At 44.4% G+C, this 57,671-nt stretch carries 55 protein-coding genes and 3 tRNA genes (1 of these 58 running past the window's edge); 28 read left to right on the top strand and 30 right to left on the bottom strand.

All coding sequences use genetic code 11. The features are described 5' to 3' along the window. From hisH to alr, 6 genes are all read left to right on the top strand, one after another. Positions 1 to 281 carry the end of an imidazole glycerol phosphate synthase subunit HisH gene (hisH, locus tag TW84_RS04115; protein ID WP_045974408.1) on the top strand. The gene continues 334 nt to the left of window position 1, outside the view, so the window shows 281 of its 615 coding nt (coding positions 335-615); the start codon falls outside the window, past its left edge; its stop codon occupies positions 279 to 281. Positions 282 to 293: 12 nt separating this feature from the next. Further along, entirely contained in the window at positions 294 to 1,031 is a 738-nt protein-coding gene (gene hisA, locus TW84_RS04110; RefSeq protein WP_045974407.1) for a 1-(5-phosphoribosyl)-5-[(5-phosphoribosylamino)methylideneamino]imidazole-4-carboxamide isomerase, read from the top strand. Then, positions 1,013 to 1,786 carry an imidazole glycerol phosphate synthase subunit HisF gene (gene hisF, locus TW84_RS04105; protein WP_009705760.1) on the top strand — a complete coding sequence of 258 codons (774 nt, stop codon included), beginning with the start codon at positions 1,013 to 1,015 and terminating at the stop codon, positions 1,784 to 1,786. The genes hisA and hisF overlap by 19 nt, the downstream gene beginning before the upstream one ends. After that, positions 1,783 to 2,418, top strand: a complete 636-nt coding sequence (hisIE, locus tag TW84_RS04100) for a bifunctional phosphoribosyl-AMP cyclohydrolase/phosphoribosyl-ATP diphosphatase HisIE (protein WP_045974406.1) — start codon at positions 1,783 to 1,785, stop codon at positions 2,416 to 2,418. The genes hisF and hisIE overlap by 4 nt, the downstream gene beginning before the upstream one ends. 284 nt (positions 2,419 to 2,702) lie before the next feature. Beyond that, on the top strand, positions 2,703 to 4,334 hold the full coding sequence (locus tag TW84_RS04095) for a methyl-accepting chemotaxis protein (RefSeq protein WP_045974405.1): 1,632 nt from the start codon (positions 2,703 to 2,705) through the stop codon (positions 4,332 to 4,334). A 72-nt stretch (positions 4,335 to 4,406) separates the two neighbouring features. Then, positions 4,407 to 5,636, top strand: coding sequence for an alanine racemase (gene alr / locus TW84_RS04090; RefSeq protein WP_045974404.1), 1,230 nt, complete (start codon positions 4,407 to 4,409; stop codon positions 5,634 to 5,636). A gap of 43 nt (positions 5,637 to 5,679) precedes the next feature. Here alr and TW84_RS04085 read toward each other — a convergent pair whose 3' ends face one another. Then, positions 5,680 to 6,894 carry a putative manganese transporter gene (locus tag TW84_RS04085; RefSeq protein WP_045974403.1) on the bottom strand — a complete coding sequence of 405 codons (1,215 nt, stop codon included), beginning with the start codon at positions 6,892 to 6,894 and terminating at the stop codon, positions 5,680 to 5,682. Between the two features lie 184 nt (positions 6,895 to 7,078). On the opposite strand from TW84_RS04085, the gene TW84_RS04080 reads away from it, so the two are divergent. Both TW84_RS04080 and TW84_RS04075 read left to right on the top strand, forming a co-directional pair. Then, the gene (locus tag TW84_RS04080; RefSeq protein ID WP_045974402.1) at positions 7,079 to 7,984 is read left to right on the top strand and encodes a manganese-dependent inorganic pyrophosphatase; all 906 of its coding nucleotides are present in this window, start codon (positions 7,079 to 7,081) and stop codon (positions 7,982 to 7,984) included. Between the two features lie 69 nt (positions 7,985 to 8,053). Beyond that, entirely contained in the window at positions 8,054 to 8,443 is a 390-nt protein-coding gene (locus TW84_RS04075; RefSeq protein WP_045974401.1) for a DUF2750 domain-containing protein, read from the top strand. Between the two features lie 10 nt (positions 8,444 to 8,453). Here the strand turns inward: TW84_RS04075 and TW84_RS04070 are convergent, their stop codons facing one another. From TW84_RS04070 to pspF, 7 genes are all read right to left on the bottom strand, one after another. After that, a complete protein-coding gene (locus tag TW84_RS04070; protein WP_045974400.1) occupies positions 8,454 to 9,239 on the bottom strand; it encodes a DUF2927 domain-containing protein in 786 nt (261 codons plus the stop codon). Positions 9,240 to 9,267: 28 nt separating this feature from the next. Then, the gene (locus TW84_RS04065; RefSeq protein ID WP_045974399.1) at positions 9,268 to 10,053 is read right to left on the bottom strand and encodes a peptide ABC transporter ATP-binding protein; all 786 of its coding nucleotides are present in this window, start codon (positions 10,051 to 10,053) and stop codon (positions 9,268 to 9,270) included. Continuing rightward, positions 10,050 to 11,048, bottom strand: coding sequence for a peptide ABC transporter ATP-binding protein (locus TW84_RS04060; RefSeq protein ID WP_045974398.1), 999 nt, complete (start codon positions 11,046 to 11,048; stop codon positions 10,050 to 10,052). The genes TW84_RS04065 and TW84_RS04060 overlap by 4 nt, the downstream gene beginning before the upstream one ends. After that, entirely contained in the window at positions 11,048 to 11,935 is an 888-nt protein-coding gene (locus TW84_RS04055; protein WP_045974397.1) for an ABC transporter permease subunit, read from the bottom strand. The genes TW84_RS04060 and TW84_RS04055 overlap by 1 nt, the downstream gene beginning before the upstream one ends. After that, on the bottom strand, positions 11,922 to 12,884 hold the full coding sequence (locus TW84_RS04050; RefSeq protein ID WP_045974396.1) for an ABC transporter permease: 963 nt from the start codon (positions 12,882 to 12,884) through the stop codon (positions 11,922 to 11,924). Before TW84_RS04050 ends, TW84_RS04055 begins: the two co-directional genes overlap by 14 nt. Then, a complete protein-coding gene (locus TW84_RS04045; RefSeq protein WP_045974395.1) occupies positions 12,884 to 14,503 on the bottom strand; it encodes an ABC transporter substrate-binding protein in 1,620 nt (539 codons plus the stop codon). Before TW84_RS04045 ends, TW84_RS04050 begins: the two co-directional genes overlap by 1 nt. A gap of 110 nt (positions 14,504 to 14,613) precedes the next feature. Next, complete coding sequence (pspF, locus tag TW84_RS04040) at positions 14,614 to 15,612, bottom strand: phage shock protein operon transcriptional activator (protein WP_045974394.1); 999 nt, start codon at positions 15,610 to 15,612, stop codon at positions 14,614 to 14,616. Positions 15,613 to 15,827: 215 nt separating this feature from the next. Here pspF and pspA point away from each other — a divergent pair, with 215 nt between their 5' ends. The 7 genes from pspA (at position 15,828) to TW84_RS04005 (ending at position 23,251) form a co-directional block, all read left to right on the top strand. Then, positions 15,828 to 16,496, top strand: coding sequence for a phage shock protein PspA (gene pspA / locus TW84_RS04035; protein WP_045974393.1), 669 nt, complete (start codon positions 15,828 to 15,830; stop codon positions 16,494 to 16,496). 171 nt (positions 16,497 to 16,667) lie between these two features. Further along, entirely contained in the window at positions 16,668 to 16,901 is a 234-nt protein-coding gene (gene pspB, locus TW84_RS04030) for an envelope stress response membrane protein PspB (RefSeq protein WP_045974392.1), read from the top strand. Beyond that, on the top strand, positions 16,894 to 17,283 hold the full coding sequence (gene pspC, locus TW84_RS04025; RefSeq protein WP_045974391.1) for an envelope stress response membrane protein PspC: 390 nt from the start codon (positions 16,894 to 16,896) through the stop codon (positions 17,281 to 17,283). The genes pspB and pspC overlap by 8 nt, the downstream gene beginning before the upstream one ends. Before the next feature lie 133 nt (positions 17,284 to 17,416). After that, a complete protein-coding gene (locus TW84_RS04020; RefSeq protein ID WP_045974390.1) occupies positions 17,417 to 18,448 on the top strand; it encodes an efflux RND transporter periplasmic adaptor subunit in 1,032 nt (343 codons plus the stop codon). Between the two features lies 1 nt (position 18,449). After that, on the top strand, positions 18,450 to 19,535 hold the full coding sequence (locus TW84_RS04015; protein ID WP_045974389.1) for an efflux RND transporter periplasmic adaptor subunit: 1,086 nt from the start codon (positions 18,450 to 18,452) through the stop codon (positions 19,533 to 19,535). After that, on the top strand, positions 19,528 to 22,629 hold the full coding sequence (locus tag TW84_RS04010) for an efflux RND transporter permease subunit (protein WP_045974388.1): 3,102 nt from the start codon (positions 19,528 to 19,530) through the stop codon (positions 22,627 to 22,629). The genes TW84_RS04015 and TW84_RS04010 overlap by 8 nt, the downstream gene beginning before the upstream one ends. A gap of 61 nt (positions 22,630 to 22,690) precedes the next feature. Next, positions 22,691 to 23,251 (top strand): DNA-3-methyladenine glycosylase I, encoded by a 561-nt coding sequence (locus TW84_RS04005; RefSeq protein ID WP_045974387.1) that lies wholly within the window; start codon positions 22,691 to 22,693, stop codon positions 23,249 to 23,251. A gap of 21 nt (positions 23,252 to 23,272) precedes the next feature. Here the strand turns inward: TW84_RS04005 and TW84_RS04000 are convergent, their stop codons facing one another. The 4 genes from TW84_RS04000 to cls form a co-directional block, all read right to left on the bottom strand. After that, complete coding sequence (locus TW84_RS04000) at positions 23,273 to 24,130, bottom strand: lipase secretion chaperone (protein ID WP_045974386.1); 858 nt, start codon at positions 24,128 to 24,130, stop codon at positions 23,273 to 23,275. Positions 24,131 to 24,140: 10 nt separating this feature from the next. Next, positions 24,141 to 25,064, bottom strand: a complete 924-nt coding sequence (locus tag TW84_RS03995) for an esterase/lipase family protein (RefSeq protein ID WP_157634002.1) — start codon at positions 25,062 to 25,064, stop codon at positions 24,141 to 24,143. Positions 25,065 to 25,301: 237 nt separating this feature from the next. Next, positions 25,302 to 26,507 (bottom strand): cystathionine beta-lyase, encoded by a 1,206-nt coding sequence (locus TW84_RS03990; protein ID WP_045974384.1) that lies wholly within the window; start codon positions 26,505 to 26,507, stop codon positions 25,302 to 25,304. A gap of 87 nt (positions 26,508 to 26,594) precedes the next feature. Next, on the bottom strand, positions 26,595 to 28,049 hold the full coding sequence (gene cls, locus TW84_RS03985) for a cardiolipin synthase (RefSeq protein WP_045974383.1): 1,455 nt from the start codon (positions 28,047 to 28,049) through the stop codon (positions 26,595 to 26,597). A 404-nt stretch (positions 28,050 to 28,453) separates the two neighbouring features. Here cls and TW84_RS03980 point away from each other — a divergent pair, with 404 nt between their 5' ends. The 3 genes from TW84_RS03980 to TW84_RS03970 all read left to right on the top strand — a co-directional run bounded on the left by TW84_RS03980 (position 28,454) and on the right by TW84_RS03970 (position 31,646). Then, entirely contained in the window at positions 28,454 to 29,884 is a 1,431-nt protein-coding gene (locus tag TW84_RS03980) for a sodium-dependent transporter (protein ID WP_045974382.1), read from the top strand. 122 nt (positions 29,885 to 30,006) lie between these two features. Continuing rightward, positions 30,007 to 30,702 (top strand): TIGR01621 family pseudouridine synthase, encoded by a 696-nt coding sequence (locus TW84_RS03975; RefSeq protein ID WP_045974381.1) that lies wholly within the window; start codon positions 30,007 to 30,009, stop codon positions 30,700 to 30,702. An 11-nt stretch (positions 30,703 to 30,713) separates the two neighbouring features. Then, positions 30,714 to 31,646: a class I SAM-dependent methyltransferase gene (locus TW84_RS03970; RefSeq protein WP_045974419.1), complete on the top strand. Its 933-nt coding sequence runs from the start codon at positions 30,714 to 30,716 to the stop codon at positions 31,644 to 31,646. Positions 31,647 to 31,917: 271 nt separating this feature from the next. Here TW84_RS03970 and TW84_RS03965 read toward each other — a convergent pair whose 3' ends face one another. The 5 genes from TW84_RS03965 to TW84_RS03945 form a co-directional block, all read right to left on the bottom strand. Further along, entirely contained in the window at positions 31,918 to 32,523 is a 606-nt protein-coding gene (locus TW84_RS03965; protein WP_045974380.1) for a CDP-alcohol phosphatidyltransferase family protein, read from the bottom strand. Continuing rightward, positions 32,516 to 33,166, bottom strand: coding sequence for an ATP-binding cassette domain-containing protein (locus tag TW84_RS03960; RefSeq protein WP_045974379.1), 651 nt, complete (start codon positions 33,164 to 33,166; stop codon positions 32,516 to 32,518). Before TW84_RS03960 ends, TW84_RS03965 begins: the two co-directional genes overlap by 8 nt. Further along, a complete protein-coding gene (locus TW84_RS03955) occupies positions 33,132 to 34,841 on the bottom strand; it encodes an ABC transporter permease (RefSeq protein WP_045974378.1) in 1,710 nt (569 codons plus the stop codon). The genes TW84_RS03960 and TW84_RS03955 overlap by 35 nt, the downstream gene beginning before the upstream one ends. A gap of 27 nt (positions 34,842 to 34,868) precedes the next feature. Further along, entirely contained in the window at positions 34,869 to 36,011 is a 1,143-nt protein-coding gene (locus tag TW84_RS03950) for an ABC transporter substrate-binding protein (RefSeq protein WP_045974377.1), read from the bottom strand. A gap of 204 nt (positions 36,012 to 36,215) precedes the next feature. Next, the gene (locus tag TW84_RS03945; RefSeq protein WP_045974376.1) at positions 36,216 to 36,662 is read right to left on the bottom strand and encodes an META domain-containing protein; all 447 of its coding nucleotides are present in this window, start codon (positions 36,660 to 36,662) and stop codon (positions 36,216 to 36,218) included. A gap of 213 nt (positions 36,663 to 36,875) precedes the next feature. On the opposite strand from TW84_RS03945, the gene TW84_RS03940 reads away from it, so the two are divergent. After that, the gene (locus TW84_RS03940) at positions 36,876 to 37,124 is read left to right on the top strand and encodes a DUF1289 domain-containing protein (RefSeq protein ID WP_045974375.1); all 249 of its coding nucleotides are present in this window, start codon (positions 36,876 to 36,878) and stop codon (positions 37,122 to 37,124) included. 72 nt (positions 37,125 to 37,196) lie between these two features. On the opposite strand, the gene TW84_RS03935 is transcribed toward TW84_RS03940, so the two are convergent. From TW84_RS03935 to TW84_RS03905, 7 genes are all read right to left on the bottom strand, one after another. Then, positions 37,197 to 37,418, bottom strand: a complete 222-nt coding sequence (locus tag TW84_RS03935; RefSeq protein WP_045974374.1) for a hypothetical protein — start codon at positions 37,416 to 37,418, stop codon at positions 37,197 to 37,199. A 336-nt stretch (positions 37,419 to 37,754) separates the two neighbouring features. Beyond that, positions 37,755 to 38,153 (bottom strand): GspS/AspS pilotin family protein, encoded by a 399-nt coding sequence (locus tag TW84_RS03930; protein WP_045974373.1) that lies wholly within the window; start codon positions 38,151 to 38,153, stop codon positions 37,755 to 37,757. A gap of 1 nt (position 38,154) precedes the next feature. Continuing rightward, entirely contained in the window at positions 38,155 to 38,451 is a 297-nt protein-coding gene (locus TW84_RS03925; protein WP_045974372.1) for a YciI family protein, read from the bottom strand. A gap of 113 nt (positions 38,452 to 38,564) precedes the next feature. Further along, positions 38,565 to 38,963, bottom strand: a complete 399-nt coding sequence (gene yciA / locus TW84_RS03920) for an acyl-CoA thioester hydrolase YciA (RefSeq protein ID WP_045974371.1) — start codon at positions 38,961 to 38,963, stop codon at positions 38,565 to 38,567. A gap of 92 nt (positions 38,964 to 39,055) precedes the next feature. Further along, positions 39,056 to 39,607, bottom strand: a complete 552-nt coding sequence (locus TW84_RS03915) for a septation protein A (protein WP_045974370.1) — start codon at positions 39,605 to 39,607, stop codon at positions 39,056 to 39,058. Between the two features lie 127 nt (positions 39,608 to 39,734). Further along, positions 39,735 to 39,977 carry a hypothetical protein gene (locus tag TW84_RS03910; RefSeq protein ID WP_045974369.1) on the bottom strand — a complete coding sequence of 81 codons (243 nt, stop codon included), beginning with the start codon at positions 39,975 to 39,977 and terminating at the stop codon, positions 39,735 to 39,737. Between the two features lie 290 nt (positions 39,978 to 40,267). Beyond that, complete coding sequence (locus TW84_RS03905) at positions 40,268 to 42,742, bottom strand: hybrid sensor histidine kinase/response regulator (protein WP_338061750.1); 2,475 nt, start codon at positions 42,740 to 42,742, stop codon at positions 40,268 to 40,270. A gap of 715 nt (positions 42,743 to 43,457) precedes the next feature. On the opposite strand from TW84_RS03905, the gene ihfA reads away from it, so the two are divergent. Continuing rightward, positions 43,458 to 43,754 carry an integration host factor subunit alpha gene (gene ihfA / locus TW84_RS03900; RefSeq protein ID WP_045974367.1) on the top strand — a complete coding sequence of 99 codons (297 nt, stop codon included), beginning with the start codon at positions 43,458 to 43,460 and terminating at the stop codon, positions 43,752 to 43,754. A 118-nt stretch (positions 43,755 to 43,872) separates the two neighbouring features. Here the strand turns inward: ihfA and TW84_RS03895 are convergent, their stop codons facing one another. Both TW84_RS03895 and yeiP read right to left on the bottom strand, forming a co-directional pair. Continuing rightward, on the bottom strand, positions 43,873 to 44,193 hold the full coding sequence (locus tag TW84_RS03895; protein WP_045974366.1) for an HI1450 family dsDNA-mimic protein: 321 nt from the start codon (positions 44,191 to 44,193) through the stop codon (positions 43,873 to 43,875). Positions 44,194 to 44,195: 2 nt separating this feature from the next. After that, positions 44,196 to 44,762 carry an elongation factor P-like protein YeiP gene (gene yeiP / locus TW84_RS03890; protein ID WP_006962727.1) on the bottom strand — a complete coding sequence of 189 codons (567 nt, stop codon included), beginning with the start codon at positions 44,760 to 44,762 and terminating at the stop codon, positions 44,196 to 44,198. 136 nt (positions 44,763 to 44,898) lie between these two features. On the opposite strand from yeiP, the gene TW84_RS03885 reads away from it, so the two are divergent. Then, on the top strand, positions 44,899 to 45,666 hold the full coding sequence (locus TW84_RS03885) for a nucleotidyltransferase domain-containing protein (protein ID WP_045974365.1): 768 nt from the start codon (positions 44,899 to 44,901) through the stop codon (positions 45,664 to 45,666). A gap of 75 nt (positions 45,667 to 45,741) precedes the next feature. On the opposite strand, the gene TW84_RS03880 is transcribed toward TW84_RS03885, so the two are convergent. Continuing rightward, positions 45,742 to 47,592 carry a leukocidin family pore-forming toxin gene (locus tag TW84_RS03880; RefSeq protein WP_045974364.1) on the bottom strand — a complete coding sequence of 617 codons (1,851 nt, stop codon included), beginning with the start codon at positions 47,590 to 47,592 and terminating at the stop codon, positions 45,742 to 45,744. Positions 47,593 to 48,018: 426 nt separating this feature from the next. Between TW84_RS03880 and TW84_RS03875 the strand changes: the two genes are divergently transcribed. After that, a complete protein-coding gene (locus TW84_RS03875) occupies positions 48,019 to 48,747 on the top strand; it encodes a substrate-binding periplasmic protein (protein WP_045974363.1) in 729 nt (242 codons plus the stop codon). Between the two features lie 11 nt (positions 48,748 to 48,758). Here TW84_RS03875 and TW84_RS03870 read toward each other — a convergent pair whose 3' ends face one another. The 3 genes from TW84_RS03870 to TW84_RS03860 all read right to left on the bottom strand — a co-directional run bounded on the left by TW84_RS03870 (position 48,759) and on the right by TW84_RS03860 (position 53,655). Then, entirely contained in the window at positions 48,759 to 51,122 is a 2,364-nt protein-coding gene (locus TW84_RS03870) for a DNA polymerase II (RefSeq protein ID WP_045974362.1), read from the bottom strand. A 74-nt stretch (positions 51,123 to 51,196) separates the two neighbouring features. Next, complete coding sequence (locus TW84_RS03865) at positions 51,197 to 53,035, bottom strand: Lnb N-terminal periplasmic domain-containing protein (RefSeq protein WP_240478137.1); 1,839 nt, start codon at positions 53,033 to 53,035, stop codon at positions 51,197 to 51,199. Positions 53,036 to 53,169: 134 nt separating this feature from the next. Next, the gene (locus TW84_RS03860) at positions 53,170 to 53,655 is read right to left on the bottom strand and encodes a DUF3015 domain-containing protein (protein WP_045974360.1); all 486 of its coding nucleotides are present in this window, start codon (positions 53,653 to 53,655) and stop codon (positions 53,170 to 53,172) included. Positions 53,656 to 54,006: 351 nt separating this feature from the next. On the opposite strand from TW84_RS03860, the gene uvrY reads away from it, so the two are divergent. From uvrY to TW84_RS03830, 6 genes are all read left to right on the top strand, one after another. Next, positions 54,007 to 54,651 (top strand): UvrY/SirA/GacA family response regulator transcription factor, encoded by a 645-nt coding sequence (gene uvrY, locus TW84_RS03855; protein ID WP_006962720.1) that lies wholly within the window; start codon positions 54,007 to 54,009, stop codon positions 54,649 to 54,651. After that, positions 54,651 to 56,483 carry an excinuclease ABC subunit UvrC gene (uvrC, locus tag TW84_RS03850; protein WP_045974359.1) on the top strand — a complete coding sequence of 611 codons (1,833 nt, stop codon included), beginning with the start codon at positions 54,651 to 54,653 and terminating at the stop codon, positions 56,481 to 56,483. Before uvrY ends, uvrC begins: the two co-directional genes overlap by 1 nt. A 78-nt stretch (positions 56,484 to 56,561) precedes the next feature. Then, entirely contained in the window at positions 56,562 to 57,119 is a 558-nt protein-coding gene (pgsA, locus tag TW84_RS03845; RefSeq protein WP_045974358.1) for a CDP-diacylglycerol--glycerol-3-phosphate 3-phosphatidyltransferase, read from the top strand. Positions 57,120 to 57,355: 236 nt separating this feature from the next. Then, positions 57,356 to 57,429: transfer RNA gene (locus TW84_RS03840), tRNA-Cys, on the top strand. 3 nt (positions 57,430 to 57,432) lie between these two features. Further along, positions 57,433 to 57,508: transfer RNA gene (locus TW84_RS03835), tRNA-Gly, on the top strand. A gap of 71 nt (positions 57,509 to 57,579) precedes the next feature. Then, positions 57,580 to 57,666 (top strand) — tRNA-Leu (locus TW84_RS03830). Positions 57,667 to 57,671 lie beyond the last annotated feature (5 nt).

The raw sequence follows: 57,671 nt of genomic DNA, 5'->3' as shown, positions 1-57,671 counted from the left end.
AGCTACTTGAAACTGGCGATTTACCACTGCCTCACATGGGGTGGAACACGGTATCAGCTAAAACAGGCAATCCACTGTTCAAAGGGATTGAAGAAGGCGAGTACTTCTATTTCGTACATAGCTTTGCTATGCCTGTTGGTGAGTACACGATTGCAGAATGTGAATACGAAAATCCATTCACGGCTGCTGTGCAAAGCGGTAACTACTACGGTGTGCAATTCCACCCTGAGCGTTCTTCAAAAGCGGGCGCGAAGCTTATTCAAAACTTCTTAGAATTATAAAAGGGATTTAGTGTGATTATTCCAGCTCTTGATTTAATTGAAGGACAGGTGGTTCGCCTTTATCAAGGTGATTACGGTCAAGTAACCGAGTACAAAGTCGACCCAGCAGAGCAATTCAACTTGTATCACCAAGCGGGTGCTAACTGGTTGCACTTGGTGGACTTAACAGGTGCGAAGGACACGACAGCGCGCCAACTTGATTTGATTGCCAAACTACTTGCGAGCACTCCAGCGAATATCCAAATCGGTGGTGGTGTACGTACAGAGCGAGACGTTGTCGATTTACTAGAAGCGGGTGCCCAGCGTGTTGTTGTTGGCTCGACAGCGGTAAAGCAACCTGAACTGGTAAAAGGTTGGATGGAAAAATACGGCGCGGAAAAAATTGTTCTCGCGCTAGATATCAACATCGATCAAGACGGCACGCGTAAGGTCGCGATTTCTGGTTGGCAAGAAGACTCAGGCGTGACTATCGAAGCTCTGATTAATGATTACCTCACTGTTGGCTTACAGCACGTGCTTTGTACCGATATTTCTCGTGACGGTACGCTAGAAGGCTCTAACGTAGAGCTTTATGTAGACCTATGTAAACAATACCCACAAGTGCAGTTCCAATCATCAGGTGGCATTGGTTCATTAGCGGATATCGAAGCGCTGAAAGGTTCAGGTGTCGCTGGAGTAATTGTTGGTCGCGCACTACTTGATGGCAAGTTCACAGCAGAGGAGGCATTTGCATGTTGGCTAAGCGAATAATTCCATGTCTTGATGTACGTGATGGACAAGTGGTGAAGGGCGTTCAGTTCCGCAACCACGAAATCATTGGCGACATCGTTCCTTTGGCTCAGCGTTATGCAGAAGAAGGTGCAGACGAGCTAGTGTTTTACGACATTACCGCTTCAAGCGATGGCCGTGTGGTTGATAAAAGCTGGGTGGCTCGCGTTGCAGAAGTGATCGATATTCCTTTCTGTGTCGCTGGTGGCATTAAGTCAGCCGAAGATGCAGCGCGTATTCTTGAGTTCGGTGCAGACAAGGTGTCTATCAACTCACCAGCATTGGCAAACCCACAGTTGATTACAGACCTTGCGGATAAATTTGGCGTTCAATGTATCGTGGTTGGCATCGACTCATACTACGACCAAGAGACTGGCAAGTATCAGGTGTACCAGTTTACTGGCGATGAAGAACGCACCAAAGCGACCCAATGGGAAACGCGCGATTGGGTACAAGAAGTTCAGAAGCGTGGCGCAGGTGAAATCGTATTGAACATGATGAACCAAGACGGCGTACGTAACGGCTACGACATCGAACAACTGAACATGGTGCGTGAAGTGTGTAACGTGCCGCTGATTGCATCTGGCGGGGCAGGGGCGATGGAGCACTTTGCAGAAGCTTACCAAAAAGCAAACGTCGATGGGGCGCTTGCCGCATCGGTGTTTCACAAACAAGTCATCAATATTGGTGAACTAAAGCAGTATTTGAAACAACAAGGTATTGAGGTGCGACTATGAGTGTAAACACCGCCGAAGTAAGTTCTTTAGCTGAGCGCATCAACTGGGACAAGGTGGATGGCCTAGTACCTGCCATTGTGCAAGATTTCCAGTCGAGCCAAGTGCTGATGATGGGTTACATGAATCAAGACGCACTAGCGAAAACGGGTGAAACAGGTCAAGTGACGTTTTTCTCTCGTACTAAGCAGCGTTTGTGGACTAAAGGTGAAACCTCAGGCAACGTATTGCAATTGGTGAACATGCAGCTAGATTGCGATAACGACACGCTACTAGTGAAAGTGAATCCCATTGGTCCTACGTGTCACTTGGGCAACACCACTTGCTGGGATGTCGACCCACAAGAGGAGTCGCAAATGGTGTGGCTTCATCAACTTGAGCAGCTATTGGCTGCCCGCAAGAGTGCCGACCCTGATTCTTCTTATACTGCCAACCTTTATTCCCGTGGCACCAAGCGTATTTCGCAGAAAGTGGGCGAAGAAGGCGTTGAAGTCGCACTTGCGGCGACGTCGGGTGATAAGGCGGAGCTAGTATGTGAATCAGCCGACTTGGTTTATCACTTAATGGTCTTGTTGCAAGACCAAGGGTTATCAATAAATGACGTGATCAATAAGCTCAAGGAGCGTCATCGCTAACTATTTTTCTACTGCAGCAGACATTTTACCTATTACAAATCAAAGAAGCCGTGACAAGTCGTCACGGCTTTTTTGTGCTCCCTGCCGTAAAGACATGCCACGATATGTTGCTCATTTGTATTTCTGCTGCCTATTGACAACTCATCCGATGTATTGATTTTTATATTAATTGATTCTCGCTTGTGATACATTTTGCCGGATTTTGCAATGGAAAATGTGATTTTTGTACGGTTAATGGATGTTATTTTGGTTGCCAAAACAGCATTATTTTAGGTGTATCACCCATGTTTATTAAGAATTTATCAATCCCGAAAAAGATATCGTTCACTTTTTCTATCATTGCTTTGATTAACATCGTCTTTGGTATCTACTTATCGGTCGAGCTCAAAAACATCAAGTCAGAGTTGCTTAACTACACTGATGATACTCTTCCAGCGATGGAGCGAGTAGATGCCATTCGTGATGATATATCTCGTTGGCGCAGGTCTCAGTTTGTTGCCTATACCTTTGAGAATAGTGGCAAAGTGGCTGAGAAAATTGCCAGTAATATTCAAGAAAGGGAACAGATTGCGCGCAAGCTTGATGCTTACAGTAAAACGCTTTGGCCTGGTGAAGAAGAACAGACTTTTAACAAGCTAATGCGTGAGTGGCGTGATTACCTGAAGATCATGGATCGCTACAACCAAGCTATGTTAGCGAATGATAAAGCGGCCGCTCATCCAATCTTGGCCAATTCTCTGCCAGAGTTTATAAGTTTAGATAATGAACTTTCCAAGCTTGTTAAGATCTTAAAGCAAGCGATGGATAGCAATAAAACTCACATACTTAAGTCAGTTAATGACCTCAATGTGTCCAGTATTATCAGTAACCTGACGATCCTTTGTATTATGATCGCAGTGACTATTGTATTGACTCGTTTGATTTGTGGTCCATTGAACTTAGTCGTGAAACAAGCGAACGCAATCGCGAAAGGTGATCTTTCTCATTCTATTGACCGCAAAGCCATTGGTCATGATGAGCTGGGAACACTTGCCGATGCAACCAGTAAAATGCAGGACGATCTGCGTGATGTTATTCACAGTGTGATTGCAGCGGTAACGCAACTTGGCAGCGCGGCAGAAGAAATGACACAAGTCTCGGAGACATCTGCATCGGGTATGACTTCTCAGCAGTTACAAGTGACTCAAGTTGCGACTGCAATGACAGAAATGAAAGCGGCAGTTGCGGATGTCGCACGCAATACTGACGATTCTGCTGAGCGCGCTAATTCCGCTAATCTTCGTTCTAGACAGGGTGTTGAAAACATCAAAACCATGGTGGCTGAGATTGAAAACGTTTCAGACATTATGCAAGAAGCTGGCAAGAAAGTGACTGAGCTTGAAGAGCAATCGAATCAAATCACTATGATCGTTGATGTAATTCGTGATATTGCGGAACAAACCAATCTTCTTGCACTTAACGCGGCCATTGAGGCGGCGAGAGCGGGTGAACATGGACGAGGTTTTGCAGTTGTGGCCTCAGAGGTGAGAACACTTGCAGGAAGAACTCAAGAGTCAACCAGTGAAATCGCCGAGATCATTCAGCAATTACAATCACTAACCAAAGAAGCCAAGTCGACCACCAATGATTCGATTTTGTCGATATCTAAATGCGTCGAACAAGGCACTCATTCTGAAGTGATCATGACTGAAATAGAGTCCACCATCTCAGATATTTCTGATATGAGCACTCAAATTGCGACAGCCTGTAATCAACAAGATTCCGTTGCTGAAGAGCTAAATCGAAATATTGAAAGTATTCACATGTCATCAGAAGAGGTTGCCCAAGGTGCTGAGCAAACTTCTCAAGCATGTCGTGAGCTTACACAGCTTTCACATTCCCTTCAAAAAGTCATGACTCGTTTCAATCTGAATTAATGCCAATTCACTAAAGCCCTGAATTATCAGGGCTCATTCAATCATTGTCTCAATTTGTGCATTTGAGGACCTATGCTAATAAAAAAATCTTTGTTGTCTATGGCTGTGGCGACGGCTGTGTTGACCCCGTCAGTCAATACGCTAGCAGCGCCCAGTTCGTTAACTCACCCTGTCTCAAATGAAAGCCAGTTGGCCAAAACCAATGCATGGTTGGAGGTAAACGTCGCGCAGTTCAATAAAAATATTGATCAATTCAAATCACACCTAAGTGAGAAAACTCGGTTTTGTGCTGTAATGAAAGCCGATGCATACGGTAACGGCATTGAAGGCCTTATGCCAGCTATATTGGCACAAAACATTCCCTGTGTTGCCATTGCCAGTAACATTGAAGCAGAAACCGTACGAAATAGCGGATTTACGGGTCAACTGATGCGAGTTCGTGCAGCCAGCCTGTCTGAAGTAGAGAGCGGTTTGCATTTAGATATTGAAGAAATGATTGGTAGTGAAGAGCAAGCAAAAGCGCTCTCTGAGTTGGCGTTGAAGCAAGGCCGTGATATCAAAGTTCATCTTGCCCTCAATGATGGTGGTATGGGCCGTAATGGCTTAGACATGAGCAATAAAAGTGGTGAAACAGCGGCTGTACGCATTACTAAACAAAAGGGGGTATCAATCGTAGGTATCATGACTCACTTCCCGAGTTATGATGCAGATGATATTCGCGCAAAGCTGGTTACTTTTGAGCAACACGTATCTTGGCTGATAAAAAACAGTGATGTGAAGCGTAAAGATGTTCTGCTCCATGTGGCTAATTCATATACGGCACTGAATGTACCTGAAGCTCAGCTAGATATGGTTCGCCCTGGGGGCGTGTTGTATGGCGATCTGCCAACAAACCCTGAATATCCGTCAATTGTATCATTTAAGACACGTGTGGCTTCGCTGCATGCGTTGCCGAAAGGCAGTACAGTTGGTTACGAGAGCACATTTGTGACAAAAAAAGACAGTGTGTTGGCGAATATTCCGGTAGGTTACTCAGATGGCTATCCACGAAAAATGGGCAACAAGTCGGAGGTACTGATCAATGGTCAGCGGGCTAAAGTCATCGGAGTAACCTCGATGAATACCATGATGGTTGATGTGTCCGATATTAAAGGGGTTCTCCCCGGAGATGAAGTCACACTGTTTGGCTCACAAGACAAGCAGTCTATCTCAATTAGTGAGATGGAAAATCATGCGGAGCTTATATTCCCTGAGCTTTATACGATTTGGGGGAATAGCAACCCAAGATTTTATATTAACTAAAATGTTAATCGGAAAGGCAAAGTCAGCTTTGCCTTTCTACTGATTAAACTTCAAAAAGATAATAGTAGCTGTATCCTACAAGTAGTGCTGGTACGGCAGTATAAATGCTGGCGACGAGAGCGGCTTTCGGTGCCAGAGCAATGGCAGGGAATAGGGCATCACCATCATTTGAAATCGCGTTGGCTAATTGAGCAGACAGTGGTACTGCTCCAGATATATATAAACTGGTCACCAGAATTTGCGGTCCACATCCAGGCAGCATCCCAACCGCTAAGCCCACCATTGGCATCCATACTCCCCAACCAGAAAACGTGATGGCTAAATCGATGTGGCCAAAGAAAGCGATCAATTCGAACGCCATAAAGGCTAAAATAACCCACGCTGTAACGAAGTTGGTATCCTGAGCTGCTTTTTGTAAAGGATGTGAAGAAACGGTTTTCTTATCTTCTGATACGGTTGACTGGTAGTCCTTAATTTCTTTTGTCAGCGACCAAAGCAGCATACTCAAAATGATCAGCCCAGCCCCAAGCCACTCAATGCTCATAGCAGGTAAAGAAAGCAGTTGATTGATATCGACTTGAAATGAACCCAATACCGCTACCACAGTCGCAGGAATGATGAGCCACTTCCAGAAGGCCCCTTGCAGGTTGATAGCTTTCTTCTCGAAATGGGACTGTTCATTGTCACTGCAACGACAGTTGAACTTTTCCGCGATCGCCGATTTTACTGTCGGACGCAAGAAATCATCTTTATGGACAGCGTTAACAACCCAACCAGAAACGCTGCCTACGACAATACCCATTCCGACGACACCTAGTCCGATGTCCGGTTTACTGGCAAGCAGAAGGAAAGCGGCGTCGCCCATAGTCGAAGCCAATACAGCCACTATCGCGCCAAACCCAACTCGCCCGCTGACAAACTGAGTGGTGACGATAATGGCGCCGCCACATCCGGGCAGAGCACCTAGCAAAGCAGCAAAAAAAACCTGATAGCTACGTGAGCTCTGGTATAGGTTAATCAGCTTACTCTCCTTGTTCATCCACAGGGAAACGTAGTGATAGATGACCAGAGTAAAAGCTACGTATGCAGACACTGCCCAGAACGCATCAGACAGAGTGGAAACAGTCACTTCACGTGTGGTTTCGTTCAATACCAGTGCCAGTAGAGTTACAGGCAGAAGAAGGCGCTTATAGGCAGGCCGAAACTGGGAAAAAGACAGCCAATCTGGCAATGAGTGAGAAAGTCTTATCGAGTCCATTGAACTTTAAATGCAAATACGAATAATTCTCAATATATTGTAATCATGATTATTTGCAACTAAAAGTTGTGATTTGCACTTTTCTTTTTGCTAACTCATGACAAATTTCAAAATTCAGGTAAAGTATCGGCCTTTGTGAGTAATTGCCCAATACGGGCTTATTTAAGTCGTAGTAGGAAATAAGATGATTCTAGTTGTAGGTCACAAGAACCCTGATAGTGATAGTATCTGTAGTGCATTGGTAGCCACTGAACTGCTAAAAGCCCGTGGCGTTGAAGCAATGCCGATTCGCCAAGGCGAAATCAACCGTGAAACACAGCACATTCTTGAAGTTGCAGGTGCTGAAGTTCCTGAACTTCGTACCTCTGTTGCCGGTGAGAAAATTTGGTTGGTTGACTACTCAGATCTAGCACAAGCACCGGATGACGTGGCTGAAGCAGAAATCTTAGGTATTGTTGACCATCACCGCCTAGGTGATGTTATGACTGTCAACCCAATGGAAGCGTGGATTTGGCCTGTTGGTTGTACGAATACAGTACTTTTCAACATGTTTAAAATCGAAGGTCATGAGATCTCACCACAAATCGCTAAGCTAATGATGTCGGCTATCCTGTCTGACACTGTCGGCTTTGCTTCTCCAACTTGTACACAGAAAGATAAAGATGCTGTTGAAGAGCTAGCGAGAATTGCCGATGTATGTGATGTTGACGCTTTCATTAAAGATCTTCTTATCGCAAAAACAAACATCGAAGGTCTTTCTGCGGCTGAGCTTGTAGAAAAAGATCTGAAAGGTTACCCATTTAACGGTCGTGATGTAGTTGTCGGTCAGGTTGAACTTGCGACTTTAGAGCAAGTCGACGGCATGATTGACGCGTTGGAGTCTGATCTAGAACGCCGCTGTGCTGAAGAAAGCCTAGCCTTTGCTGCAGTCATGCTCACTGACATCACTACAGCTCAAACTCGTCTACTATACAAAGGTGAGTGGGCTGAGAAACTGACTCAGCATGAAAAAGATGGCATGCTGATGATGGAAAACACGCTAAGCCGTAAGAAGCAAGGTTGGCCTTGGCTTCAGACTGAACTGGCTTAAATCGTCAGTGCAATAACAAAATTCGACGCCCACGGACTTCCGTGGGCGTTTTATTTGAGGAGTAAGAAAATGTCAGAACCACTTTCACCGCAGCAGATTGAATCAGTGCTTAAAATGCGTGAAGATGAGCGCCTGAAGTACACAGTCAAAGAAATCGCGAAGCATAGAAAAGTATGGATTCTTACTGATGAACACGGCTGTGTCATGCTCAACACTGAAGATGAAGATTGTGTGCCTGTTTGGCCTCACGAAGAGTTTGCCAATCAATGGGCAACAGGCGATTGGGAACACTGTAAAGCAGAGTCGATTTCAACTGCAAAATGGTTTAGCCGCTGGACTTACGGTCTTGAAGACGATGAACTATCCATCGTAGTATTTCCAAACCAAAATGAAGAAGGTTTGGTGCTCTACCCGGATGAGTTCGAGTTTGAACTAAAAAAGCAGGAAAATAAGCGTTAATTTACCCAGATTAATATCCAGCAAGCTGGAACAACTCACCAGACTTCGAGATGGCAACGGCTTCGCTGAGTAACCCTTGACGTTGATACTGGTCTAAAATCTTCTTAGCGAGCTTTTTCACTTGAGCTCGCTCCATTCCTGGTTCTAACGTTGGGTCGTACAGCATTTTCAATAGAATGATGTCCAAAGGAGAAAGAAGATCCTCGGGCGTTTCATCATTGAAAATTGAGGGGTAGGCTGAGTCGGCATCATTGGGCAAGCCCATCACCTGGGTGATTTCTTCTACGATACAAGCCAATAGCTTTCCATGTTCTCTTGCTTGGTCGACGGGGATAATGACGGCTGCAGAATCAATCTCACTCGTGGTTTGGTTTATTCGATATCCTGCCTTGCAAAGTGCGCCATGAATGTTTTTCAGCGCACTTGGACCGATTTCTCTTTCGATGTCTTTTCGCCAATCTGACTCACGGGTATAGATCCAGACAATATTGGCCTGTTCTCTACTGGCGACTCGTTCTATTGGGTGGCGAGTTATCGATGAGAGGTCTCTCAGTTGAGCATTGGTGAGTTCATCATGAAGATCTTGGTCAGCTACCTTGTGTTCAACCCAAACTTTGATCGGTTGCTTCCACTTGACCAGAGGTTTATTGCCTGCTGAATATTCGTTCTTTAGGGCGACGTCCAAAAATGCCTGGTTGATAAAGCTGGGATCTAACCACGTTTTGGTCGTAGTGTACGCAAGTGCAGGGCTGAGTAGCAGTAAACCAAATATGAATCCAATCGCTATCCGTAGCATGTGGGACTCCTGTCAATCTTAAAACCGATTACTTAAAGCAGGTCGCTTTGTTGAAGTGGCTTTCCACCATACGTTGAGTGATGATGTGGTCTGGGCAGCTCAAAATCTGCTGAGTTTCTCCAGCCTCGACCACCTCACCATTATGCATAACCATCACTTTATCCGTGATGTGTTTAACGACCCCGAGATGCTGCGATACGTAGATAAACGATACGCCCATCTCTTCCTGTAGTTCTAAGAATAGATTAATAATCTGGGAACGCATGGCCATATCAAGACCATTGAGTGCTTCATCTGCAACAATAATCGAAGGTTGAAGAATCAAAGCTCGTGCCAGACATATACGCTGTTTTTGGCCTGCGGCTAGCATTTGAGGGTAAAAATACGCATGTTCTGGAAGTAGTCCAACCCGAAGCAAGACATCTTTGACCCGTTTCATACGTGCATCAGGCGTCATATTGGTGTTACGTTTTAAAGGACCTTCAAGAATTCGCCCAATTTGAATGCGTGGATTGAGAGAGGTATTAGGGTCCTGAAATATCATCCGGATCAATTTGCAGCGAGTTGAATAATCTTTGTGCTCTAAACGCTCCCCATTGACACGAATTTCACCGGCTGTGGGTTCTACTACACCTGCTAACATCCGTGCTAGCGTCGATTTTCCAGAGCCATTCTGACCAATGAAACCAAGAGTTTGGCCTGCTTCAAGTGTAAAGCTGACGGGCTTAACTGCTTGATGGACTTTTTTTCGAAACAAACCGGATCGAGTTACGAACTCTTTGCCCAGACCATTGACTTCTAGCAGCGCACTCATACTTTTTTCTTCTCCATATTGAGCGGGAAGTGACAGGCGAACTTGTGATTTTTAACCTGTTTTGTCATTGGCATTTCAACACATTGCCTTTGTGCATACGGGCAACGTGGCCCGAGGCGGCAACCGATAGGCAAATGCTGCAATGGTGGAATACTTCCGGGTAGAGACTGAAGTTTTTCTTTATGGGGGATCCACTCACCAAAGTCAGGCATCGCCTTGAGTAAAGCCACTGTATAAGGGTGCTTAGATTTCTCAAGAATCTTTTTCGTATCTGCTGATTCGACCGACTGTCCACAATACATAACGGTAATTCTAGTTGCCCACTGAGTTATGGTGGTAAGATCATGACCGATTAACATTATCGAAGTGTTATTGATCTGATTCATACGACTAAGCAGCCTTAGGATCTGAGATTGTGTGATTGGGTCGAGGTCATTGGTCGGTTCATCAGCGATCAGGAGCTTAGGTTTGGCCGCAATAGCCATGGCAATCATTATCTTTTGACATTCACCATCTGTTAACTCATATGGGTAACTCGACATGATTTGTTCGTGATTTTTGATTCCAACCTTATGTAGCAGGGCGACCGCTTGTTTTTTTCGCCACTGAAAACGTTTCCACCATTTGCCGCTAAAAGAATGAGCTGGAATCGACTCAATCAGCTGTTTTCCGACCTCATCCGAAGGGTCGAGACAAGTGGAAGGTTCTTGAAAAATCATTGCTATATCGCGCGCTATAACCCTACGTCGCTCTTTCGGTGTTAACTGGAGTAAGTCAACATTGCCAAGACGCATCCGATCGGCGGTCACTTTCCAGTTTTCTTTACAGACACCAACAATGGCTTTGGCAACTAAGCTTTTACCTGACCCGGACTCGCCTACTAAACCACGAATTTCACCCTCATTCATGGTCAGGCTCATTCGATCTACCGCCTTCATCAGCCCTTGAGGTGTCTCAATTTCAATCGTCAGGTGGCGAATATCTAGTAATGGCATTATTCAATCCCCGCATTGAGAGCTTGACGAACCCCTTCACCCACCAAGTTTATGACGATCACAATAAACATAATGGCAAGACCGGGAAGTGTCACCGTCCAAGGTGCTAAATAGATTAGTTCTACCGAATCACCGAGAATGGCTCCCCATTCGGTGCTTGGAGCTTGCGCGCCTAAACCGAGGAAACCCAGCGCAGTAATGTCCAAAATAGCAATGGAAAGAGCGAGAGTTACCTCGGACGCAACCACCACTAAAATATTCGGTAAGATGGAATTCCAGAGTAGATAAAAGTCATTTGCGCCATCGAGACGTGCCGCCATGATGTAGTCTTTTTCAACTTCAGTGTGGACCGCTATGTAAATCGAGCGGACGAACCTTGGGATCAATGCAAGGCATATTGCAAGTAGGATGTTAAACTCACCAAAGCCTAGAAATGCGACAAAAATAATGGCCAGTAGTAAAGAGGGGATAGACATAACCGTGTCGAGTAGATGGTTAAGCGTACTCGATACTAGCCCTTTTGTCATTCCCGCTAAAATACCCATTAGACAACCTACAAGTGTTGCAATGAGTGTGATGATGACCGCAGCACCGAAGGTTAATTGTGAACCTTCAATGAGACGGGAGAGAATATCTCTACCTAAGTCATCGGTACCGAGGAAATACTCGACTGTGCCTGCTGGATCCCAAGAAGGCGGGACTAATAACTCACCGGCTTGTGCATGAGGGTCATGCGGTGTCAACCAAGGAGAAGTAATAGTGACCAGTGTGATTAAGACAAGGCACCACAATCCGAACATGGCCAGTCCATTGGCACGATAACTGCGCCAAAAACGCTCAAACTGAGTCGGGATCTGTTCTTCCTGATATACGTTATCGGTTAACATACCACTCTTTCCTTACTAACGGATTGACCATTGCACCGATCAAATCTGAAAGAATATTAGCGGTCAAAACCAAAGTCGCGACCACAATAACGCCTGCCTGGATCGAAACGTAATCTTGATTGGACAACGCATCTAGAAGCCAGCGCCCAATACCAGGCCAATTAAAGATCGATTCAGTGATAATGGCCAGCGTCAGCATACTTGAAAGTTGAACACCTATCTTGGGAATAATAGGTGGTATCGCGTTCCTCAATACGTGTTGAGTAACAATCTCATGTGTTGAAAGACCTTTAATGCGAGCGGCTCGAATGTAGTTTTGCCCCATGACCTCAGCGACCGAAGCTCGCATTAAGCCAATGACTTGAGTTGTGGGGGCTAGTGCTAACACCAGACAGGGTAATATCAAGTGTTCGAGAACACTTTGTAGGGCATGGGCGCGATATTCACCACGCGTAAAGAAGGCATCTACGATGGCAAAGCCAGTGACGTGATCGATTTCATAGAGCAGATCATAACGTCCGGCGACTGGCAACATCTCAAAATGAAGTGAAAATGCCATGATCATTAGCAGTGCCACCCAGAATATAGGCGCAGAATAACCGGACATAGAAGTAAAGGAAATCGCTGTATCAATCCATTTTCCTTGTTTCATCCCCGCCAGCGTTCCTATTGGAATACCAATGAGGAGAGAAAGCGTAAATGCAATTAAGCACAACTCAAGTGTTGCAGGAAAGACCAAAGCGAGTTCATCGGCGATTGGAACGCCATTTTTTGTCACCCCAAAGTTAAGATGCATGAGCTCGCCAATGTAAGTTAACCAACCAGGCCAAAAACTTTGAAGAGACCAATGAGAGTTGGGATCAAGGCGAAGAAGACTAAAGCCCACCATGGTCAGTATCAGTAAAGTAATAATAAAAAGGTTGATGCGTCGAAAGGTATAAAGAAACATTATTTAGCCCTCTCTACTGCATCAAAAGGCTGTGCGTTAAATGGGCTTACTTTGAAGCCCTTCAATGAAGCATCATGCGCTTGGAACTGCATGCCATGACTCAGTGGTATCACAGGAAACTCTTCGTTGAGAATGTTTTGCGCTTGTTTGTATAAGTTGAGACGGTAACGAGGCTTATCGACTTCTAACGCGAGATCGAGCAGGAAATCAAAGTCGGAGTTACACCAACTTGAGACATTCAAACCGACCCGTTTTGAATCACACGAAAGCAAGGGTCGAAGGAAGTTATCTGGGTCACCTGTGTTGGCAATCCATCCGGTAAGATATAGGTCAATATTGGTATTGTTTGCTATATCAGTGCGATCATAGCGGTCGTCTGTTAGCAGGTTGAGTGTAATGCCAATATCTGCCAAATTAGCTTGAATAAGCTCTGCTGTTTTACGAGGACTCGGGTTATATGCCCTTGGCTCAAGAGGTACTGACATTGTTAGCTCAAGTCCTTTGTCGAATCCCGCATCTTTAATCAGAGCTATGGCGTAATTTCGATCATAACGAATTTGAACACTGTCTTTGAGGTAAGCCCATGAGCTTGGTGGTAAAACAGAGTATGCCTGACTACCGGTTCCGTAATAGACAGACTCCAGAATATTTTGGCGGTTAATCGCGTAGTTGAGTGCTTTTCTTACCCTAGGATCATTGAGCGCGGGATGGGTTGTGTTTACCGCTATAAACGAGATGTTCATTGCTGGTTTAGCCGTCAGCTCGATATCGCTCTGCTTTTCAATAATAGGGATCTGGCTGGACAGAGGTGAGTTCAATACATCACACTCATTGCGAAGCAGTTTAGCTAAAGTACCTGTCCCGCGGTGGGAAATATCGAATACCACCTGAGCCATCTTGGGTCTGCCTTTCCAGTAACCGTTGTGGCGTTTAAGTCTGACTAGGTCGTTGACCTGATAATCATCTAGATAGAATGGTCCGGTTCCAACAGGGTGACTGTCTAGCATGGCTTTATCGTCTCTTAACTCAAGCTGACTTGCATACTCCGCTGAATGGACGACAGCGTGGCTTGTGGCAATGTTAGACAAAAAGGTATTATCCGGACGGCTTAGGGTAAAACGAACCTGATGTTTTGAAACAGCTTGAACATCAATCAATAGGTCTTGAAAGTCAATACCACTGAACCAAGGGTATAGACCGCTACCTACGTAATGATAGGGATGAGCGCTGTCGATGATGCGACGGAAACTGAACACCACATCGTCTGCATTCATGGTTCTACGGGGGGTAAACCATGCGGTCGTTTGAAAACTGACGTCCTCACGCAGGTTAAACGTATACTCCGTCCCCGCTTTGTTAACTGACCAACTCGTGGCAAGATTGGCGATGGGTTTGAAATTACTCGAATCTAGCGTTAGTAAGGTGTCGAAAATTTGAGGACTTAGTGTTTCAGACGTAATACCACTGTCCACCAACTGTGGATTGAAGCTAGTTGGCCCACCTTGACCACAGTAGACGAAACCACTTTGACGAATTTTATTGTGATCAAGCTCTTCACCACAGCCAGAAAGTAGCGTGATACCGAAGATACTCAATGTCAGTTGAATGATTGCTTTCATAGAAAGAACAATTGCCGGAGACAAAGCATAATATAACTTTCCATTATGCCTCAAGAACTCAGTAATTTACCATTATTAGTTTGTGGTTTTCAAAATAATACGCCATGTGTTTAGGAGAGATTGGAGAGGTTATACTTTCTAATCATCCCCCTTAGCTGATGATAGCTCAGACCCAGCATATCGGCAGCTTTCCGTTGGTTATACTTACTCTCTTCAAGTGCTGCTTTTAACAGTTCGATATCTTGGCTTTCCTGCCAAACTTTGTAGTCGATCGGAAAGTGATAAGTAGCTTGCTCTGTCGTTGCGCCTGATCCTATCTCAGTGCGGTTGGGTTTCGTTTGCCACTGGGATGCAAAAGGATCGAATATCAAGTTATCAATTGGTACGTCTTGTTGCCCATGCTGATAGACGGCTCTTTCTATGACGTTCTTCAGTTCACGGACATTTCCCGGCCACTGGTAATCAAGTAGTGACCGCTCAGCATTGGGAGAAAAACCAACGAAGTACTCAAAGCTTAACTCTCGACACATTTTTATGGCGTAGTACTCTGCTAACAGCAAGATGTCTTCTTTGCGTTGGCGAAGCGGTGGTAAATGGATGACGTCGAATGCAAGTCTATCGAGCAAGTCTGCTCTGAATTCTCCCTTTTCAGCCATCATGGGAAGGTCTGCATTGGTTGCGCAAATCAAACGCACGTTGGCATTAAGCAGTTGGTGTCCACCGACACGTTCGTACTGTCCGTACTCAATGACTCTCAGTAGTTTCTCTTGGACCAACAACGGAGCAGTGGCGAGTTCATCGAGGAATAGCGTACCATTTTCAGCACGCTCAAAGCGCCCTTTGTGACGACCCTTAGAACCAGTAAATGCGCCTTGTTCATGGCCGAACAGTTCTGAATCAATCAAGCCTTCACTTAAAGTCGAGCAGTTGAGAGAGATAAGTGATTGGTCCCACCGTTTCGAAAGATAGTGTAGGCGCTGTGCAATTAATTCTTTACCCGTTCCTCGCTCACCGATGATCAGAATGGGTCTTTCTATAGCGGCCAGTTTGGATACCTTATCTAGGACCGAAAGGAAAGCGGGTGACTCGCCAATGAGATTCTGTTGCATGAAACCACTCCGATGGTGAAATTTACCTATTGTTAGTTAAATTCATCATAGATTAGATAAAATTACAATGATATTTTTCTTAATGTATTGTTTTATATGAAATTATAAGTTGGCACGTATCTTGGTTAGTTCATGAGTAAGTGAAACCTACTATGAACATTAGATGCAATCAATTTGCGACAGTAGTGATTGATTGCAGCATAAGGAGCTAAGTTATGGGTATTTTTTCTCGTTTCGCCGACATCGTAAATTCAAACATCAGCGCCCTATTGGATAAAGCTGAAGATCCTGAAAAAATGATTCGTCTTATCATTCAGGAAATGGAAGATACCTTGGTTGAGGTAAGAACAAACTCCGCTAAAGCGATTGCGGATAAAAAAGAGTTGTCACGTAAAGTTGAAGCCCTTGAAGAACAAATCACTGAATGGCAAGAGAAGGCAACTTTGGCTCTGACTAAGCAGCGTGAAGACTTAGCAAGGGCAGCGCTAATTGAAAAGCAAAAGCTTCAAGACGTACTAAAAGGTCTGCATACTGAACAAACGTTAGTAGAAGAAACAATTGCAAAACTCACTGGTGAAATTAGTAAACTTGAGAGTAAAATCACCGAAACTCGAGCTAAGCAACAGGCTCTCACTATTCGTTCTCAGGCAGCATCGAATAGACGTGATGTGCAAAAGCACTTGCACACTGCGCGTACGTCTGAAGCAATGGCGAAATTTGAGCAATACTCTCGCAAGATTGATGAATTGGAAGCTGAAGCTGATGTGTACGCTAAGTCAGGAAATTCGAAATCTTTAGACCAAGAGTTTGCTGAACTTCAAGCTCAAGATGAAATTGAGAAAGAGCTCGAAAAACTGAAAAAACAGATGAGCGAAAAGAAGTAATATCCTTCTTCATCCGAGCGCATAGGTCAGGTGCACCACCTGACTTAGCCTAAAGGATCGTTTCATTAAAAAGTATTGAAGTACTTAGTTTTATTTAATTGATTTTATGACAGTTTACGCTAAGCAGAGGGCTTGCTGACAGTAAAACTGTTGCCTATTTAGGAGTCGCTTATGTCGTCATTTCTTATTGCTGGACCATTGATTGTCTTCTTGATTTTTGTCGCTCCATTGTGGTTGCTACTGCATTATCGCAGTAAGAAGAAAACAGCAGGTGGTTTATCGGAAGACGATTTTCAAAGGCTACAAACCTTGTCAGAAAAAGCCGATCAGATGCAAAAGCGAGTGAACACGCTGGAGCGCATTCTTGATGAAGAAACCCCCAATTGGAGACGTAGATATGAATAAACGAGAACTGTATCGTGATACTACCAATGGTAAGCTTTCTGGGGTTTGTGCAGGCTTAGCAAACTACTTTGGTACAGAAGTTTGGTTGATTCGAATATTGGTCATATCTGCCGCGCTTCTAGGCGGTAGCTTCTTGGTACTGCTGGCGTATATAGCGATGACGTTTATGATTGAGAAACAGCCTGCCAATTATGTCGAGTCTCTGAAGAGTGAGCAGGAGCATAAGCTGAAAAGTAAGCCATGGCAACAAGGCCAAACTCCAGGCGCTTTGCTAGAGACGCTTGAGAGAGATTTTGATAGGCTCGAAGGCAACATTCGTGATCTAGAAGCGTATGTAACATCTGACACATTTAAAGTCGACCGAGAGTTTAAAAGTTTATAGCTCATAGTGAGAAGTGCGACTATCTTTTTTCAGCAAATTACTAATTTTCATAATAATTTACTGGTATGTATCTGGCAGTCGGGTAATCATTCATCTATCTTTGTATCTACAAGTGACAAATGGATGTTTGACTATGCACAAGAATCTCGTGCTTCTCGCCATGGCTGCAACCCTAAGCGGCTGTGGTAAGGAGCTCCCTCCTGTCCCTGAACCCGATTCCAGACCTGCAAAACTCTTTACTGTTTCAGTTGGCAATGCTCAGTTTGAAAGACATTTTCCCGCCACATCTGAAGCTGGTGACAAAGCCGTTTTAGCTTTCCGAGTCCCGGGTCAACTTCAATCTATCGATGTGCTTTCAGGTCAACCTGTAACTAAAGGTGAAGTACTAGCTTCTTTAAACCCAGACGAATATTCGTTGTTGGCCAAACAAGCTGAGGCGCAATATCGTCTGGCCGACGTTCAATATGAACGTTATAAAAAGCTTCGCGTTGATAAAGTCGTTTCTGAGCAAGACTTTGATCAAGCCAAAGCCAACCACAATTCGGCAAAGGCGACTTTAGAACAAGCGCGCGCCAATCTGCGTTATACCAAATTAATTGCGCCATATGATGGCACCATCTCGATCATTCCCGCCGAGAACTATGAATATATTGCGGCTAAAGAAGGCGTGATGAACATTCAGACCAATCAGCTGATGAAGGTGCAATTCCAGCTTCCAGATCATTTACTTAATCGTTTCGCGAGTGGTATTAACCTTACCGCTACGATGAAGTTTGATGCTTTCCCAGAGAAAAGTTACGAACTCACTTTCCAAGAAGTCGATACTGAAGCCGATCCTAAAACAGGTTCATACAAAGTCACTATGGTAATGGAACGTCCAACTGACATCGGTATTCTTCCTGGTATGGCGGGTGAGGTGCATGTCAAAGTGGATGCAACCGGAGCGACTCGAATCCCTAGTGCCGCTATCTTCGAAGAAAACGGCAAAACCTGCGTGTGGCGTGTCGGTCAGACAGGCGTGGTTGAGAAAGCCGCGATTGTTTTAAACGACAAACGTCAGGTGAAAAGTGGCTTAAATGATGGTGACCGTATCATTATCTCTGGTGTCAGTGGAATTGAGCCTGGTATCAAAGTGAGAGAGTGGGTCAAGGAGCGAGGGTTGTAATATGAAGCACTGGATTAGCCTGAGTATGCTTTCCACAGCTGCAATTCTTGCTGGCTGTGGTGCTGAAAATCAGTATGTGGATTTTGGTTTACCTAAAGTAAAAGTCATGGAAGTAGGCAGTGGAACACAAGGCGACAATTTGTATTTCCCTGCAGTGGCGAATGCCGCAGAACGCTCACATCTCAGTTTCCGTGTTGCAGGAGAAATCAGTGAGCTCAATGTTAAAGAAGGTGACCAAGTTAAGAAGGGTGATGTGTTAGCCAAGCTAGACCCTACGGATTATAAACTGGCTGTTGACAATGCCTCGGCAAAGTACAGCGTGGTTGATAGCCAGTACAAGCGGTCGAAACCTTTAGTCGACAAAGGCTTGTTAGCGAAATCTCAGTTCGATGAAATTGCTGCAAATCGACAGATTGCCTTTGCAGAGTTAAGGCTAGCCCAGCTAAGGCTCTCTTTCACCGAGTTGCTTGCTCCCGTGGATGGCATTATCTCCCGCGTCAGTGTTGATCAGTTTGAAAATGTTCAGGTTGGGCAGCAGGTTGTTAATATTCATAGCCTCGAAAATGTTGAAGTCCTGATTCAGTTACCGGATCGACTGTATGTCAATCAACCGGATCCCGAAACCTTGTCACGTATTCAAGCTTTGGTGAAAGTACCAAGTGGAAATGAATATTCAGCTTCCATAAAAGAATTCACCACCGAGCCAGATCCTGCCACTGGTACATTTACCGTGACCCTGTCACTTCCTATGCCTGATGAAGAGTTTATTTTGGACGGTATGGCGGTTGAAGTGACATCTGAAGGTGATGACGTAGGCCTCAGCTTGAACGCTGGTGTATTGGTACCTATTGAAGCTGTGTTCAATGCTGATGGCGACGATATTGGCCGTTCGAACAAATATGTCTGGGTTTTAAACGATGGCAACACTGTTTCTAAACAAGCAGTAACGGTTGGTAAAGTGACCAAAAATGATTTGCAAATTCTTGATGGCCTTGAAAGCCAACAGCAGGTAATAGTGGCGGGCATTTCTCGTTTAAGGGAAGGGATGAAGGTTGAAATCGTACATCAGGAGGCAGGCAATGACTGAGCAAAATAATCAACCGTCTCTCAAAGACGAAGAGATAACAGGTATCGCCGCGTATTTTATTCGCAATCGTGTCATCAGTTGGATGATTTCACTGATCTTTTTGATTGGTGGGGTAGCAGCGTTCTTCGGCTTAGGTCGTTTGGAAGATCCTGCCTTCACTATTAAAGACGCCATGGTCGTGACCTCTTACCCTGGGGCGACGCCCCAACAAGTCGAAGAAGAGGTGACCTATCCGATCGAAAAAGCGATTCAGCAGCTTACGTATGTTGATGAGATAAACTCGATTTCTAGTCGTGGGTTATCTCAAATCACGGTGACAATGAAGAACAACTACGGCCCAGACGATTTACCGCAAATCTGGGATGAGTTGCGCCGCAAGGTTAATGACCTAGAAGGTCAGTTTCCACCAGGTGTGAATCCCCCTCAGGTGATTGACGATTTTGGTGATGTTTACGGTATTTTGCTCGCTGTAACGGGGGAAGGGTACAGTTACAAGGAGCTACTCGATTACGTCGACTATTTAAGGCGTGAACTGGAGCTGATTGATGGTGTGAGTAAGGTCTCTGTTTCTGGTCAGCAACAAGAGCAAGTCTTCATCGAAATTTCAATGAAGCGTTTGAGTAGTTTAGGTTTAGCTCCTGACACCGTGTTTAATCTGCTGTCGACTCAAAACGTGGTTTCTGATGCGGGCGCTATTCGGGTTGGCAGTGAGTATATACGTATTCAACCGACGGGTGAGTTTGAGAATGTCGATCAACTGGGTGATTTGATCATCACGGAGAGCGGTGCTCAGGGATTGATTTATCTTCGTGATGTTGCCGAAATTAAGCGGGGATATATTGACGTTCCGGACAATATTATTACCTTCAACGGCTCATTGGCGTTGAACCTAGGTGTCTCGTTTGCTCAAGGTGTTAACGTGGTTGAAGTGGGGAAACGTTTCGATCGTCGCCTCGCAGAGCTCAAGTACCAGCAACCTGTTGGCGTTGATATTTCTGAAATCTATAGCCAGCCAAAAGAAGTAGATAAATCAGTGAGTGGTTTTGTTGTGAGCCTCGGACAGGCTGTTGCGATCGTCATTATCGTTCTACTGTTCTTTATGGGGCTGCGTTCAGGTCTGCTTATTGGTTTGATTCTGCTGCTGACTGTGTTGGGCACTTTTATCTTTATGAAGTATTTTGCCATCGATCTTCAACGTATTTCACTCGGCGCACTGGTCATCGCACTTGGTATGCTGGTGGATAACGCCATCGTAGTGGTCGAAGGGATACTCATAGGGACGCAAAAAGGTAGAACAAGGTTACAAGCGTCCACCGATATTGTCACTCAAACAAAGTGGCCGTTACTGGGGGCGACTGTTATTGCTGTAACCGCATTTGCTCCTATTGGATTATCAGAGGATGCAACGGGTGAGTACTGTGGCACTCTATTTACTGTACTCCTTATTTCTCTAATGCTCAGCTGGTTTACTGCGATTTCCCTGACGCCGTTTTTTGCAGACCTCTTTTTCAAAGGACAAAAGACGAAAGGTGGAGGTGAAGATAGCGATCCGTATAACGGCATGATATTCGTATTGTATAAGGGCTTCCTTGAGTTCTGTATGAAGCGCGCTTGGTTGACGGTTGCTGTGATGATTGTGGGCTTGGTGGTCAGTATCTACGGTTTCACTTTCGTAAAACAGTCATTCTTCCCATCATCAACAACGCCAATATTTCAAGCGGATATCTGGCTTCCGGAAGGGACAGACATTAGAGCAACCAATACAAAGCTGAAGGCATTGGAGTCTTGGCTGTCTGAACAGGATGGTGTTGAGCATATTACGACCACAGCGGGTAAAGGTTTGCAACGTTTCATGCTCACTTACGCGCCAGAGAAGAGCTATGCGGCTTATGGCGAGATCACGACTCGGGTCGAGAACTATGAACAATTGGCTAAGTTGATGTCTGATTTCCGAACCCACGTCGAAAAAACGTTCCCAGAAATCAATTACAAGCTCAAGCAAATTGAATTGGGGCCAGGTGGTGGCGCTAAGATAGAAGCTCGCCTTATCGGTTCTGATCCGACTGTATTAAGAACTATTGCCAAGCAAGTTGAAGACATTATGCATGCTGACCCAGGTGCGACCAACATCCGTCATGATTGGCGCGAGCGTACTAAAGTGTTGGAACCACAGTTTAACGAGGGTCAGGCTCGACGTTATGGTATCACTAAGTCAGATGTGGACGAATTTCTTGCTATGTCATTCTCAGGAAAATCAGTCGGTGTGTATCGTGATGGTACAACGCTTATGCCTATTGTGGCTCGGTTACCAGAAGAAGAGCGTGTGGATATTCGAAACATTGAAGGGATGAAAATTTGGAGCCCGGCATTAAGCGAATACATCCCATTGCAGCAAGTAACCCTAGGTTACGACATGCGTTGGGAAGATCCCATCATAGTACGCAAGAACCGAAAACGCATGCTGACAGTGATGGCAGACCCAGATTTGCTTGGCGAAGAGACGGCAGCGACATTGCAGAAACGCTTGCAACCTCAGATTGAAGCGATTGAACTTCCATCAGGTTATAAGTTGGAGTGGGGGGGGGAGTATGAGTCATCTGGTGATGCACAAGCTTCATTGTTCACAACCATGCCTATGGGTTATTTGTTTATGTTTCTGGTGACAGTGTTCCTGTTCAATACCGTGAAGGAACCACTGATTGTGTGGCTGACCGTTCCACTTGCTATTATTGGCGTAACAACTGGCCTGTTGGCATTGAACACTCCGTTTGGTTTCATGGCATTGCTCGGTTTCCTCAGCTTATCCGGTATGTTACTCAAAAACGGTATTGTACTGCTTGACCAAATAGAAATTGAAATGAAGTCAGGTAAAGAGCCCTATCTGGCCGTCGTGGACGCTTCTTTGAGCCGCGTACGTCCCGTGTGTATGGCCGCTATCACCACGATCCTAGGTATGATTCCGCTGCTACCGGATATATTCTTTAAGCCAATGGCTGTTACCATCATGTTTGGTTTGGGATTTGCGACAGTACTGACACTTATTGTCGTACCAGTGTTGTATCGTATCTTTCACAAAGTAGAAGTGCCAAACTGATTCAACTAACATCGAAAACGCCCCTGACTTTGTCGGGGGCGTTTTATTTAAGGAGAAAGCAATGGATACCACTTGTGCATGGGCGATGAATCATGAGCTTGAGCGTGAATACCACGATAAAGAGTGGGGCGTTCCCGTTTATGACGATAAGGTATTGTTTGAGTTTATTACTTTAGAGGGAGCCCAAGCAGGATTGAGTTGGATCACCATCCTAAAAAAACGCGAAGGCTACCGACAAGCCTTTGAAGATTATGACCTGGATATATTGGCAGCGTATGAGGATGGGCACGCTGAGCATATTGTTGAAAATTATGATGTGGTTAAGCACAGAGGCAAAATTAAGTCCGTATTCAGTAACGCGCGAGCCGCGAAAGAATTAATTGGAGAATACGGTAGCTTATCACAGGCCTTATGGCAGTTTGTGGATGGCAAGCCTAGGGTCAATCAGTGGCAAGAGATGAGCGAAGTGCCAGCCTCGACAGAGCAGTCAAAAGCCATGAGCAAATTCCTGAAAAAGAGGGGCTTCAAATTTGTGGGCGAGACCATCTGCTACGCTTTTATGCAGGCGGTTGGCATGGTCGATGACCATCTGGTGATTTGCCCTAAGAAACCCAAGTATTGATTGCTTAGACGCAACCTATGACTACAAATTTTGATCATGGATGCGTTCTAATGCCTCGATTCTTCGCCATTGCACAGAGTCGAAATTTTGCTCTCTCAGATATGCGATTTGAGATTGCTTGTCATCGTCCGATAAGGTGTTGTCAGATAGGATTACGCTTCTTTGCTGCAAGTAGCTGTCGAGCTGAGTATTAAACTTTTCACGTTTGGCGTCTAGTTTATCAAGCCTCTCTGCAGCTTCTTCCCCTACTAACTCTACGCGCGTCAAATGTTTGCTTTGTTCATCCATTTGAGCCGATTGGTTAAGCCCGATAATGAGCTGATTGTTGCGTTCTGCTTGCTGAATGTAGTCAGGTTGGTCGGCTAAGGTCTCTTCTAACCATTGCGCTTGTGACTCCGCATCCAAGTTTTGATTGGCTATCGCGAGTTTATCGATCGCGAGCTGGCGTAATCTATTTTCTTCACCAAATAATGTTTGTATCTGTTCGTCAGTAAAATACTGGCTTTGTAGCGCCATAATCTGCCGATGCAATTGTTCTAGATCGGCTAGGGTGATTTTAAGTGAGGTAAAAGACTCTAAAGTTGCAAGTTCGGTTTTGTATTGTAAATAGGTCTCGAAGAGTGCTTCATCGACGACTAGACCTTGTTGGTGTTTAGGAAAGCTTTGTATCTGAGCTTTAATTTGGTCTAACTCTTGTTCACCTAAGCTGCTTAGCGCGTAATCAAACAAGTCTCGACTTGAGGAGGTATCGATCTGGGTATCTCGTTGAGATTGTGATTGGTTTATCACAGTTTCGCCGTCTTCTTGATTGACAAAATAGACCGCTCCAAGACTCATCGAGGCGATCATCACTGTTGTTATTAGAGCGGTCTTTTTCATCTTGTCGTTCCTATAAACCTTGAAGTTTCAGGCGATTGGCATGCTGGCGATAAAGGGTAACAGGATCGGTTTCGAATAAATGGTGGATACCTAGCAAGCCGTTGATCTCGTCCAAATGATTCATTTTGTAGTCGTCACGAATAACCTGACCTAAGTGAGTGCTACAAGCCCCAACCAGTCCATCATTAGGTTCATTGAATGCTAAGCCTAGAATGGTCATTGCGGCATCTGTTGGGTCGAAGATATTGGTAAAGGTAGAAGAACCTGTCCAAGAGTAGTAATAGACTCCATTATCAGCGAGTAATTCACCGTTGCCACATTCAGTAGTAGGAATGCCTTCAGGGTAGTGTTGGTTGAACGCAAGTGAACCTTCAGTCGTCAATGCATCCAATGAAGCAAGAGGATCTTGGTCGAGGTCGCCACCACCAGACAACAGATTAATCAATGTCGTTAGTCCTTCGGCTAGTTTGACTGCCAAGGCCTCCAACCCCGATCCTTCCGGTACGGTACCACGAACGAGATCAGCGACTTTAGAGCCTTTGTTGACACCGCCGATACTGGTGACAGAAGCGACAAGATCAGGTCTGACAGATGCCACGTAACGGGCAGTAGGACCACCGTGGCTATGTCCGACTAGGTTCACTTTTGCTGCGCCTGTTGCTGAAAGTAAAGTTTCCACTTGTTCAAGCAACTGCTCTCCTCTAACTTCCGAGCTATTGGTCGCGGAAACTTGGGCGACGTACACCTTGGCACCATCTTTGGTCAATGCGTGAGGAATACCGTAGAAATAGTCAACGCCTGCCAAAGTATCAAAGCCGAATAACCCGTGAACTAGCACGATGGGATGTTGAGTTTGAGTGTAACCACTCGCACCGGATGCGCTGGTTGTTGCTGATAGCCCTAAACTGAAAATACAGAGCACAGCAAGTATCAGTTTGTGTTTCAAAATTAGCTCCTTCTGGTTTGACCTCTGATGAGTAACTAAACAGTAGAGCAGAAACTGATCTATACGAAATTTGAATGGATAGTAAGCAATAGAATTGTGAATTGGAGATACAAAACAACACAATCAATTAACATATTAATAACATTTTTAATTGATAAAATATTCAATAATATCATTAATTTAAAAAAAAGCCCCTGAGTCAGGGGCTTGATTGAATTGGCTAGCTTAAGCCGTCGCGGACTGCTCTAAAATGAGTGAGTTGTAGCGTTCAAAACCTCGCTCAAGGTCAGCGATCAGATCCTCAACATTCTCCAAACCGATATGCAGGCGGATCAACGTGCCATCAAAGTTTGGATTGGCAATGGTTCTCAAGCTGTTGAAGCTTTTCGGTTCGTTTGCCAGAATTAAGCTTTCAAAACCTCCCCAAGAATAGCCCATGCTGAAATGCTTCATTCCATCAAGTAGTGCTGTAGTAGCCCGTGGGTAGCTGGTTTTGAGTACAAATGAAAACAGGCCATTACCGCCATTGAAATCTCGCTGGTAAAACTCATGACCGGGACAGCTTTCTAAAGCTGGGTGTCGCACGTGATCGACTTCAGGTCGACTTTGTAACCACTTGGCAACCTTAAGGCTATTTTCAGCATGTTGGCGAAGTCGGACATCTAGTGTGCGGATACCTCGAAGCCCTAAATAAGCATCATCCGGCGACACACATTGACCCATCAGGTAGCTTTGCTCACGCAGTTGATCCCAATGCTTTTCGTTGGCGATGGCAGTGCCTAACATTACATCTGAGTGACCAACAATATACTTAGTCGCCGCTTGAATAGAAATATCAACACCATGCTTAAAAGGCGAGAAATTCACACCAGCAGCCCAAGTGTTATCGAGCATCACAATGATGTCATGTTCGTGAGCGATCTTGGCTAAGGTTGGAACGTCTTGCACTTCCATAGTGATAGAGCCAGGTGATTCTAGAAAAAGTACTTTGGTATTAGGCTGAACCAAATCGCGAATACCTTCTCCAATCACAGGGTCGTAATAGGTGGTTTCTACTCCCATCTTCTTCATGATCTTGTCACAGAAGTCGCGGGTTGGTTCATAGCAGGTATCAACCATAAGAATATGATCACCCGACTCGACAAAAGAGAGAATCGCGTTTGAAATCGCCGCTGTACCACAAGGGTATAAAGCACAACCTGCGCCGCCCTCAACTTCAACCATTGCATCTTGGAAAGCAAAGTGAGTGTTGGTGCCGCGACGGCCATAAAAGAGTGTTTTGTTTGCGCGGTTAACGGTTGCATGGTGTTTTTCAGCAACCGTATTAAACACGACAGTAGAAGCTCGTTGAACGGGGGGATTAACGACACCATTGGTCCATTTTTCATCACGACCTGCGGTGATGAGTTTTGTTTGCTTGCCTTCTGACATTGGAAGTCCTTACCTGAAAATGCGTTGCTCTATTTAAAACATGGCAACGCATGAATAGCAAGAGGGGCAAGAGTAAGAAATAACAGATTACAGAAGTGGGTTAAATAGGTAGTAAGTACGCTCTAAGAAACGTGAATATAGAGAGCGCTTTTTCCATTCCTCTAACTTCACTTGATGGGAGGTTTGCATATAATTCTCTTGAAGCCAATACATCTCTTTAGTGAATGCTTCGTCATCGATAGCCAATGTGAGCTCAAAATTAAGCCAAAGGCTGCGCATGTCCATATTAACGGTTCCTACTAAACAGAACTGTTGGTCAATAACAACCGATTTGGTATGCAATAGGCCACCATAAAACTCGTAAATTTCTACACCAGCTTCCATTAACTCAGCATAAAACGCCCTCGAAGCCCATTGGACCATCAGTGAATCGTTTTTGTGCGGGATAATCAGTTCAACGGAAATGCCTCGTTGCGCCGTCATTTTGAGGGTTTCGAGTAGATCTGCACTGGGTACGAAATAGGGAGTGGTTATCCTCACGGATTGATTAGCCTGATTAATCGCGAGTGTCAGCACCTGTGAGATCAGATGCTCAGGCATCCCTGGCCCAGAAGGCACAACTTGCACTGGATGTTGAGGTTCATTTGGATCCAGCCGGCATTCTGGTAGCTGAGGGAGTGAACGAGAGCCAGTTTCCACTTCCCAATCCCAGCAGTGGATAGCAGAAAGAACATTTACGGTTGGGCCAGTGACACGGACCATCATATCGATCCATTGTCCGACGCCTGACTCTTGTTTGAAGAAAGCTGGATCAACGAGGTTCATTGAACCTGTATAGCCAATATTGTCATCTATAACGATGATCTTGCGGTGTTGACGGAGATCGAGACGACGCAGAAAAATACGCCAAGGACTCACTTCCAATGCTTGCACTACTTCCACACCAGCGGTTTGCATCATCTTGAGCCACGGACTGCGGAAGAAGCGTGGGCTGCCTGCTGAGTCGAGAAGCAGTTTGACGTCCACTCCACGCTTTGCAGCCCTTATTAGTGCGGAGGCGACTGAATCGGCAAGCCCACCCGGATGCCAGATGTAAAAAACCATTCTTACGCTTGTCTGCGCACTCTCAATATCATTAATGATGGAGTGGAGTATTTCAGTAGGCGAGCTCTGAAGAGACAGTGTATTGCCACTCAAGGCTGGCAGGCCCAAGCGGTTGTTGCACAACTCATCAATGCGATAGATGTGGCGTCCAAAGGTCTTAGTATCGTGTGCATGGCACTCATTAAGACTGGAAAACCATTTAGCGAAAGGAGCAAACATCTCTTTTGCACGTTCTGCTCTTTTCCGCCCAAGATTCAATTCACCAAATAGGAAGTAGCATCCGACCCCAACAATGGGAATGATGTAGATGATCATTAGCCATGCGAGAGAGACGCTAACGGCTCTCCGTTTCAGAACGACGCGCAAAGTCACTCCTGCAACTAGAATCCAGTAAAAGACAATGCCTGCTAATGTGAGGAAGTGATAGAACTTTTCCATTCAATTTCCTGAATAAATCAATTGGTTGTGCGTAGTGTATGGCTAGCTTAGATATTAAATCCAGTTCACAGCGCCGACAACAAAATTTCGTTGCTAAATGTTGTTATGAGTAATGTGACATAAGTGGTTAGATAAATATCAGGAATAGAATTATTATGTTATGAAAATGTAAATTGTAGATAAAAGAGGAGGGTTTTGATTAAAAAAGCAGCGTTTAAGCATGCTATACCGTGTCGTGGTGGGAATTTATACTTTTTGGGGTTCCAATTTTACTCCCAAACTGCTTTACTTGCCACAATGTTAGGGTCACTCAGAATTCTAAAAGGTGTAAATAAAAATGCACACTCAACTTTTCGACGCCTAACCTAGCAAACACAACTAATGAATTTATTAATGGAGTAACCGTGGCTACCAGTACAAGTGCAAAGCCCCGTGATACATGGGGGTCTAAATTAGGCTTCGTAATGGCCGCAGCAGGTTCTGCTGTAGGTTTGGGCAATATATGGAAGTTTCCTTACACAGCAGGTGAGAGTGGCGGCGGTGCGTTCGTAGCTATCTATCTGATTTTTGTTATTTTTATCGGCTTTAGCGTTATGTTGACAGAGTTCGCTATTGGCCGTAGGACAGGTTTATCTGCAGTCGGTGCGTTTAAGTCTACCGATCGTCGTTGGACATTTTCTGGTGTCATCGGTGTTTTCAGTGGCTTGCTTATCATGGGTTTCTACCCAGTAGTAGGCGGTTGGGCACTGGCATACATCTTTAAAGTTGGTGGTGGACTACTCAATACTCCTGAAGCGATCGGCGATAGTTTTGGTGGTTTTACCTCTGACCCTTTTCAGCCATTGATGTGGATGGGTATTTACCTAATTTTTAACATCGCTATCGTAATTAAAGGTATTTCTGGCGGTATCGAAAAGGCGGGCAAGATTCTGATGCCACTGCTGTTCCTCATCCTGATCGTTGTATCGGTAAAAGGCTTAATGCTGCCAGGTGCGATGGCCGGCTTAGAGTTTCTATTTATGCCAGATTTCTCTAAAGTGGATAGCAATGTTGTATTGGCTGCACTAGGGCAGGCGTTTTTCTCACTAAGTCTCGGTATGGGTTGTATGATGACATACGGTTCTTACCTGAAGAAGAAAGAGAATCTAGTTCAGACGACCGGCATGGTGACAGCAATGGATACGGGTGTTGCTATCCTAGCTGGTGTGGCCATGTTCCCAGCGATGTTCGCATTTGGTATGGAGCCAGCAGAAGGTCCTGGTTTGGTGTTTGTTGTTGTTCCTCAGCTGTTCGCTGAAATGGGTGGTGTTATTGGCCTTATCTTCGCGCTGCTGTTTTTTATCGGTCTCACTGTTGCAGCATTAACATCGTCAGTTTCATTGCTTGAAGTAGTGGTTTCTTACTTAATCGATGAGAAAGGTATGAAACGACCAACAGCGGTAATCGCAGCCAGCTCGGTCATGGCGGCGCTGTGTGTGTTTGCTTCTCTATCTCTGAATGGTGTAGGTCCAACTCTGTTTGGTACAGGTACATTCGACATTTTTGTCTTACTGACTGACAAGATCTTCCTAGCCGTTGGTGGAATGCTGGTATGTATCTTTGCGGGCTGGCGTCTAAGTCGTGCCGAGCTTGAGAAAGAAATCACTAACGATGGTAAAGTACCTTTCCCTCTATTTGGTCTTTGGTACAACCTGGTGAAATTCGTTATTCCTGTTGCTATCGCAATCGTTGCTTTCATGGGCATTAAGTCTGGCTTCGATAGTGGCAAAGGTGAAATCATGCTATTGGGTATTGGGATCATTGCGCTTGTTGGTCTCTTCTCTAAGAAACTGTAACGCTGAATCCAAACAACAGCATAAACGGGAAGCCAATATGGCTTCCCGTTTTTATTTGCTTATCTACTCATGGAATTCAATCGCATAACAGGTATACTCATGCGTCCAAAGTGGAGCCCTCTATGTTTGATATCGTTTATTCTCACTCAGACTTTGTCGTCATTAACAAACACCCCAATGTTTCAGTTCATAAAGATGATGGCGAAACCATGTTGCTACATGAAGTGGCATTGTTTACTGGAGATGAGCAACTCTACCTTGTGCATCGATTGGATAAGATGACTTCTGGGCTTCTTTTGCTTGCGCGCAACGCTGCGGCTGCAAGTGAGTTATCGGCACAATTTGCTCTACGTCGTGTGGAGAAATTCTATTTGGCGATTGGTAGTAAGAAGCCTAAAAAGAAACAAGGGCTTGTCAGTGGTGATATGGAGCGTTCGCGTCGCTCGGCATGGAAACTGACCAACTCTCATTCAAATCCTGCGATCACGCAGTTTCTTTCAGCTAGCGCGGAACCGGGAGAGCGTTTGTTCTTGTGCAAGCCCTATACTGGTAAAACGCATCAAATCAGGGTAGCACTAAAGTCGGTCGGTTCACCTATAGTCGGTGATGCGATTTATACCCCCGCCAGTAAATCAGACCGAGGTTACCTCCATGCATTTGCGCTTGAATTTGAGTTGCATGGAAAAACATTCCAGTTTGTCTGTGATCCTAGAGAAAGTGTTCTGCTTGGAGAAAAATGGCAGCAGGAAAATGTCAGCCAAGGCATTAATGCTTGGTTAAAACCTTGGGAGCTTTCATGGCCGAAAATCAAAAAATAACAGGAACCAGTATGCAGGTTGAACAACTTCCTACATTCTTCGCTCACATTTCGGAGCAGTTATCGAGTGCTTCTAACGAAGTCAGGCGTTTATTTCATGGTCGAGGCCGTGTTTATCAAGGTTTAGAGCAGATCACTTGTGATTGGGTCGATTGCCAGCTGCTGATCAATATATTCAAGAGTGTTGACGATAAGTTTCTTGAACAGCTCAAACAGGGATTGCATGAGTTATCTCAAACTGCGCTATGGCAGGAGAAAGGCGTCAAGTGTGTGGTTATCCAGCATAGATACAGCGAAGGTGCGCCATCGGAAGTGCTTATCGGTGAACTGAACACTAAACCTGTTGTGGTTGAATCAGGGTTGAAGTACCAACTCGATATTGGTCGCAACCAAAATTTTGGTTTGTTTCTCGATATGCGTTTAGGCCGAGAGTGGGTTCAGCAGCATGCTAAACATAAAAATGTTCTTAACTTATTTGCTTATACCTGTGGATTTTCAGTTGCCGCTATCGATGGTGGGGCTGATCAAGTAGTTAACGTAGATATGGCAAGAGCGTCATTGTCGAAAGGACGAGATAACCATAGATTGAATGAGCACAACCTTAATCAAGTGAAATTTCTCGCGTACGATATATTCAAGTCTTGGGGGAAAATCAAAAGATCCGGACCTTATGATCTAGTCATCATCGATCCACCTTCATTTCAAAAAGGCAGCTTTGCTCTAACCAAAGACTACAAAAGAATTCTGCGTCGTTTGCCTGAGTTACTCACCGAAAAGGGCGAAGTGCTTGCATGTGTGAACTCTCCTCAGGTTAGTAGTGATTTCTTGATTGAAAGCATGAAGGAAGAAGCACCCGTGCTGAGCTTTGTTAAACGGTTAGATAATCCGCCAGAATTTGCTGATGTTGATAGTGAAGCGGCGCTTAAAGTGATGCTGTTTCGCTAAATGCACTGAAATCTTTGTCATTCCATCTTGACCTCAACTTAACTTGAGCTTCTATGCTGAAGTCAGAATCACTTCAGTTGGGAGAACGGAGTTGCAAAATGACTACATCAAGCAATTATCAAAGAAAACATTTCAAGAAGGGCCAGCATCAGAATACTACTCTATGCCGAAGCGTAAGTTTCATGTTCCGAGTTTCTTGTCCGGATTGTTGGTTGCAGTGATAATCAATTTTGTCTTTTAAAAAGGTCGCGTTGAGCGACCTTTTTTATGTCTATTTCAGAGTGTGGAAACCTGAATAGATGCGAGTAAAGGTCGTGAACCAGCAGGCTGTGCCAAATAGGTAAGCAATGATGGCAAAGTGCTGCGGGAAAAGACAAAACGCAATGAAACACGCTATGGTTTCAGTGCCTTCAGTCAGACCACTCATATAATAAAGGGATTTGTTTTTATAAACAGGATTCTCTATTCCCCGTTTCCCTGCCATGACAGCAAAAGCAAGGAAGCTGCAGCCAGTACCAATGAATGAGAAAATGAGAAAGGCGCCCGCTACCGCGTTTTGCTCTGGATTAGCGACCACAAAGCCAAATGGGATCAGAGAATAAAACAAGAAGTCGAGGCTGATATCGAGAAACCCACCTGCATCTGTGATGCCTTGACGCCGAGCTAATGCGCCATCCAAACCATCAAACACTCGGTTAATAACGATCAACACAAGTGCCATATCATAGTGCTCAAAGTAGAGAGCAGGAAACGCCAGACACCCAAGAAGAAAACCACTTAGCGTCGTTTGGTTTGCGGTCACACCGAGTTTATCCAATCCAGCGGCGGCAATGGCCAAAGGAGAGCGAATGATTTTGATACTAAATCTATCAAGCATGATGAGTAGTCTCCCACGGCCAACTCAATATCCGCCCATTCTCAGGAACATCATCTTTGTCATGTGTCACCATCAGAGTAGGAATGTTTGCTTCTACCAGTTGAGCGATGACCCAGTCACGAAACTGTGTTCTAAGTTCTTTATCCAGTTTGCTAAATGGTTCATCCAACAGCGCCAGTTTAGGCTTGGCCAGCAGCATTCTGAGTAAGCTGACACGCGCACGTTGGCCGCCGGAGATCTGATCAGGAAAAGAGTCCGAGAGTTGTGATAGCTCAACTTTGTTCAATGCAGTTATAGCTTGATGGCGTCTTTCATCGCCTTTGATTGAGTTAGGAAGGGCAAAAGCAAGATTTTGCCACACGTTTAAATGTGGAAATAGCAAATCATCCTGAAACAGAATTCCAACTTGTCGCTGATGGGGTTCAAGTTCAGCCAAGTTAATGCCATTCAGTAGCACGTGCCCAGAATGGACAAACTCGCTACTCATATGCCCTGCAATTAAGCTCAACAAGGTTGATTTCCCACATCCACTGGGGCCCATTAGACAAACGACTTCCTGCGCTGAAACGGATATATTCAAATCAGAGAATAGGGCTTCACCGTTGGTTTTATGGATGGCGAGGCTTTCTAGGGACAGCGTCATGTGTAAGGGCATCCTTGTTCGTTTGTTGTTGATAATCAGGTTGTCTCAGTGCGAATCTACCAATGAGGATGGCAGAGACAAAGAATACAAATGGCAAGATGGCTTGCCAAATCGCATAGATGGCAGTAACACGTCGATCGAAGCCACTCGAAAGAGCGACAGCTTCCGTGGTCACGGTTGCAATCCTGCCTCCACCGAGCATCAAAGTGGGTAGATATTGCGCCAAGCTTACACTGGCTCCGACAGCCCACGCGTACAAGATGGCAGGCAGCAACAACTTAACCTTAATGTGAAAAAAAACAAAAAGAGGTGTTTTCCCAAGGCTTAATGCTGCTCTAGTATAGTTGTTGTCATAGCTTCGCCATGGGCCATCCAGTGCTAAGTACACAAATGGAAACGCGAAGAACACGTGTGACCAGATAACCCAAACGTAATAGGCGTCACTGGACAAGTAGAGAGTGGTTATCTGGATACCAAACAAGATAGAAAGCTGCGGGATAAGCATAGGCAAAGCAATAACATAACCTGGCAAATGCAAGCGAAAACGGATACGACTTTCCTGAGCTACAACGCCTAATATCACAGCAAAACAAGCGGTGACGGCAGCAATGATCAAACTTTGGTTAATCGTAGGTAATATATTGAGCCACTCATTGTTCCAAAAGCGGTCACTATATCGGGTAGGGAGAAGGTCCGGAAAGCGCCATCGATGAGCGAAACTCCAGATCAACATTAGTGGAAACATGACGCCGGCTAAAATGGCCGAGAAGGTAAACAGCGTTTTCCCGGGGAGATTAAACCCTCTTCGACCTGAGTATTGCCATTGACCAAAATGACCGACGAGTAGTTTTTCGACCAGCACGATTAAGACTAGAAGTAAACTGGCTAACACAAACAGCATAACTGCACCTGATGCCGCACGAGGGATAAGGGATAAGTCCGGATCGTTAAACCACTGCCAGACTAATACGGCCAAAGTAGGTGGATTGGTTGGGCCCAAGATCAAACTCAAATCCACCACGGAAACGCCATAAGCCATCACGGCAAACAAAGCGAAGCGCATTCTTACTAACCAAAGAGGGAAGACCGACTTCCACCACATTTGTGCAGGTGAGTACCCCAGAGAGGAGCTGACTTGATACAGTTTGTCGATTTTAATCTGCTGCAAAACGGGAATGCTCATGAGCAGCAAAAATGGTACTTCTTTAAATGAAAGTGCCATGGCTAAGCCCAGTGCATAAGGGTCATGGACTAACCAAGTTACTTCATGTGTATCGACGTCAATACCTAAGGTTTGTGCCAACAAGCGTGCAACCATACCGGTTGGGGCGAATAGAAAAGCAAATCCAATCGCGAAAGCAACGTGAGGCATTGCTAGTAAAGGTGACAGCAGTGCTTCAACTTTACGCCAATGGCGGTCTAACCAAAGGCTTTGAAGAATGGCAAAGCAGATTAAGCAAGAAAGATAAGTACTCACTATAGAAGTGAATAAAGTCAGCCCAATAGAGTGCTTGATCCCAGGCCATTCGAAAAACTGCTGATAGCTGCTGAGTGAGAAATTGAACAGGCCAACAGGAGGAACGTAGCCAAATGATGAGAGCATTACACCAACTAATCCAGGGATTGTTGGCGCAATGCAAAGCAAAATTAATACTATGTACGCAGCTCTTAACATCTGGCTCTCGTAACTTAACGATTGTTCTTAATTACCGTAGCGTTTTTGCCATTCTGCTTCCAGAGCAGCCTGCCAGCTAGGGTGTGGTTCGGCAACGGATTTAAATAAGGTCGTTTTCTTTGCACTTCCTGTCAGGTATTGATTTTCAAGTACAGATGGATCGCCCCAGATAGACACATCGCCTTTGCGTGATTGCGCTTCAGGGCTTAAAAGAAAATTAATCGCGACTAATGCACCTTCTGTCGCATTCGCATTCCATGGAATTGCTAGGAAATGTATGTTCGACAAAGCGCCTCCATCCATGGCGTACACAGTGGTACTTTCGGCCAGATTACCATTCGCCTGTGCGGAATAAACTGAGTTTGGATTAAACGTGATGGCTAAATCCAACTGCCCATCGTCGAGCAATTGAACTGTCTCAGCAGAGCTGGCCGGGAATTGTTTGCCTTGGCGCCATGCGACTTTGTGAAATTCATCTAGGTACTTCCACAAAGGCGCAGTGACAGCATTGAAATCGACTTGTTCAACGGGTTTGGCTAGAGACGGATCATTAGCGGTCAGTTCGATTAGTACGGCTTTAAGAAAACTGGTGCCATGGAATGCGGGTGGGCGAGGGTAGCTCAATTTGTTCGGAAATGCTTTGGCATAGCTGAGCATTTCAGCATACGATGCTGGAGGGTTGTTGAGCGTCATCTTATCGTGGATGAATACCAACTGGCCTACCCCCCAAGGTGCTTCTAATCCTTCAGTAGGCTCTGAGAAATCACTATCAACGGGCAAGGACTTATCGACTTTTTGCCAACTCGGTAAACGTTCGACAAAAGGGCCGAAAAGCAGTTGGTTGTTCTTCATTGATTTGAAGTTTTCACCATTTATCCATACCATATCGACACTGCCGCCAGTGGTCTTGCCGGCTGCTTTCTCTGCAATTAAGCGAGTTGTGGTTTCGGCGATATCCGTGACTTTGACATGTTTTAGCGTCACACCATATTGTGATTGCAATTGTTTATCTGCCCAGCGCAGATAGTTGTTGATTTCTTGACTGCCACCCCAAGCATGGAAGTACACGGTTTGTCCTTTTGCTTGCTCTGTTACTTGTTGCCAATTGTCTTGTGCTGTGACTCCGACAGACAGAAGTGCAGCAGAGATGAAAGTGATCAGCCTTTTCATGGTTGTCCTTACCCTTTGAATGAATCTATAAGTTTTGTGATAGACCGTGCTACCCATGCTTTTCATTCATTATGACTGAAAAAATTTAATTTTTTTATGTATTTGCAGGAATGGTAGACGGGTTGTATGAGATTTGTTCTCTTTTGCTACGGGCAACAAAAAAGCAGTCATCAATCGACTGCTTTCGTTTATCCTTTTGGGTGATTAGTTTTTCCAATCACTTAGCTTGAAAGTCAGAGTATGAAGGTCATTTTTTAGTACCATACCTTCGTTGGTCAGGGACATGTCGCTCCATTCAGCGAGCGTTGTCGAGAATGACCGCTCTAAATCCATCGCGTCACCCATACACATTTTCATAGTCATGCCCATTTTTTCGATGCGGAACTGGTTATCCTTGAGTTCAGCTTGACCGAAGTAGTTGTTACAACCAGCGTTGCCGTTGGCCATCATTTTTTCGCCCAACTCTAAGCGAGGTCGTTTTTGGTGGTCTTCAAGTTTGATTTCTTTTCCATCAATACTCACCAGTTCCCAGTTGTGATGTTGAAGGTCCTGAACAGTTATTTGCTTCACATCGCCTCCATTGCTTGCGCAAGCCGTCATAACAAACGGTACAGTGACGGCAGCAAGTAATATTTTTGGGCTAAACTTCATAGTAATGAACTCCGAAATATAGAAACATCAATCAACACTTTGTCGACTTTAATGGCACAAAGTATAGGTTATAAAGCACTGTTTTTGTCAGGTTAAGGTCATAGTTTGTTTACAGTCACATAATGAAAGTTATTGAATTTTATTTAATTATAGATGCAATAAAGTAGTGATAGGTGCTTAAAGCGTAGCTGAGAAAACTATGAAGAGGCACAGATGGAGCAGCTAGAATTTTTTGTCGTCCCGAGCCCCTGTGTAGGCGTATGCACAGTAGATGAAAAAGGCTACTGTAAGGGCTGTATGCGCAAGCGTGAAGAGCGCTTTAATTGGCTTACTTTTACCCCTGCCGAGCAATTGCACATTATTAAACTATGTCGCCAGCGCTATCGTCGGAAAATACTCGGTGCCAAAGTTGAACAGCAAGCAGACTCGGATCCCCAAAGTCCTCAGCAAGACCTTTTTTGATTGCTTTAGACACTTTAAACAAACGCCAAGGCGAGAGGTATACCCTATTGCTTATACCCCTCATGTCACTGGTTATTTTAACCCCCACTTGTCACTAACCCAGCCGCCAACATGCTCGTCGAAGTGATTGCCGCTAAAGCGATAATGCTTTTCTGTATGTAGTTCAGAATCAGACTTTGAGTCTAATAATTCTTGAATATAGTTAGCCATGGGATCCCCGCAGTTGAGTCGCTCTTGCCGGGTAGCGACTTCTTTAATTAGTTGCAGGCGATAGGAATTGCTTGCGCGCTTCATTGGGGAATCCTCCTTGGTAGTAACACTAATATGAAAAGTTAGAAGGCGATTAGGTAAGCGTCAATGTGAGAATGCAAGATTAAAGATTATATCTCTTATTTATGGCGATTAAATAGACGTGTTGGGGTTGATTATTTTGATAATCAATAAGCACTTAGGGGTTTTTATCTTTTTATAATGTAATTTAGATGTCATAAAAACTTCATTTTCCCCGTATACTTCGTATGCACCTGAGTTTTTATTAATTGGAGGGGCAAGAGGAAGTGAGTAAATACTTCAATAAATAAGACCCCGCCTTGCGAGGTCTTAGGGGTAATTACTGGGTGAAAAAGCAGGCTAAGGCCTGGCTTGGCAAGTCTGCTTAGTTACGATTTCATCCACCATTAACTGTCCGCGGCTGTTGCGCATTTTCAATCGATAACCTAAACCGACATCCAAATTACTTTTGGTATCAGGATTGGTACAGTATGTGTTGATGCTTTGGCGAAGTACTTGCTGGATGGGTTTGGCGCCTTTGGCATCTTGGTTGTATACCATCATGATTTCTATGAACGGGCCTTTTGCACTGGCTCTCATAATAGAAAGTGGACCGGCTTCCATCGGCAACTCTGAAGCCAATAAACTGGCACGGTTGCTAGCGAGTAGCTCCAGCTGTCGTTGCTTGTCTCCCTCTGGTGATGCACAGCCTGCCAGAAGAACAGCAGAGAGCGCAGCTAAGGCGATCTTTAATTTCATCTTAAAATACTTTCTTGAAAGGTTTGACGATCACTTTTTCGTAGACACCTGCTTCAATATAAGGATCCGCATCGGCCCAGTTCTGAGCCTGTTCAAGGGATTCGAACTCAGCAATCACCGTAGAGCCTGTAAAACCAGCTTCGCCAGGGTTGTCCGAATCAATGGCTGGCATCGGGCCAGCGGTCAGTAGTCTGCCCTCATCTTGTAACTTTTGCAGGCGCTCTAGATGAGCAGGGCGAGCACTTAAACGTTTTTCCAAGGAGTTTTCAACGTCTTGAGAGAAAATTACATACCACATGTATAGATGTCCTTATAATAAATAAGCTACTGAGAAACCGCTTATTGTGTGATTAGCCTAACTCTACAGAATGTAACAGCTTTTTAAAGACCTTCTGACAGCAAAGTGTGAGATTAGTTTTGTTTGATAGGGCGAGGTTTGCCTTCTGTGTCGATAGCCACATAGTTGAACGTAGCATCACATACCATGAAGCGATCTTCCACGCCGTGTTCTTTGACTGGTTTTACCCACACTTCCAGATCAATGCTCATCGATGTACGGCCAATCTTGGTACATTCACCGTAGCAGCATACAACATCGCCAACCTTAACTGGCTTTTTGAAAGTTATCCCTGAAACCGACACAGTGACAATTCGTCCACCAGATATTTCCTTTGCTAGAATGCCGCCTGCTAAATCGAGCTGTGACATGATCCAACCACCAAATATATCGCCATTTGCATTGGTGTCTGCTGGCATGGCAAGGGTGCGTAAAAGCATTTGTCCCCGAGGGGAAGAGATTTCTTTACTCATTTTGACATCCATAAAATTAAACAGCGGCCAATACAGCCGCTGAAATACCCCAATGGGGAAAAATTAGTGTGGATTATATCAAAAACGTGTGGTTAGTCACCAGAGTCGGCTTCGGGCTTGTCTTTTGGCAGATGTTTGTAGATATAGATACCGGTCAGCAAGGTAAAACCAAATGTTGCTGCAAGTAGACCAAAGACTTTGAAATTGACCCACACATCAAGTGGTAGCTCAAACGCAACATACACGTTGAGTCCCGCACAGAGTGAAAAGAACACAACCCACGCCCCAGTAACCTTCGCCCATACTGGATCGGGCAGGCTAATTTCTTTGCCAAGCATCCCCTTTATGGCGGATTTGCCAATGATATGGCTGACGGCAAGGCCGATTGCGAAGACCATGTATACAATGGTGACTTTCCACTTAATGAAATTGTCATCGTGTAGGAATATGGTTAGGCCACCAAAAAAAGCCACCATCAAGAAGGTGACAAGCTGCATCTTTTCAACTTTTTTGTATAAGGCGTAGGTAACGATTATTTGAATTGCTGTCGCTATGATGAGAGCGCCTGTAGCTACGTAGATGTCGTGTATTTTATACAGGACAAAAAAGATAATGAGCGGAATAAAATCGATGAGTTGTTTCATTGTAGAGTCTGTGAGTTGCCAAATTGCCCTCAGTCTAACCAAATCTGTACAATTCACAATGGTTGAAGCCCCTGTTGCGATGACATACCAAAGCCAGCGATATCTTTCTGGCCTTGGTGTTGTATCATTAGGAGTGCATTTCAAAGTGTCGTATCAAGGGTTTGATGTCTTCTAGATAGCCTTCGTTTTTAAGGTTAGCGACAGCGACCTCCAGCTCTTCATTAGTCATGGAGAAACAGCTGGATTTGCCAGTCATGTAATTGAGATAGTCATGATACTCGTGCTCAGTGAAATGACCTATGCGATCAACTAACAAGCTTTTGATTCCATGATGGATAAGGCGATAATACGTATGTCGATGAATTTCCATAAACAGCCTCTCTTATCTGTGTCTGCCCGGTAACAGTCTCAGGCTGATAAAGTGACGGAGACAAATCATTGCCACTTTATCCTCGTTGATCACGTAGAAGCATAATGAGTGCCACAATCGAATAGGACTACACCACAATGAACTTTCATTCGCTGTATTAATCACTTAGAGAGTTCAATTTCGGTGTCAAATTTCAAACGCCAAATAATAATTGATACAAGAAAGATTGCTTTTGAGCATCACCTCTCGGCGCCCCGCATTTTGCGAGTCGTTTTGAAATTGCAATAGTGCTAGTGCACACAAGCAGACAACGCTGATGCCAGCATCTGACCCAATGCCTGCTTTGATGTGGGTTTGGATAAACGCCCATCCATAACTTCACTAATTCTTTTCAGTTCCTTTTCTCCCGATTCGCCTGACAGCGCAATGATGGGAAGAGACGGCTGAGAACGCTTGATTATAGTTGCTGCTTCAAATCCATCCATTATCGGCATTTGAATGTCCATAAATACGAGGCTAATTGGATTGTTCTCAATTACCTCAATGGCGACTTGTCCATTGTTTGCCAGTAGAACGTTATAACCCAATTGCTCAAGATAAAGCTTAGCGAGTGAAAGCTGAACTTGTTTGTCGTCTACAACGAGGATAAGAGGTTTCTCTGTAGTGGTTGTTGAATTGGCGATAGACGTGGGCAACGTTCTGACATCGTCAGAGCTTACAATCGCTTCTTTGGCGTGGAATTCCTCCTCTGTGTGTGAAGTAACAGGAAAACTCAAATAGAACCTTGTATATTCATCGACTTTCGAGTCGCATTGAATCTTTCCACCAAAGGCCTTCATGACTCGTTTGCAGTAACCTAACCCTAAACCACTCCCTCCAGTTTTATTGTGACTGAAAAAATCTTCGAATATACGTGCTAAGTAGATTTGAGGTATCCCAGGGCCTGTGTCCGTGAAAATGACATGATTTTGGAACCGTCCTTTTTCTGTCTGGATGATTACTTGGCTATCAGGATAAGAATCAAAGTAATAGATGGCATTGCGTAGCAAGTTGAACAAGACGAAATTGAATAAAGTTTGATTAATATTGGCTATAAAATCCTGCTCGACAGACACTTGTACGCGCTGGCGAAGCGATTTATCGTGGAAGCTGTACTGACTAACGGCAATATTAATGGCCGAAGCTATCGATAAAGGCACAACAGGTTCTTCAACCAATGATGGTTTACTGACTTCTCGAACTATTATGTCGATCAGTTGACGACCTCTATTTATGGCGTCTCTCCCCTTACTTAAGTGCTGAGCGAGCTGCTCTGGCGGTCGACTAAGTTCGATACCGTGATTTAAATGTTCGAATTCAAATTGCAGTTGTGCGAAAGGGCTTTGCATCTCATTGGCAATGGAGCTGGCGAGTGCTTGTGATTGTTTCACCTTCCGCTCGTGGTTTATGTACACCTGAACTTTTTTGAACACTCGCTCTAACGCAGATAGTTCTTCGTTGGAGAAATAGACGCCGCCACTTTTTGAGCTTGAAACTAGGACATGAGATAGTTTGTTTTGACGTTCATAGAGCGGTAAGACAAGGGCAGAGTTAGTTTCATTCATTCTATGATGGATAGCCCTAAGTGTTTGATCACATGATAGAAGTAAAGCCTCTTCAACTTCTTCGATAACGAGAGAACTACTGTTGTTTGCAAAATACGAGCGGTAGAGATCTGCACCATGAGAATCATCAAGCAAGCGAAGTTGATCTTTGGGAACTCCGAGATAAATCGCTAGTTGTTCCATGGCTATAGAAGGTGAACTCCTAAAGTCTACTTCTAGTTGAGAAATCTTGTCGACGGGGCACATCACATCCCCGTACAAGACTTGACTAACGCCCTTCCTAACCCATTTATAAAGTGTTTGCCATGTCATACCAACAATCAAAACAACAAATAGGAGCTCGAAGAGTTCTGCACTGTCACCGGAGAAGGGCAGCAATATTGCGCACGCATAGATGACGGCAGTTATTCCGATACTAAGAGCAACAAAACATATATATTTGGGACTATAAAACCTCGAAGTCAGCAGTGCATAACCCATCAAAAGCATTTCGCTGATTGAGAGCGTTGGTGGTAACCAAGTCAATGAGAAATCATCGAAGAAAAAAGTGACACCAACTTGAATGATAGCTGTGGAACACATGAAAATAGCGATGCCTAATATCATGTAGTTGATACGATTCCGTCTGATTTGACTTGTGCAATTTTTTAGGGACAGCAAATTAACAAGCGTCAGAAAAATGATGGTGGTAAAACCAAGAAAGAAGTATTTGGTAAAAGGGCCAAACTCTAATTGAAACTCACTCGGACCTAATATCTCTATACCGCTAACTGTCCACCCAGGGATCAGATTGACCACAACACCAAATATAGAAATAAACGCAACCAATACCCCTTGCCACTTCGGCGCAGATCGGCCTGTGTAGTGTTTGTGTAGCTTGGCGATAAAGCAACATGCGCAAGCAAAGGCAAGCGAGGTCGCTAAGTTGGCAATAATAGCCATGTTTATTGCCACTTCATCACTAAAATGCACAAGTAAGCCGGTATGAAAATAGCTATTGCTAAGAATCCATATGGAGACGCCAATTGAGTAGCAAATATAGTAGCTATACTGCCACAAACTCAGTGCTCCATGACGTTTGGCAAGTACTGTACAAAAGTACACAGCCCAAATCAGTACCAATAGGGCGGTTAAAATTAAAACCACCGCCTTGGTATACATAAGTTGACTCAATAAATAACTGAACATGATGTTCTGCTTTCACCAGTTTTGACGTTACGAACGTTGGCCCGAATTTTATTTGTAGTTATCGTCAATGTTCATTGGAAGCCTAGTAATTAACCAATGAGAAGGTGACAAAGTTTAAGCTACCCTCGGACGATATGTGTAGTGGTTCAACGCTTGGAAGTCTTGTGTACATGACAAAAAAAATTATGCAACCTGTTTTTTATTTGTGTCTGAGCTCTGTCTCATTATTTATATTAAAGTTTTCTAACCAGACGATTTACGGAGTGGATTCTGAGCGATTGTAGCTAAGTCAGGTTGCATGTTTTTAGTACGACATTTGGTATTGCGGTGAATTTAAAAGCAGATCATCTGGACTTAGGCGACGATAGAAATTGACCTTCACGTCAAAATGAAATTTTTTTGCCAACTATTTCAGTGCCTAATACTGACTAATTTGATTTTAGGGGTGATTTTTCATAAAAAACAAAAACTTAATAACCCTCTTGTGTCGTTTTAAGGATGAGAGGATTGATTTATCTGTTTGTTTTTTAAGATTAAAGTGCGTTCAATCAACAAAAAAGTTGGCGAAAATCAGAAGGTTGGCATACACTTTCCCAAGTAAAGCCGATATGTTGTTGATTGGCTGGGCAAAATGCTTTGGCGCTGTCAATTCGGCAGCATTGTTTAACACAGCTTTGAGGAAAGTTTTATGGCGCTCACAAAGGCCGATTTGGCTGAAAACCTGTTTGAGAAGCTCGGATACAGTAAACGGGATGCCAAGGAAACGGTTGAGGCGTTTTTCGAAGAAATTCGTAAGGCACTAGAGAGTGGCGAACAGGTAAAACTGTCTGGATTTGGTAACTTTGATCTTCGAGAAAAAAACGAACGTCCAGGTCGAAACCCAAAGACGGGTGAAGACATTCCAATCAGCGCTCGTCGCGTTGTCACCTTCCGCCCGGGGCAAAAACTAAAAGCCCGTGTAGAAAATGCCAAGGTAGAAGACTAACAAGCACACCGTTTGTCAGTTGAAACCGATAGAATTCTAGAAGACGAATTAGTCGATAGTTCGTCTTCTAGTTATTTCTAAAAATACCCATGTTGAAAGCTTGGGTATTTTATAGCATTTAGTCTCGCTTCCACAGCACGTGGCAGAACTTATGGTCCGGATCTCGGCTCACCAGTAAACGAGCGAAGACTTCATCTAAGACGTCATTCACTTCATTGACTAAGCCTATGCGGACTTCCGCGTACGTTTCCTTATCAACTTCAAAGCCAACATGACCAGACCAGTCATCGCCAGTTTCAACGAGTTCGGCAGCGCCACGATCATCAAATTGTGCAGTGAAAATAATAACGTCTGCTGCTTCCAGATTATCCGGAGCCATTTCTAGAAAGATGTCATAAGCCGTTTCAATGGTGTCATCGTAGGAGATCAGTTCGGACATAGTTACGCTCGGCTCATGTATTTACGTTCAGTAGTATTGATCACAATACGGTCGCCCGTTGCTATGTACTCAGGAACTTGAACGGTCAGACCTGTCGCGAAACGTGCGGGTTTCGTGCGCGCTGAAGCTGAAGCGCCTTTAATTGATGGATCAGTTTCTTCGATGACAAGCTCAACAGAGGCTGGAAGTTCCAGTCCTACTGCATTGCCATCAACGACAATGACGTGTAAACCTTGAATTTCTTCAGTGACAAACTGGAGCTCATCTTCAATTTCTTCTTTTTTGAAGGTGTACTGAGTGTAATCTTCGTTATCCATGAAGATGTATTCGTCACCATCAACGTAGGAGAAAGCGACAGCACGTTTAAACATATCCACCGTTTCAACTACGTCGTCGGATTTAAAGCGCTCATCAACGCGTCCACCTGTTGCAAGATCAGTACAACGCAGTTTATAGATTTTTGCGCCGCCGCGACCGCCCGGAGTGGTGACTTCGATATCTTTGATCAAGAGTGTTTTACCGCTAGATTCGATAGCAAAACCTTTTTTAAGTTCACTTGCCCTTGGCATAAAAATGTTTCCTTAATATGGAATGGAATCGTCGTATTATATACATAGTGTTTAAGGGAAGGAATATCTTGATTCATGCAGGCGAGTGGGCGAACATTAAGAAATCGAAGATCTAAAAATTATTGTTATCAACTAAATGCATCTTTCCATTATCGATCCGAATCAACCTTTTCAAGCAAGGTATCAGCCTGCCATCAACGATCTTATCGCTTTTCTTAAAGGGGGACTGGGCGATAATCTACACAGTGTTTACCTTTATGGTAGTGTTGCTCGCAAGCGAGCGACGCCTAATCGTTCAAATCTCGATGTTTTAGTGGTGACCAATGAGAGCTTTAGTGATGTTAGAACGACCCTATTCAATTCGATAAAATGGCGTTTTCAGAAATCTTATCCCTTTATTAAAGATGTCTCCTTGAAGAACACGCTCGTAAAAGAAGTCGCCAGTTTGGAGAGCATATTTTCTTGGGGCTTCCAGTTACGCCACTGCTCGGTGTGCATTTATGGCGAAGACCTCTCTGAATGCTTTGGTGATTATGAGCCAAGTTGGGAAATTGCCAAACATTGGAATATGGATGTGGAAGATTGGGTAGCCGTTTACCGTAATCGCATTGCTCGCTCCGCAACGCCAGAGGAACAGTCAAAAGCGCAGATAGTGATTGCTAAGAAGCTTTTGCGTGCGAGTTATTCCTTGGTGATGTACAAAGACAAGAATTGGTTTGATGATCCTATCGAGTGCGGCCAGAATTTTTTACGCTATTACCCAGATAAACAAGTCGAAATTGAACGGTTAGGAATTTTACTCACCGGACGGGTGATCGCAAAGCGCTCTGTCATTGGTATCCTTGATGGTTTCGGTGAGTGGTTGGCTAAGCAGTACAAAAAAACCGAATTTAAAATAGGCTGAGATATTGATGACGCGGCAATAAAAGCCTCACTGTCTTTTATTGCCGCTCAACCACCCACTTAGGTATGTGGCTGATTACTTATACGAGTTGGTTTCTACCGTAGAAGGATCAAAAACATTGACATATCGTGTGTACATCTTTGTGCTGAGGCTAGACTTTGATTCTGCATCGACAGTCATGCTGAGTTCACCAGTCTGCTTATCGTGTGTCAGATAATGGTCGAGGTGGGCACTCTTTAAACTATCTTGCTTAGCTTCTTCTTCCCAACTCCACTTTTGTGTGAGGCTAAAGTTGCACGGCTGAGCTCGGTTTAGGTCAGCACTGTCTAAGCAATATTCTGTATTGTATGCGCTAATATACTGACCATCTCGATTGTAGATGAAAGCTTGTTGGTTATCGTATTCATCACACTCTTTAGCCGAGATCTGCTGTTGCGTATCGATAGCCAGACATTGGTTCTTGAAGCCGCCCAGTTGTAGATTAACTGGCCTGCCGCCAGTGAACACGGGGTGGTCCCAATCAACCACAAAATTAATGTTCTTGTTGACGCTATTGATTTGGTGATCGTCGTCTTTAGCGTAGTAAGTTCGTACTCCAAAGAATGGCGTCACGTTCGTCATATACCTAAAACCAGTGATGTCGACAGTGGAGTCAATATCAAATTTGGTGTTTCCCGTCGCATCAGGGTCTGCAGAGTAAATGACTTCCATTTTTGGTAGGAAGCTTGCGTGTCCCATTTTGTTGATACGACTTTCATCTACAGGTAGTGTGATTCCCGCAGTATAGCCATGAATCGTGGTTACCATCACTGACTCCGCGGTTGGGTATTGCTCCCTTGCCCACTCGAAACCCACATGCTGAGGGCCATTTGAATGACGATCGACTCGATAGTCATTGGTTTCAAAGGATAACCATTTTGATTCTGTCCAGTTCGCTGAAGCTTCGAGTTTGCCTTTTGCACCGTCACTACTTGCGTCACCTCCCGCTACCACACCAAATGAAAAGGTCGAAATCTCACGGTTTGTGTAATTCTTATTTAAATTGCTTTTAGGCACAGTGCGCAGGATACGAGCTTTTTCATTTGAAGCATTGAAATTGAAATCATAACTTTGCGCGAGAGCTGTGGTCACCATCTCATGTTCGTCACCGCCCTCAGGCCAAGGTATACCGCGTGTATGAAGTAGAATGTTGCCGAAGTTTCGGTTCAGTTGAATACCCGCACCGGTCGTTGAATCGTCAATTGCAATTCTCACTATTTTGGCATCAGGTGTTGCGCTTCCTTGGGTTCCAAATGGTAATGAACGCTGCAGTGTCACCTGATAAATCAGAGAAATATGGGCATTGTCACACATGCCTGTACTTTTTACGGGGCCTTGGTAAGTATTCCATGTAGGGTTACATGCTGCATCACTGATGGCGCGTGTCGCCTCGATGTAAAAAGCGACCCTAGGTATGCTGTTGTCTACCTCTGCAAGAGGGGAGATGCTTTTCTTTACTCGGCGTGGTTTTGGTTTGTATTCAAGACGTTTAAGGTTGGTGTCATCAGATCCGTCCAACTGACTAAACAGGAGTTTATCTTTGTGTTCACTAATGATTAGCATATCTCCGAGAGTCAATAACCCTAAGCTTCTACGGAGCTTATCTTGAGCTATTTTTTTGTCAGATTCTTGTTCTATGTTGCTAAAGTCGATCAAATAGCGTTTGTTCTCCGTTAAAACCTGAGTTTTTACTTGGGATAATGTCGGTGGTGTGCTGTTTCCGTTGACGAGATTTTCAGCATTGATGTAATTCACCGCACTTGAATCTTGTAAGGCACTGAGAATATTAATGGCTGCTCCAGCAGGCTCGTCAAATTCTGATGCCCAAATGTTGGTACTCAAAACGCCTGATAAAGCTATTAGAAGCAGGTTGAATTGTCTTTTCATACTATCTCTCTTGTTATTTGAGGACACAAACCTGAACGTTGGCAATCTGGACACCAATGAATTTGATAACGGGAATAGTCAAGATTTGTGTGATTCGCTAGGTTTGGCCAAAATATAGATTTAAGCAGCACCGAATGTTCAAATGGTGGTTGCATGTCGTTAATAGTACAAATAGGGTTAAAAATGGGTTAAAAATCGCCAGTAAAGATACAGGTTAAATGATCAAGTTGTTGATTTTGAACGAGTGTCTCACACTGTTGGAGGTTAACTCATGAATGGCGGTGCGTCACTCGCTGTGCGAGCAATAGAGAGCGTACATCGATGAGTGCAAGCGGAGGCTGAAATCACAAAGGGCGGTTGGCTCGACTATACTTGCCAGAGTGATGGACTCTTTACCCTGTCGGAGTTACTTTGAATGTTCGGTTGATGTTTACGACTCTTTATTTAGTCTCTGCATATGTTTTTGCAGGTCCGGATGTCATTAAATTAACTAACGGTGAATGGCCTCCTTATTTGTCGAAATCTTTACCAAATGGTGGGCCATCATCGCAAGTTATTGTTGAGACATACAAACTCCAAGGTATAGAGGTGATTTGGGGTTGGTACCCGTGGCAACGGTCTTACGTTCTAGCTGAAGAAGGCCAATATGACGGAACAGTGATTTGGTCTGAAAACAAAAAGCGTCAAGCTGCCTTCCTCTACACCCTTCCTATATTAGAAGAACGTCGTGTTTTGTTTCATCTGGATGATAAAACCGTTGACTGGAATACGTTGAGCGATCTGAGTGAATATGAGATTGGTGGAACTATTGGTTATGAATATTCACAACAATTCCAAGAGGCTGAACAGCAAGGCGTGATTAATGTTCAACGTATAGCAAAAGAGGTCGGGAATTTTAAAAAGCTGCTAGCCAACCGAGTAGACTTAGTTATTGCGACCGAAAGTGTTGGTTATGCCCTAATTCGTAACAGCCTTTCTGTTGAAGAAGCCAAGAGAATTACTCATGCTAGAAAGCCCATCGATTCGCAAAAATGGAGTGTACTTATCTCAAATAACAGCCCTCGTCAAAGGTACTTTGTAGAGCAGTTTAACCTAGGCCTTGAGAAACTAATTGCATCTGGCCGTTATGAGGAGATAATGAAAGACGCTAAATAGTTTGTTCATTGTCAGAACAAACCTAGTTGTGGCTCACTAAGTGTCGAGAAATCAAGGCCAATAAATGGCAAGATGGCTTCGGCAACCGGTTTGAGTTGTTTATCAATGTAGTGCTGATAGTCGATGGCGCTTTTTTGGTATTCTTTGGGTTCAGGTCCTGAAATAGTGATGACGTATTCAATTCTACCTTTGTTTTGATACTGTAATGGACGACCGAGTTGGCCGTTTATTGCATCCGCCATTCTGGCTGCGCGTACCTGTGGGGGAATGTTTTTCTGGTACTCATGAAGCTTTCTTCTCAGTCGCTTTTGATAAATCAGCTTATCATCGAGATCTCCAGCTTTTGTTTGCTCGACAAATCCGCGAATATATTCACTCGGATTCTCACCATGAAATACCATTGAGTACAGTGTTTTTTGGAACTCTTGTGCTAGTGGGGTCCAGTCTGTCCGTGCACTTTCTAATCCTTTAAAAATCAGCCGCTCATTTTCTCCTTCACCAATAAGTCCAGCATAACGTTTTTTTGACCCTGTTTCCTGCCCGCGAATTGTTGGCATTAAGAACTTTTTGTAGTGTGTTTCATACTCTAACTCCAAAATTGAGTTGAGGTTGTACTCACTACGTAAGTGATTCGTCCACCATTCGTTGATATGGTCTACGAGCTGGTGGCCAATCTTATCGGCTTGTTGTTGAGAAAATTGCCCGTTTAACGATACAAACGTCGAATCGGTATCCCCATAAATTACTTGATAGCCTTTATTCTCGATAAGTACTTTTGTCTGCTTCATGATTTCGTGACCACGCATAGTGATACTTGACGCCAAGCGAGTATCAAAGAAGCGACAGCCAGAAGATCCCAGTACCCCATAGAACGAGTTCATGATGATCTTAATTGCTTGTGAGAACGCCTTTTCGTTGTTTTTCTTGGCGATATCGCGCGCCGCCCACAGGTTTTCGATCATCTCGGGCAAAAAGTGTTTACTACGATGAAATTGACCGCCACGAAATCCTTCAACAGCCTGATTCTCTTGTTTACCCACGTCCAATTTCAACCCTTCGATCAAACCCATCGGGTCAATTAGGAAAGAGCGAATAATGGAAGGGTACAGGCTCTTAAAATCCAGAACTAACACCGAATCATATAGGTTCGGAATGGAGTCCATGACGTAGCCTCCTGGGCTAGCCAACCAGTTTTCAGATTGTAGGTTAGGGGCAATGTACCCAGCACGATGGATTTGTGGCAGGTAAAGGTTGGTAAATGCAGCGACCGAACCGCCGACACGGTCCAGCTCAACACCAGTCAGTTTAGAGCGTTCAATGGCGAACTCAAGCAAGTGGGTGTGGGCAAAAATCTTGTTGACCAGAACACAATCTTGCAGGTTGTACTTTGCAAGTGAGGGCTTATCCTTTTTGAACATGTAATTGATTTCGTCCATTCGATCATGAACATTGTGGATTTGCTTACCCTCGCCGAGTAACTCCTGAGAAACCGATTCAAGCGACCAGCTTCGAAAGTGATAAGTGGCGGTTTTTAGCGTATCGATACCATCTAAAACCACGCGACCTGGGATTGATATGAATGCTTGTTGAGTGTTACTTGAGGTGCGAAAAAAACTCGCTTGGTTGTCACGGCCTATAGCCAGCCGAACTTTGTTCAACTCAGCCCGTTTATGCAGGAGTCGAAAATCGAAATCGATTACATTCCACCCGATGATGACGTCAGGATCAAATCGTTCAAACCATGAGATTAAAGTGAGCAGGAGTTGTTTTTCATCTTTGACCCATTCGATATTCGTGCACGCCTCTTGCGGTTCACCTATCATGACCACTCGGCTGTCCATCGGGCTATCGAGTCCGATAGAGTACAGAACGCCTTTCTCTGAACATTCAATATCGAGCGAGACGACCTTCAGCTGAGGGATATAGTCCCCCTGACGACATTTGACGCTTGAAAAGCGAGTGTAGCCCTTTCTAGGTTGGGGGTGACCGGTAAATTCGACACTGCCTTGAACAAAGCGCTCCATTAAGTATCGATCTGCAAGGCGTATATCGTCTTCGAGTACAAGAATTTCGTGATGTTTGAACTTCTGACTTAGCCGTTGCCCGTCTTTAACGGTTAAGCAGTAACAAGCCGCAAGTTCTACGTCATCAAAGCTATGCAGCGCCAAAGGTTTTATCTCAGCCTGAATTGATAACTCTTGAATTAGAGTTTGGCATTGCTTGATATTGTCTTGAGGAATAAAGAAGACGGGTTTCTCTCCGGGTATAACAAGCTGTACAGGCCCATTATCAGTAGATAACCATAAATCGATCTGAGTTTGACCAGAAACATCTCTGGCGTGACGGGTAAGTAGGAAGCCTTGTTGGACGGACATTTGTACTGCTCTAAATGAAAACCAAGCAACGGATGAAGCTTGGTTTCACTAGCTTAGCATAAGCCGGCTCACTCTTAATAATAGATAAAGCCAGTAAGTTTGGCGCCAATGTTCTCAGACTGCCAACTTTGATAACTCAATTGTGTTCGCACAGCAAAGTTGCGATCAAAGCTCCAGTTCCAGCTTGCATCAATGTCGACATGGCTCTCTTCCGGAGAACTTACCAGCGCCATAGTTTGAGCTTGTAATCCTATTCTATGATTGCGGCCAGCTTGGAAAATTATACCCGCTTCCAAGCCGACTCCAGGGGTTGCGTCATATTCGGTCAGATTGCCGCCACTGACTGCACCTGACAAGAGAGTGTATACGTGGACTTTGTCTGGTGAGCCCCAAGCCTTGCCAAAGCCGCCCTGTCCGAACCATCTGCCTGCCATCTTATTAGACATAGGCTGGCGGTCAAAACCAGTACGAATATTCCAAGCCCAACTGTCGAACACTCTATTACTTGGCGCCAGCGCCATTGTGTCGATAAAGTAAAATCGATCCAGCCGAGCAGTGCCTTGCTGATCAACGCTCACTTGAGTATCTAAAAAATTAATCTGTGCGCCGGGTATGAAGCCATCCTGTGAATCAAGCAAATCATGATACGCCGCTCTCCATTCAATAGTGGCTTGATTATTGTACTCATCCCAGTACTGGTAGCTCAGTCCGATACGAGCGGAAGCATGCCCTTTTTCTGGTGGGACGTCAGGTTGCAGTACTGGGGTAAAAGGAGATTCAACTTTGATTCTACTGCGTAGATAGAGCAACTTAGTCAATCGTTTGGCTGTTGGGTCTCGCTCTAAACCGGAGTCATACAATTGAAAGTTCAACCACTCATAGGCGAGCTCTAGAATTGCTGCTCGTTCTTTATCTGAGAATTCATTTTCACTCGGGTACTCGCCTTGTGTCGCTTTTTTTGCAGCCTCGAATATTTTCTCATCGGCTTCATTGGCTTGATGTAGCAATCTGGTGCCAAATGCTTCGCGATATTGAGGCTCTTCCAATAATCCGCTTTCCGCTAAGGCATAAACCGTATCTGATGGAATAGCTTGTACAGAGAAGTTTTTGGTTAAGCGCAAATCTTCCCGAGCGACATCTAACAGAGACAGCAATTGATAAGAACAATTTTCGTCTAAGAAATAGTAATCGAACTCTGCTCTTTGCATCTCCCATAAGTGTAATAGAACTCGATTGACTTCGTCCTCCGTGAGTTTAAGTTTGTACTCCCAAATGTCTCTGGATTCGATGTCGTTGTATTCACGAACTTTTCGATAATATGGCATCACGGTGTAACGACCGGGATAGCTGCCGATCAACCCCTTGATGGCAAAAAGAGCGGGGTTGTCATCTGTTTCAGGTTCAGCAGCAAAATTAATAGCAAAGGCTACCAATTCTTTATGTCTGGTTTGATCCTTAGCATCGACACGCAATAGAGTGTGACCAAACATCGAAGAAGGGTTATTCATAAATGCGGTTGGGAAAACCAGCGTAAGACCCGCCGGATCGATGGCTTGGCTCCAAGTTTCCAATTCTGGGCAATTCAATATCGCCTCACGACTTTGTTGTTGCTCAAGCCAATGATAGCGCGCGGGGTATTGGCACTGAGTTTCTAATGCCAGTTGCTTATCTTCGGAATAGAGTTGATCGATGGTTGCCTCGAGCTCAGCTCTAGGAGAGTACTTTCCTTGCTCTGAAAGAAAAAACTCGCTTTTATCGACGGTACTCTCGTATCCATTGATAAACGTAGGCAAATAGTGTCCCAGCTTATGCCAGTAAGAGTGCTTGGAAAGCTGTTCTACATCGAATTCGTTAGCGGTCGAGGTAAAAGGTAGCAACAAGCTAACGCCACACAACAATGAAATTTTTAGCACATAGGACTTCATCTAATACAGTCTTACAGTTTGGTTTATCTTCTACTTTCAGTGCTAGGGTACAGCAAAGTGAAGGGAGGTTTAGGGTGATGCTAAAAAGGTGCCCAGAAAGGCACCTTTTAGAAAGGTACTGATTAAATAGCGTAACCCGCTAGTTGTGTGTTTTCAGCAACAACGTTGTTCAGGTTTACAAACACTTCTTGAGAGGTGACATTTTCAGATTTGAAAACCTTTGCAAAGTTTTCCTGAGCTAGTGTGTTGAATGTTGCTTTGTCAGCTTCATTAATACCCCATACCTCAGAAAGCGTTGCGAGAGTTTCGCCTTCGCCTTTAGCAATGTCACGTGCTAGGTTGTCCATGTTTCCATCAATGAACATCGCTAGCTTTTGAGATGATGAAATCGTACCTGTGCCGTCACAGCCTAGAGTACCAAAAGTGATACCAAAAGTCTGGTTGCCAGAAGTACCGTTAGTTGTAGCGGCTAGGATTTTAGATACCTTACCTGAATTACCATCGAATACCATAGTACCCAAACCACAACCAATATCATTGTCTGCAAGTGCCAGATTAGACATAGGAAGAGTTGTTGCTAGGGCTGCCACTGCTAGAAGCTTTTTCATAACATATCCTTATAAGATTACATTCAAAGTGTATTTTTTATTTGTGCAACAATGTGTATTGCACTGTGTATTATTAAGTGAAGTTAGCTTCATTTTCAATATTAAGACTTGTGTTGTGTGTCCCCATGCGGCTTTTTGAAGCACAAGCGCAATGTATGACTTAAGTTATTGATAAATATATCACTAGTGTGTTAAGCAGCAGATATGAAAATAAGTACTTGCTAAAGTTTGCGTTAGAGCACATATTCAGAGTAAGTAAAAAATGTAATTTGAGTTAAAATAGGCTGCCATGCTGTTATCCGCTATTAAAGAGTGGGTGCAGAGCCAATCAAGAAGTGTGGAGATACAAGTTTGATAAGTGTTTTCCTTGTAGATGATCACGAGCTGGTTCGCACAGGGATACGACGTATTATTGAAGACGTCCGTGGAATGAACGTAGCAGGGGAAGCTGAAAGCGGTGAAGACGCAGCGAAATGGTGTCGTAGCAATCATGCCGATGTCATTTTGATGGATATGAATATGCCAGGTATTGGTGGCTTAGAGGCAACCAAGAAAATCTTGCGTTTCAATCCTGATGTGAAAATCATCGTTTTAACTGTTCATACGGAAAATCCGTTTCCAACTAAAGTGATGCAAGCAGGTGCCGCGGGTTACCTGACTAAAGGTGCGGGGCCAGATGAAATGGTCAACGCAATTCGTGTGGTCAATAGCGGCCAGCGTTATATTTCTCCTGAAATTGCTCAGCAGATGGCGCTTAGCCAATTCTCTCCAGCATCAGAAAATCCTTTTGCCGATCTTTCCGAGCGTGAATTACAAATCATGATGATGATCACCAAAGGGCAGAAAGTGACTGATATTTCAGAGCAGCTGAATTTGAGCCCGAAAACGGTCAACAGTTACCGCTACCGCTTGTTCAATAAACTGGATATCAGCGGTGACGTAGAGTTGACTCATCTAGCCATTCGCCATGGAATGTTAGATACCGAGACATTGTAGTGACCGCCACATTCGACTCGGCTTCCTTTCTAAAAACCGTTACTAATCAGCCCGGCGTGTACAGAATGTATAACGCCGAGGCTGTTGTCATTTACGTAGGAAAAGCCAAAGACCTCAAAAAGCGCCTTTCTAGCTATTTCCGTAAGAAAGTAGACAGCGAAAAAACACGAGCTTTAGTCAGTAATATTGATAAGATTGATGTTACGGTGACGCACACCGAAACAGAAGCTCTGATACTTGAACACAACTACATTAAGCAGTATTTACCCAAATACAATGTATTACTGCGTGATGACAAATCATATCCTTACATCTTTGTCAGCGGCCATAAGCACCCGAGGCTATCGATGCATCGCGGAGCAAAAAAGCGCAAAGGTGAATACTTTGGGCCTTACCCTGACTCGGGAGCGGTTCGGGAAACGCTGCACTTAATTCAAAAAATTTTCCCGGTTCGACAATGTGAAGATACGGTTTACAGTAATCGAACTCGGCCTTGTCTGATGTACCAAATTGGCCGATGTGCGGGGCCATGTGTTAGCAGTATTATCTCCGATGAAGATTATGCCGAGTTGGTGGGTTTTGTTCGTTTGTTCCTGCAAGGAAAAGATCAGCAGGTTTTAACAACATTGGTTGAAAAAATGGAGCTAGCCAGTAAAAATCTTAAGTTTGAAGACGCGGCAAAGTTTAGAGACCAAATTCAAGCGATACGCCGTGTTCAGGAGCAGCAATTTGTTTCTGAAGACTCTCAAGATGATATGGACGTCCTAGGCTTTGCTCAAGAAAATGGCATTGCCTGTATCCATATTCTGATGATTCGCCAAGGTAAAATTTTAGGCAGTCGTAGCCATTTCCCTAAGATTCCCAATGATACGACTCAGGAAGAAGTGTTTTATAGTTTTTTGAGCCAGTATTATCTGAGCCACAACGAAGCACGAACGATCCCGACACGAATCATCCTTAACTCCGGCCTGATGGAAGAATCGCTGCCATTACAAGAAGCTCTAGGCGAGATTGCCGGACGTAAAGTCCATTTTCATGTTAACCCAACGGGGACTCGTGGACGTTATCTTAAGCTGTCGAATACCAACGCACTGACTGCAATTACTACTAAAATCAACCACAAGATGACAATATCCCAACGCTTTAAAGAGTTACGGGAAGTCTTAGGTATGGATATCATCACTCGTATGGAATGTTTCGATATATCGCATACAATGGGAGAAAGTACGATTGCTTCCTGTGTTGTGTTTAATCAAGAAGGGCCAGTTAAGCAGGAATACCGTCGCTACAATATTACTGGAATTACCGGTGGTGATGATTACGCCGCGATGGGACAAGCGCTTGAGCGGCGTTACTCCAAGCAGCTAGATGTAGAAAAAATCCCGGATATTGTGTTTATTGATGGGGGGAAAGGGCAGCTTAACCGAGCATTTGAAATCATTTCACAGTATTGGGGAGATTGGCCTAAACGGCCACGTTTGATTGGTATTGCGAAAGGAGTGACGCGTAAACCAGGATTGGAAACTTTGATTACCACAGATGGTGAAGAGTTCAACTTGCCTAGTGATGCACCAGCTCTACATTTAATGCAACATATCCGTGATGAAAGCCATAACCATGCCATTGCGGGGCATAGAGCTAAGCGTGGAAAAACAAGAAGAACCAGTGCCTTGGAAGGCATTGAAGGGGTGGGGCCGAAACGTCGTCAGGCATTGCTCAAATACATGGGGGGATTACAGGAACTTCAACGTGCTAGCGTTGAAGAAATCGCCAAAGTTCCAGGGATTAGTGTTTCTTTGGCAGAAAACATTTATCAAGCATTGAAACAATAGGAAAAATCCCGCACCATAAGAGCCCTGTTTTTAAGCAGTGAACAGAGCAATACGCAAACGATAAGAGCCTCAATAAATATGCGTTTAAATATCCCTAACATTTTATCTTTGTTACGACTTTTCCTTATTCCAGTATTTGTCGTGGTTTTTTATCTTCCTTACAGTTGGGCACCTTTTGCAGCGGCAATGGTGTTCTGGGTTGCAGGGTTCACGGACTGGCTAGATGGAATGTTAGCGCGAAAGTTGGGGCAAACCTCCCGTTTTGGTGCTTTTATCGATCCTGTTGCTGATAAAGTCCTTGTCGCGACCGCTCTGATTCTTGTCACTGAACACTACCATTCCATTTGGGTAACAATTCCTGCTGTGACTATGATTGCTCGAGAAATCATTATTTCTGCATTGCGTGAATGGATGGCAGAAATCGGTAAACGTGCCAGTGTGGCAGTTTCATGGGTAGGTAAAGTAAAAACGCTGAGCCAAATGTTTGCTTTATGGGTGCTTATCTGGCGTTATGATGATTGGATGGTTTGGTTAGGTTACGCCGCGCTTTATGTTGCGACCGTATTGACCTATTGGTCTATGGCACAGTATTTAATGGCAGCCAAAGACGACCTTCTCAGTGAAGAGCATCATTAAAGAAAACGGGCAATAGCCCGTTTTTTTATGCCTCTCATCTACTTTGTTTAAGTTAACTTGGTCAAAATCAAAAGAATTTTGAGAGTAAATTAATCAAATTAGAAGCTTTTGACTGTTAATTAGACAAACGATTCAAAAAATTAAAAATAGTGTTGACTCATTAGTTCGAATCCGTAGAATGCATCCCGTACCCAAGAGGAACGCAGCAAAATAAGCGATACGATTGGTGTTACGAAGGCGCGTTGGCAGAGTGGCTATGCAGCGGATTGCAAATCCGTGGACCTCGGTTCGACTCCGGGACGCGCCTCCATTTGCGACACTAGCTCAGTTGGTAGAGCGCAACCTTGCCAAGGTTGAGGTCACGAGTTCGAACCTCGTGTGTCGCTCCAAATTTTATGATGCCGATTTCTAATGGGTCGATGTCAAAGATGGTGTCTCCATCACAAATTTAGATTTGTGTGCCCTGGTGGTGGAATTGGTAGACACAAGGGATTTAAAATCCCTCGGCGTTCGCGCTGTGCCGGTTCAAGTCCGGCCCGGGGCACCATCTAA

This window comes from Vibrio neptunius, from assembly GCF_000967495.1.
Classification (GTDB): domain Bacteria; phylum Pseudomonadota; class Gammaproteobacteria; order Enterobacterales; family Vibrionaceae; genus Vibrio; species Vibrio neptunius.
The sequence above is the reverse complement of the archived record's forward strand: the minus strand, read 5'-3'. Positions and strand labels throughout refer to the sequence as shown.

Excerpts from the sequence above, each read along its gene's own strand:
- TW84_RS03915 (WP_045974370.1), bottom strand. The coding sequence starts at position 39,607 with ATGAAACAACTCATCGATTTTATTCCGCTCATTATCTTTTTTGTCCTG.
- TW84_RS03935 (WP_045974374.1), bottom strand. The coding sequence starts at position 37,418 with ATGAAGCGCGCAAGCAATTCCTATCGCCTGCAACTAATTAAAGAAGTC.
- TW84_RS04015 (WP_045974389.1), top strand. The coding sequence starts at position 18,450 with ATGAAGCACTGGATTAGCCTGAGTATGCTTTCCACAGCTGCAATTCTT.
- TW84_RS03910 (WP_045974369.1), bottom strand. The coding sequence starts at position 39,977 with ATGGAAATTCATCGACATACGTATTATCGCCTTATCCATCATGGAATC.
- TW84_RS04055 (WP_045974397.1), bottom strand. The coding sequence starts at position 11,935 with ATGTTAACCGATAACGTATATCAGGAAGAACAGATCCCGACTCAGTTT.
- TW84_RS03975 (WP_045974381.1), top strand. The coding sequence starts at position 30,007 with ATGTTTGATATCGTTTATTCTCACTCAGACTTTGTCGTCATTAACAAA.
- TW84_RS03860 (WP_045974360.1), bottom strand. The coding sequence starts at position 53,655 with ATGAAAAAGCTTCTAGCAGTGGCAGCCCTAGCAACAACTCTTCCTATG.
- TW84_RS03925 (WP_045974372.1), bottom strand. The coding sequence starts at position 38,451 with ATGTGGTATGTAATTTTCTCTCAAGACGTTGAAAACTCCTTGGAAAAA.
- TW84_RS04020 (WP_045974390.1), top strand. The coding sequence starts at position 17,417 with ATGCACAAGAATCTCGTGCTTCTCGCCATGGCTGCAACCCTAAGCGGC.
- TW84_RS04075 (WP_045974401.1), top strand. The coding sequence starts at position 8,054 with ATGTCAGAACCACTTTCACCGCAGCAGATTGAATCAGTGCTTAAAATG.
- TW84_RS03930 (WP_045974373.1), bottom strand. The coding sequence starts at position 38,153 with ATGAAATTAAAGATCGCCTTAGCTGCGCTCTCTGCTGTTCTTCTGGCA.
- TW84_RS03895 (WP_045974366.1), bottom strand. The coding sequence starts at position 44,193 with ATGTCCGAACTGATCTCCTACGATGACACCATTGAAACGGCTTATGAC.
- TW84_RS04065 (WP_045974399.1), bottom strand. The coding sequence starts at position 10,053 with ATGAGTGCGCTGCTAGAAGTCAATGGTCTGGGCAAAGAGTTCGTAACT.
- TW84_RS03940 (WP_045974375.1), top strand. The coding sequence starts at position 36,876 with ATGGAGCAGCTAGAATTTTTTGTCGTCCCGAGCCCCTGTGTAGGCGTA.
- TW84_RS04085 (WP_045974403.1), bottom strand. The coding sequence starts at position 6,894 with ATGGACTCGATAAGACTTTCTCACTCATTGCCAGATTGGCTGTCTTTT.
- TW84_RS03955 (WP_045974378.1), bottom strand. The coding sequence starts at position 34,841 with ATGTTAAGAGCTGCGTACATAGTATTAATTTTGCTTTGCATTGCGCCA.
- TW84_RS04000 (WP_045974386.1), bottom strand. The coding sequence starts at position 24,130 with ATGAAAAAGACCGCTCTAATAACAACAGTGATGATCGCCTCGATGAGT.
- TW84_RS04050 (WP_045974396.1), bottom strand. The coding sequence starts at position 12,884 with ATGTTTCTTTATACCTTTCGACGCATCAACCTTTTTATTATTACTTTA.
- TW84_RS04010 (WP_045974388.1), top strand. The coding sequence starts at position 19,528 with ATGACTGAGCAAAATAATCAACCGTCTCTCAAAGACGAAGAGATAACA.
- yeiP (WP_006962727.1), bottom strand. The coding sequence starts at position 44,762 with ATGCCAAGGGCAAGTGAACTTAAAAAAGGTTTTGCTATCGAATCTAGC.
- TW84_RS04095 (WP_045974405.1), top strand. The coding sequence starts at position 2,703 with ATGTTTATTAAGAATTTATCAATCCCGAAAAAGATATCGTTCACTTTT.
- TW84_RS03945 (WP_045974376.1), bottom strand. The coding sequence starts at position 36,662 with ATGAAGTTTAGCCCAAAAATATTACTTGCTGCCGTCACTGTACCGTTT.
- pspC (WP_045974391.1), top strand. The coding sequence starts at position 16,894 with ATGAATAAACGAGAACTGTATCGTGATACTACCAATGGTAAGCTTTCT.
- TW84_RS03960 (WP_045974379.1), bottom strand. The coding sequence starts at position 33,166 with ATGACGCTGTCCCTAGAAAGCCTCGCCATCCATAAAACCAACGGTGAA.
- TW84_RS03950 (WP_045974377.1), bottom strand. The coding sequence starts at position 36,011 with ATGAAAAGGCTGATCACTTTCATCTCTGCTGCACTTCTGTCTGTCGGA.
- TW84_RS03970 (WP_045974419.1), top strand. The coding sequence starts at position 30,714 with ATGCAGGTTGAACAACTTCCTACATTCTTCGCTCACATTTCGGAGCAG.
- TW84_RS04045 (WP_045974395.1), bottom strand. The coding sequence starts at position 14,503 with ATGAAAGCAATCATTCAACTGACATTGAGTATCTTCGGTATCACGCTA.
- pgsA (WP_045974358.1), top strand. The coding sequence starts at position 56,562 with ATGCGTTTAAATATCCCTAACATTTTATCTTTGTTACGACTTTTCCTT.
- TW84_RS03965 (WP_045974380.1), bottom strand. The coding sequence starts at position 32,523 with ATGCTTGATAGATTTAGTATCAAAATCATTCGCTCTCCTTTGGCCATT.
- ihfA (WP_045974367.1), top strand. The coding sequence starts at position 43,458 with ATGGCGCTCACAAAGGCCGATTTGGCTGAAAACCTGTTTGAGAAGCTC.
- TW84_RS04005 (WP_045974387.1), top strand. The coding sequence starts at position 22,691 with ATGGATACCACTTGTGCATGGGCGATGAATCATGAGCTTGAGCGTGAA.
- TW84_RS03870 (WP_045974362.1), bottom strand. The coding sequence starts at position 51,122 with ATGTCCGTCCAACAAGGCTTCCTACTTACCCGTCACGCCAGAGATGTT.
- TW84_RS03990 (WP_045974384.1), bottom strand. The coding sequence starts at position 26,507 with ATGTCAGAAGGCAAGCAAACAAAACTCATCACCGCAGGTCGTGATGAA.
- hisF (WP_009705760.1), top strand. The coding sequence starts at position 1,013 with ATGTTGGCTAAGCGAATAATTCCATGTCTTGATGTACGTGATGGACAA.
- TW84_RS04060 (WP_045974398.1), bottom strand. The coding sequence starts at position 11,048 with ATGCCATTACTAGATATTCGCCACCTGACGATTGAAATTGAGACACCT.
- TW84_RS03875 (WP_045974363.1), top strand. The coding sequence starts at position 48,019 with ATGTTTACGACTCTTTATTTAGTCTCTGCATATGTTTTTGCAGGTCCG.
- alr (WP_045974404.1), top strand. The coding sequence starts at position 4,407 with ATGCTAATAAAAAAATCTTTGTTGTCTATGGCTGTGGCGACGGCTGTG.
- cls (WP_045974383.1), bottom strand. The coding sequence starts at position 28,049 with ATGGAAAAGTTCTATCACTTCCTCACATTAGCAGGCATTGTCTTTTAC.
- TW84_RS04070 (WP_045974400.1), bottom strand. The coding sequence starts at position 9,239 with ATGCTACGGATAGCGATTGGATTCATATTTGGTTTACTGCTACTCAGC.
- TW84_RS03905 (WP_338061750.1), bottom strand. The coding sequence starts at position 42,742 with ATGTATACCAAGGCGGTGGTTTTAATTTTAACCGCCCTATTGGTACTG.
- hisIE (WP_045974406.1), top strand. The coding sequence starts at position 1,783 with ATGAGTGTAAACACCGCCGAAGTAAGTTCTTTAGCTGAGCGCATCAAC.
- pspA (WP_045974393.1), top strand. The coding sequence starts at position 15,828 with ATGGGTATTTTTTCTCGTTTCGCCGACATCGTAAATTCAAACATCAGC.
- pspB (WP_045974392.1), top strand. The coding sequence starts at position 16,668 with ATGTCGTCATTTCTTATTGCTGGACCATTGATTGTCTTCTTGATTTTT.
- pspF (WP_045974394.1), bottom strand. The coding sequence starts at position 15,612 with ATGCAACAGAATCTCATTGGCGAGTCACCCGCTTTCCTTTCGGTCCTA.
- yciA (WP_045974371.1), bottom strand. The coding sequence starts at position 38,963 with ATGAGTAAAGAAATCTCTTCCCCTCGGGGACAAATGCTTTTACGCACC.
- TW84_RS04080 (WP_045974402.1), top strand. The coding sequence starts at position 7,079 with ATGATTCTAGTTGTAGGTCACAAGAACCCTGATAGTGATAGTATCTGT.
- TW84_RS03885 (WP_045974365.1), top strand. The coding sequence starts at position 44,899 with ATGCATCTTTCCATTATCGATCCGAATCAACCTTTTCAAGCAAGGTAT.
- TW84_RS03880 (WP_045974364.1), bottom strand. The coding sequence starts at position 47,592 with ATGAAAAGACAATTCAACCTGCTTCTAATAGCTTTATCAGGCGTTTTG.